Origin of the sequence: Levilactobacillus mulengensis (assembly GCF_003946045.1) — a bacterium.
Taxonomy (GTDB): domain Bacteria; phylum Bacillota; class Bacilli; order Lactobacillales; family Lactobacillaceae; genus Levilactobacillus; species Levilactobacillus mulengensis.
This window is the reverse complement of sequence record NZ_RHNW01000001.1, coordinates 461,371-519,041: the sequence shown is the minus strand read 5'-3', so window position 1 is coordinate 519,041 and position 57,671 is coordinate 461,371. Positions and strand designations below refer to the sequence as shown.

General features: G+C 51.8%; 49 protein-coding genes and 1 tRNA gene (1 of these 50 running past the window's edge). 38 read left to right on the top strand and 12 right to left on the bottom strand.

Annotated features, from left to right (window positions below):
* The 7 genes from argS (EKM84_RS02310) to EKM84_RS02280 form a co-directional block, all read left to right on the top strand.
* Window positions 1-1,242 carry the 3' portion of an arginine--tRNA ligase gene (gene argS / locus EKM84_RS02310; protein ID WP_125763244.1) on the top strand. It extends 450 nt beyond the left edge of the window, so 1,242 of the gene's 1,692 nt are visible here — the last part of the coding sequence; its start codon lies beyond the left edge, outside the window; its stop codon occupies window positions 1,240-1,242.
* A 621-nt stretch (window positions 1,243-1,863) separates the two neighbouring features.
* Window positions 1,864-3,102, top strand: a complete 1,239-nt coding sequence (arcA, locus tag EKM84_RS02305) for an arginine deiminase (RefSeq protein ID WP_125763242.1) — start codon at window positions 1,864-1,866, stop codon at window positions 3,100-3,102.
* Between the two features lie 36 nt (window positions 3,103-3,138).
* Complete coding sequence (gene argF, locus EKM84_RS02300) at window positions 3,139-4,170, top strand: ornithine carbamoyltransferase (protein ID WP_125763240.1); 1,032 nt, start codon at window positions 3,139-3,141, stop codon at window positions 4,168-4,170.
* 74 nt (window positions 4,171-4,244) lie between these two features.
* Complete coding sequence (arcD, locus tag EKM84_RS02295) at window positions 4,245-5,657, top strand: arginine-ornithine antiporter (protein ID WP_125763238.1); 1,413 nt, start codon at window positions 4,245-4,247, stop codon at window positions 5,655-5,657.
* A 12-nt stretch (window positions 5,658-5,669) separates the two neighbouring features.
* Window positions 5,670-6,776: an aminotransferase gene (locus tag EKM84_RS02290; RefSeq protein ID WP_125763236.1), complete on the top strand. Its 1,107-nt coding sequence runs from the start codon at window positions 5,670-5,672 to the stop codon at window positions 6,774-6,776.
* Between the two features lie 22 nt (window positions 6,777-6,798).
* Window positions 6,799-7,743: a carbamate kinase gene (gene arcC, locus EKM84_RS02285; RefSeq protein ID WP_125763234.1), complete on the top strand. Its 945-nt coding sequence runs from the start codon at window positions 6,799-6,801 to the stop codon at window positions 7,741-7,743.
* 108 nt (window positions 7,744-7,851) lie between these two features.
* The gene (locus EKM84_RS02280; protein ID WP_225418112.1) at window positions 7,852-8,535 is read left to right on the top strand and encodes a Crp/Fnr family transcriptional regulator; all 684 of its coding nucleotides are present in this window, start codon (window positions 7,852-7,854) and stop codon (window positions 8,533-8,535) included.
* A 136-nt stretch (window positions 8,536-8,671) separates the two neighbouring features.
* On the opposite strand, the gene arcD (EKM84_RS02275) is transcribed toward EKM84_RS02280, so the two are convergent.
* Together arcD (EKM84_RS02275) and EKM84_RS02270 are read right to left on the bottom strand one after the other, a co-directional pair.
* A complete protein-coding gene (gene arcD, locus EKM84_RS02275; RefSeq protein WP_164511277.1) occupies window positions 8,672-10,135 on the bottom strand; it encodes an arginine-ornithine antiporter in 1,464 nt (487 codons plus the stop codon).
* Window positions 10,136-10,274: 139 nt separating this feature from the next.
* On the bottom strand, window positions 10,275-10,988 hold the full coding sequence (locus EKM84_RS02270; protein WP_125763230.1) for a B3/B4 domain-containing protein: 714 nt from the start codon (window positions 10,986-10,988) through the stop codon (window positions 10,275-10,277).
* A 283-nt stretch (window positions 10,989-11,271) separates the two neighbouring features.
* Between EKM84_RS02270 and argR the strand changes: the two genes are divergently transcribed.
* Together argR and EKM84_RS02260 are read left to right on the top strand one after the other, a co-directional pair.
* The gene (gene argR, locus EKM84_RS02265) at window positions 11,272-11,745 is read left to right on the top strand and encodes an arginine repressor (protein WP_125763228.1); all 474 of its coding nucleotides are present in this window, start codon (window positions 11,272-11,274) and stop codon (window positions 11,743-11,745) included.
* Window positions 11,746-11,847: 102 nt separating this feature from the next.
* On the top strand, window positions 11,848-14,352 hold the full coding sequence (locus EKM84_RS02260) for an ATP-binding cassette domain-containing protein (protein ID WP_125763226.1): 2,505 nt from the start codon (window positions 11,848-11,850) through the stop codon (window positions 14,350-14,352).
* A 52-nt stretch (window positions 14,353-14,404) separates the two neighbouring features.
* Here EKM84_RS02260 and EKM84_RS02255 read toward each other — a convergent pair whose 3' ends face one another.
* Both EKM84_RS02255 and EKM84_RS02250 read right to left on the bottom strand, forming a co-directional pair.
* Window positions 14,405-14,641, bottom strand: coding sequence for a hypothetical protein (locus EKM84_RS02255; RefSeq protein WP_125763224.1), 237 nt, complete (start codon window positions 14,639-14,641; stop codon window positions 14,405-14,407).
* A gap of 68 nt (window positions 14,642-14,709) precedes the next feature.
* A complete protein-coding gene (locus EKM84_RS02250; protein WP_125763222.1) occupies window positions 14,710-16,119 on the bottom strand; it encodes a C69 family dipeptidase in 1,410 nt (469 codons plus the stop codon).
* Window positions 16,120-17,048: 929 nt separating this feature from the next.
* Between EKM84_RS02250 and EKM84_RS02245 the strand changes: the two genes are divergently transcribed.
* From EKM84_RS02245 to EKM84_RS02230, 4 genes are all read left to right on the top strand, one after another.
* A complete protein-coding gene (locus EKM84_RS02245; RefSeq protein WP_125763220.1) occupies window positions 17,049-17,747 on the top strand; it encodes a Crp/Fnr family transcriptional regulator in 699 nt (232 codons plus the stop codon).
* 145 nt (window positions 17,748-17,892) lie between these two features.
* A complete protein-coding gene (gene asnB / locus EKM84_RS02240; RefSeq protein WP_125763218.1) occupies window positions 17,893-19,776 on the top strand; it encodes an asparagine synthase (glutamine-hydrolyzing) in 1,884 nt (627 codons plus the stop codon).
* A gap of 538 nt (window positions 19,777-20,314) precedes the next feature.
* The gene (locus tag EKM84_RS02235) at window positions 20,315-21,571 is read left to right on the top strand and encodes a carboxylate--amine ligase (protein ID WP_125763216.1); all 1,257 of its coding nucleotides are present in this window, start codon (window positions 20,315-20,317) and stop codon (window positions 21,569-21,571) included.
* Between the two features lie 5 nt (window positions 21,572-21,576).
* Window positions 21,577-22,287, top strand: a complete 711-nt coding sequence (locus tag EKM84_RS02230) for an aspartate/glutamate racemase family protein (protein WP_125763214.1) — start codon at window positions 21,577-21,579, stop codon at window positions 22,285-22,287.
* 75 nt (window positions 22,288-22,362) lie between these two features.
* Here EKM84_RS02230 and EKM84_RS02225 read toward each other — a convergent pair whose 3' ends face one another.
* The 4 genes from EKM84_RS02225 to EKM84_RS02210 form a co-directional block, all read right to left on the bottom strand.
* Complete coding sequence (locus tag EKM84_RS02225; protein ID WP_125763212.1) at window positions 22,363-23,379, bottom strand: zinc-dependent alcohol dehydrogenase; 1,017 nt, start codon at window positions 23,377-23,379, stop codon at window positions 22,363-22,365.
* Window positions 23,380-23,495: 116 nt separating this feature from the next.
* On the bottom strand, window positions 23,496-23,837 hold the full coding sequence (locus EKM84_RS02220; RefSeq protein WP_125763210.1) for a YisL family protein: 342 nt from the start codon (window positions 23,835-23,837) through the stop codon (window positions 23,496-23,498).
* A 62-nt stretch (window positions 23,838-23,899) separates the two neighbouring features.
* On the bottom strand, window positions 23,900-24,430 hold the full coding sequence (locus EKM84_RS02215; protein WP_125763208.1) for a dihydrofolate reductase family protein: 531 nt from the start codon (window positions 24,428-24,430) through the stop codon (window positions 23,900-23,902).
* Between the two features lie 58 nt (window positions 24,431-24,488).
* The gene (locus EKM84_RS02210; RefSeq protein ID WP_125763206.1) at window positions 24,489-25,742 is read right to left on the bottom strand and encodes a peptidoglycan recognition protein family protein; all 1,254 of its coding nucleotides are present in this window, start codon (window positions 25,740-25,742) and stop codon (window positions 24,489-24,491) included.
* Window positions 25,743-26,127: 385 nt separating this feature from the next.
* Here EKM84_RS02210 and EKM84_RS02205 point away from each other — a divergent pair, with 385 nt between their 5' ends.
* From EKM84_RS02205 to EKM84_RS02115, 19 genes are all read left to right on the top strand, one after another.
* Window positions 26,128-26,358, top strand: coding sequence for a DUF2187 domain-containing protein (locus EKM84_RS02205; protein WP_125763204.1), 231 nt, complete (start codon window positions 26,128-26,130; stop codon window positions 26,356-26,358).
* A gap of 78 nt (window positions 26,359-26,436) precedes the next feature.
* Window positions 26,437-26,507 (top strand) — tRNA-Gly (locus EKM84_RS02200).
* Between the two features lie 307 nt (window positions 26,508-26,814).
* On the top strand, window positions 26,815-28,506 hold the full coding sequence (gene argS, locus EKM84_RS02195; RefSeq protein WP_125763202.1) for an arginine--tRNA ligase: 1,692 nt from the start codon (window positions 26,815-26,817) through the stop codon (window positions 28,504-28,506).
* Between the two features lie 240 nt (window positions 28,507-28,746).
* Window positions 28,747-29,229, top strand: coding sequence for a 5-(carboxyamino)imidazole ribonucleotide mutase (purE, locus tag EKM84_RS02190; RefSeq protein WP_125763200.1), 483 nt, complete (start codon window positions 28,747-28,749; stop codon window positions 29,227-29,229).
* On the top strand, window positions 29,213-30,343 hold the full coding sequence (gene purK / locus EKM84_RS02185) for a 5-(carboxyamino)imidazole ribonucleotide synthase (RefSeq protein WP_125763198.1): 1,131 nt from the start codon (window positions 29,213-29,215) through the stop codon (window positions 30,341-30,343). The genes purE and purK overlap by 17 nt, the downstream gene beginning before the upstream one ends.
* 3 nt (window positions 30,344-30,346) lie before the next feature.
* A complete protein-coding gene (gene purC, locus EKM84_RS02180) occupies window positions 30,347-31,087 on the top strand; it encodes a phosphoribosylaminoimidazolesuccinocarboxamide synthase (RefSeq protein WP_125763196.1) in 741 nt (246 codons plus the stop codon).
* A complete protein-coding gene (gene purS, locus EKM84_RS02175) occupies window positions 31,078-31,329 on the top strand; it encodes a phosphoribosylformylglycinamidine synthase subunit PurS (protein ID WP_125763194.1) in 252 nt (83 codons plus the stop codon). Before purC ends, purS begins: the two co-directional genes overlap by 10 nt.
* Before the next feature lie 3 nt (window positions 31,330-31,332).
* Window positions 31,333-32,022, top strand: a complete 690-nt coding sequence (gene purQ / locus EKM84_RS02170) for a phosphoribosylformylglycinamidine synthase subunit PurQ (protein WP_125763192.1) — start codon at window positions 31,333-31,335, stop codon at window positions 32,020-32,022.
* The gene (gene purL, locus EKM84_RS02165; RefSeq protein ID WP_125763190.1) at window positions 32,006-34,225 is read left to right on the top strand and encodes a phosphoribosylformylglycinamidine synthase subunit PurL; all 2,220 of its coding nucleotides are present in this window, start codon (window positions 32,006-32,008) and stop codon (window positions 34,223-34,225) included. The genes purQ and purL overlap by 17 nt, the downstream gene beginning before the upstream one ends.
* Window positions 34,210-35,643 (top strand): amidophosphoribosyltransferase, encoded by a 1,434-nt coding sequence (gene purF / locus EKM84_RS02160; protein WP_125763188.1) that lies wholly within the window; start codon window positions 34,210-34,212, stop codon window positions 35,641-35,643. Before purL ends, purF begins: the two co-directional genes overlap by 16 nt.
* A 13-nt stretch (window positions 35,644-35,656) precedes the next feature.
* A complete protein-coding gene (gene purM / locus EKM84_RS02155; RefSeq protein ID WP_125763186.1) occupies window positions 35,657-36,682 on the top strand; it encodes a phosphoribosylformylglycinamidine cyclo-ligase in 1,026 nt (341 codons plus the stop codon).
* A complete protein-coding gene (gene purN, locus EKM84_RS02150) occupies window positions 36,675-37,253 on the top strand; it encodes a phosphoribosylglycinamide formyltransferase (protein ID WP_125763184.1) in 579 nt (192 codons plus the stop codon). Before purM ends, purN begins: the two co-directional genes overlap by 8 nt.
* Before the next feature lie 23 nt (window positions 37,254-37,276).
* Window positions 37,277-38,515: a phosphoribosylamine--glycine ligase gene (gene purD / locus EKM84_RS02145; RefSeq protein WP_125763182.1), complete on the top strand. Its 1,239-nt coding sequence runs from the start codon at window positions 37,277-37,279 to the stop codon at window positions 38,513-38,515.
* A 217-nt stretch (window positions 38,516-38,732) separates the two neighbouring features.
* A complete protein-coding gene (locus EKM84_RS02140; protein ID WP_125763180.1) occupies window positions 38,733-39,200 on the top strand; it encodes an arginine repressor in 468 nt (155 codons plus the stop codon).
* A gap of 174 nt (window positions 39,201-39,374) precedes the next feature.
* A complete protein-coding gene (locus tag EKM84_RS02135; protein ID WP_125763178.1) occupies window positions 39,375-41,468 on the top strand; it encodes a PBP1A family penicillin-binding protein in 2,094 nt (697 codons plus the stop codon).
* An 88-nt stretch (window positions 41,469-41,556) separates the two neighbouring features.
* Window positions 41,557-41,901 carry a YlbF family regulator gene (locus EKM84_RS02130; RefSeq protein ID WP_125763176.1) on the top strand — a complete coding sequence of 115 codons (345 nt, stop codon included), beginning with the start codon at window positions 41,557-41,559 and terminating at the stop codon, window positions 41,899-41,901.
* A 90-nt stretch (window positions 41,902-41,991) separates the two neighbouring features.
* A complete protein-coding gene (locus tag EKM84_RS02125; RefSeq protein WP_125763175.1) occupies window positions 41,992-43,206 on the top strand; it encodes a DNA repair exonuclease in 1,215 nt (404 codons plus the stop codon).
* Entirely contained in the window at window positions 43,196-45,823 is a 2,628-nt protein-coding gene (locus tag EKM84_RS02120) for an ATP-binding protein (protein ID WP_125763173.1), read from the top strand. Before EKM84_RS02125 ends, EKM84_RS02120 begins: the two co-directional genes overlap by 11 nt.
* 11 nt (window positions 45,824-45,834) lie before the next feature.
* A complete protein-coding gene (locus tag EKM84_RS02115; RefSeq protein WP_125763171.1) occupies window positions 45,835-46,812 on the top strand; it encodes a 3'-5' exoribonuclease YhaM family protein in 978 nt (325 codons plus the stop codon).
* A 119-nt stretch (window positions 46,813-46,931) separates the two neighbouring features.
* On the opposite strand, the gene EKM84_RS02110 is transcribed toward EKM84_RS02115, so the two are convergent.
* The 3 genes from EKM84_RS02110 to EKM84_RS02100 form a co-directional block, all read right to left on the bottom strand.
* Window positions 46,932-47,855, bottom strand: coding sequence for a peptidylprolyl isomerase PrsA (locus tag EKM84_RS02110; protein WP_125763169.1), 924 nt, complete (start codon window positions 47,853-47,855; stop codon window positions 46,932-46,934).
* 112 nt (window positions 47,856-47,967) lie between these two features.
* Window positions 47,968-48,288 carry a hypothetical protein gene (locus EKM84_RS02105; RefSeq protein WP_125763167.1) on the bottom strand — a complete coding sequence of 107 codons (321 nt, stop codon included), beginning with the start codon at window positions 48,286-48,288 and terminating at the stop codon, window positions 47,968-47,970.
* Window positions 48,289-48,290: 2 nt separating this feature from the next.
* Complete coding sequence (locus EKM84_RS02100; protein WP_191988056.1) at window positions 48,291-48,749, bottom strand: HIT family protein; 459 nt, start codon at window positions 48,747-48,749, stop codon at window positions 48,291-48,293.
* A gap of 1,011 nt (window positions 48,750-49,760) precedes the next feature.
* On the opposite strand from EKM84_RS02100, the gene EKM84_RS02095 reads away from it, so the two are divergent.
* The 6 genes from EKM84_RS02095 (at window position 49,761) to pepF (ending at window position 56,649) form a co-directional block, all read left to right on the top strand.
* Complete coding sequence (locus tag EKM84_RS02095; protein ID WP_125763163.1) at window positions 49,761-50,495, top strand: ABC transporter ATP-binding protein; 735 nt, start codon at window positions 49,761-49,763, stop codon at window positions 50,493-50,495.
* Complete coding sequence (locus EKM84_RS02090; protein ID WP_125763161.1) at window positions 50,492-51,718, top strand: ABC transporter permease; 1,227 nt, start codon at window positions 50,492-50,494, stop codon at window positions 51,716-51,718. Before EKM84_RS02095 ends, EKM84_RS02090 begins: the two co-directional genes overlap by 4 nt.
* Before the next feature lie 61 nt (window positions 51,719-51,779).
* Window positions 51,780-52,571 (top strand): phosphotransferase family protein, encoded by a 792-nt coding sequence (locus EKM84_RS02085; RefSeq protein WP_125763159.1) that lies wholly within the window; start codon window positions 51,780-51,782, stop codon window positions 52,569-52,571.
* Window positions 52,572-52,636: 65 nt separating this feature from the next.
* Entirely contained in the window at window positions 52,637-53,287 is a 651-nt protein-coding gene (gene trmB / locus EKM84_RS02080; RefSeq protein WP_125763157.1) for a tRNA (guanosine(46)-N7)-methyltransferase TrmB, read from the top strand.
* Window positions 53,288-53,680: 393 nt separating this feature from the next.
* Window positions 53,681-54,775, top strand: a complete 1,095-nt coding sequence (locus EKM84_RS02075; protein ID WP_125763155.1) for a competence protein CoiA — start codon at window positions 53,681-53,683, stop codon at window positions 54,773-54,775.
* Window positions 54,776-54,831: 56 nt separating this feature from the next.
* Entirely contained in the window at window positions 54,832-56,649 is a 1,818-nt protein-coding gene (gene pepF, locus EKM84_RS02070; protein WP_164511272.1) for an oligoendopeptidase F, read from the top strand.
* A gap of 73 nt (window positions 56,650-56,722) precedes the next feature.
* Here the strand turns inward: pepF and EKM84_RS02065 are convergent, their stop codons facing one another.
* Window positions 56,723-57,583, bottom strand: coding sequence for a DegV family protein (locus tag EKM84_RS02065; RefSeq protein WP_125763151.1), 861 nt, complete (start codon window positions 57,581-57,583; stop codon window positions 56,723-56,725).
* Window positions 57,584-57,671: the final 88 nt, after the last annotated feature.

Genomic DNA, 57,671 nt, shown 5'->3' with positions numbered 1-57,671 from the left:
TACGCGCCCATCAAGGACAATCATTTAGGCGACTGGGGGACCCAATTTGGGAAGCTCATCACGGCCTACAAACTGTGGGGGAATGAGGCCGACGTTAAGGCTGACCCCATTAACAAATTAGTTGAATATTATGTTCGCTTCCATAAAGAGGACGTGGACAAGCCCGAACTGGACGATGAAGCCCGTGAATGGTTCAGAAAGCTGGAAAATGGCGACCCTGAAGCGCACCGTCTCTGGAAATGGTTCCGGGAAGCTTCCTTGGAAGAGTTCAACGACGTTTACAAGAAGTTGGGTGTAACGTTTGATACCTACAACGGGGAAGCCTTCTACAACGATAAGCTGGAAGAAGTCGTTCAAATCCTCAAGGACAAGCACCTGTTGGTTGAATCCCAGGGCGCCCAAGTCGTTGACCTCAGCAAGTACAACCTGAACCCAGCACTGATCTTAAAGAGTGACGGGGCATCCCTCTACATCACGCGGGATATTGCGACCGCGCTGTACCGGGACCGCGAATATGCACCAGCCAAGAACTTATACGTGGTTGGCTCAGAACAAACGTATTACTTCCAGCAGTTAAAGGCCGTTCTGTTAGAAATGGGCCTGAAGTCAGCGCCGAACCTGCAACACGTGCCATTTGGCCTGATCACCGTTGATGGGAAGAAATTGTCAACGCGTTCCGGCCGGATTATTCTGTTGGCCAAGGTCTTGGAAGAATCCGTTGAGCTGGCTGAAAAGGAAATCAACGAGAAGAACCCTGATTTGGCCAACAAGTCAGCGGTTGCGCAACAAGTTGGGGTCGGCGCCATCGTCTTTGGTGATTTGAAGAACGAACGGACCAACAACATTGACTTCGTTCTGGCAGACCAACTGAAGTTCGAAGGGGAAACCGGTCCTTACGTACAATACGCCCATGCCCGGGCCGAAAGCATTCTGCGGAAAGCTAAGGCAACCACCATAACGGCGGATGCCAACCAGGTCACCGATCCCGAAGCTTGGGATACCATCAAGGCCCTGGCCGACTTCCCAGCCATGGTCAAGATGGCCTGTGACGAGTTGGAGCCTTCCGTCATTGCCAAGTACGCCATCCGCTTGTCCAAGACTTTCAACAAGTACTACGCGCACTCCAAGATTCTCGCGGATGATGCCGGCTTACCAGCCCGGTTAGCTTTGGTTAAGTCCGTCTCAATCGTCGTCAAGGAAAGCCTGCGCTTGTTGGGTGTTAAGGCACCAGACGAGATGTAGTCCGCACCTAATAGAAGAATTAATTTAGCAAAGAGCGTTCAAGTCTTCGTGACCTGAGCGCTCTTTTACTAGTCTCAGGGGCTGACAAACGCTGAGAAGGGGGACCAGCCAGTTGCTTGTGATTAAATTACTAGCGACCGGGGGAGCACGGCCGGTCTGGCATGCTTTACCTGAATAATGCTCAGTTTATACATTATCTTTACAATGAAAAATCTCAGGCCATTTTGCAGGGAAAGTTAACGAAAAATCCCCGAACCAAGAAAATCATGAAATCGCTAGCGTTGTTGTAAAAGCATTCCCAGGGTATAGAAATCCTTTAATACCAACGATAGAAATCGAAAAAAGCCGTCTTTTCGTCAATGACGTTGCCTCTGAAAAGTCATGCAAAGAAATGATCTGCAAAAAAATGTAAGAAAAACACAAATTAATTTTATGTAAAAAAGTCTATTTTTACTAATTTTTACCAGTCAAAATGAATGAATAATGTATATTTCGGGCTGAATATACATTCCACTCTTAAAATGTGAAATCCTTCGCATTTTGAATGCTAACCACTTAATGTTAGCGTTTTCAATTCGAGATTATACTCTGTCTTGTAGTTAAGCAAGGGAGGAAACAATGATGACAACACCTATCCATGTAACATCTGAAATCGGTAAACTGAAAACGGTTATGCTGAAGCGTCCGGACGTTGAAGTTGAAAACTTCACGCCAGATATGATGTCACGGTTACTGTTTGATGATATTCCATATTTACCAATCGCCCAACAAGAACATGACAACTTCGCTAAGGTTCTTCGCGAAAACGGGACTGAAGTTCTGTACTTAGAAAAATTATCCGCCGAAGCCTTAGACGATGGTGGCGAAGAAGTTAAATTAAATTTCTTGCAACAGATGTTAACTGAAAGCGGCTACATGGCCGGCACGATTCATGATGTCCTGAAGGAATACTTACTTTCCCTCGACACACAAGCAATGGTTAACAAGATCATGGGTGGGGTTCGTAAAGACGAACTGGACTTCACACCTAGTGACCTGGTTAGTGCCGCTGAAGATAGCGACTACCCATTCTTTATGGACCCAATGCCTAACCTGTACTTCACTCGTGACCCAGCGGCTTCAATCGGGGATGGTTTAAGCATTAACCACATGACGTTCGCTGCTCGCCAACGCGAATCACTCTTTATGGAAACCATTATCAAGTACCATCACCGGTTTGCTAACAAGGGCTTGAACGTATGGCGCGACCGGAACCACACCACCCGGATTGAAGGTGGGGACGAACTGGTTCTGTCCGATCACGTGATGGCCATCGGAGTTTCACAACGGACTTCTGCCAATGCCATTGAAGACATTGCCCGGAACCTGTTCAAGGACAGCAACTTCGATACAGTGATTGCTATCCGGATTCCACATAACCACGCCATGATGCATTTGGACACGGTGTTCACCATGATCAACACCGACCAATTCACGGTTCACCCAGGTATCTTAGGCGAAGGCGGTCACATCGACACCTGGACCATCACACCTGGCAAGGGCACCGAAGACTTACACCTCGAACACAAGACGGACTTGAAGCAAGTTCTGAAAGACGCCTTAGGTTTGGATGACTTAGACTTAATCCCAACCGGTAACGGTGACCCAATCGTCGCTGGCCGTGAACAATGGAATGATGGGTCTAACACCTTAGCCATTGCCCCTGGTGTCGTCGTTACCTACAACCGGAACTATGTTTCTAACGAATTACTTCGTAAGCATGGCTTGAAGGTTATTGACATTCTCTCAAGTGAATTATCCCGCGGTCGTGGGGGTCCTCGTTGCATGAGTATGCCATTGGTACGTGAAGACTTAAAGTAAACAATTAATTTTAAAATTAGAGGAGATTGATTAATCATGGCACAAGATTTCAAGCAAAATGTCTTTCAAGGTCGCAGCGTTTTAGCTGAAAAGGACTTCACCGCAGAAGAACTCGAATACTTGATCGACTTCGGTTTACATTTGAAGGCTTTGAAGAAGGCTGGCATTCCTCACCACTACTTGGAAGGTAAGAACATCGCCTTACTCTTTGAAAAGTCCTCAACTCGGACCCGTTCAGCATTCACCACTGCTGCTATCGACTTAGGTGCTCACCCAGAATACTTGGGCCAAAATGACATCCAATTAGGTAAGAAGGAATCGACTTCTGACACTGCCAAGGTCTTAGGTGGCATGTTCGATGGGATCGAATTCCGTGGGTTCAAGCAAAGCGATGCTGAAATCTTAGCTCGCGACTCAGGTGTGCCAGTTTGGAACGGTTTAACCGACGAATGGCACCCAACCCAAATGCTGGCTGACTTCATGACCGTTAAGGAAAACTTCGGTACCTTAAAGGGCTTGACCTTAACCTTCATGGGTGATGGCCGGAACAACGTTGCCAACTCTCTGCTGGTTACGGGTGCTATCTTAGGTGTCAACGTGCACATCGTTGCCCCTAAGGAACTCTTCCCAACTAAGGAAACCCAAGACTTGGCTCAAGGCTTTGCTAAGAAGTCCGGTGCTAAGCTGCTGGTTACCGATGACTTGGATGAAGGTTTAGCAGGCTCCAACGTGGTTTACACCGACGTTTGGGTATCCATGGGCGAAAGCAACTGGGAAGAACGGGTCAAGTTATTGAAGCCATATCAAGTTAACATGGCTGCTCTTAAGAAGACCGGTACCCCAGATGACCAACTCATCTTCCTGCACTGCTTACCAGCATTCCACAACACCGAAACCCAATACGGTCAAGATGTTGAAAAGAAGTACGGCATTACTGAAATGGAAGTTACTGAAGAAGTCTTCACTAGTAAGTATGGGCGTCAATTCGAAGAAGCTGAAAACCGGATGCACTCCATCAAAGCGATGATGGCCGCAACTTTAGGTAACTTGTTTATTCCTAAAGCTTAACGAGTGATTAAAGACGGGCTAATCAGAGCGATTAGTCCGTTTTTTATTGCAAACACGAGGAAAAGAGTGAGAATATGGATGAAAATAAAGGATTATCTCTGGGCGCGTTAACGGCGGCCGTCGTCACTAGTTCAATCGGTTCAGGGGTCTTTACCTTAACCAGTTCACTGGCTGGCGGCGCTGCACCTGGCCCCGTTCTGTTAGCGTGGTTGATCGTTGGATTTGGGATTTTAATGTTAGCGTTGTCACTAAACAACTTATTGTTAAAGAAGCCCGACGCCGAAGGAATCCATGCCTATGCCCAAGAGGGGTTCGGTAACTTTGCCGGATTCGTGAGTGGCTGGGGCTACTGGCTGAGTGCTTGGTTAGGGAACGTGGCCTTTGCCACCGTCCTGATGAGTTCACTGGGTTACTTCCTGCCAATGTTCAAGGGTGGCCAAAATGTGGCTTCCGTCATCCTGGCAAGTATCGTGTCCTGGGTGCTGACGTTCATCGTGAACCGCGGGGTTGAATCCGCTGCGGCCGTGAACACGATTATTACGATTTGCAAATTGATTCCCCTGTTTGCCTTCATCGTTGTCGGTATCTTCGTCTTTAAGGGTGGCATGTTCACCGCACACTTCTGGACGAACGTGACCACTGGCGTTGCCGGTGGTAGCGATATCTGGACCCAATTCAAGTCTTGCTTGATGATCATGATGTGGGTCTTCGTTGGGGTTGAAGGGGCAAGTATGCTGTCTTCTCGTGCCAAGAGCAAGAACGATGCCGGCCGAGCAACCATCATCGGGATCATTTCCTTACTGGTCATCTACGTCTTGGCTTCCGTCTTACCTTATGGTTACCTGTCACAAAACGAATTGGCTAAAATCAACCAACCCGCCATGCTCTACATTTTCCAAGACATGGTCGGCAAATGGGGTGGCGCCTTCATCAGTGTCGGCTTAATCATTGCTATTTTAGGGGCATGGTTATCCTGGACGATGTTGCCAGCCGATACCACCATGTTGATGGCTGAAGAAAAACTCTTGCCGAGTTACTTTGGTAAGAAGAACAAAAACGGTGCACCAACGTTCTCACTGGTGCTGACTGCTGCCTTAATTCAAGTCTTCCTGTTAGTGCTGTTATTCTCTGAAGAAGCTTACAACTTTGCCCTTTCCCTGTGTACCGCCGCTATCGTGGTGTGCTACATCTTCGTGGGGATGTACCAAGTGAAATTCTCTGCGCAAAATAAAGATACGAAACAGATGTGGATCGGGATCTTTGCCTTAGCCTTTCAAGTGATCGCCATTACTTTAGCTGGGTTACACTTCCTGTTACTCTGCTGTATCGGTTACATTCCAGGCCTGTACTTCTACTACCGTGCCAAGAAAGAATTCGATATTGATGATGGGAAGCTGACCAAAGCTGAAATCATCTACTCGACCTTAATTGTCATCGGTGCGGTTGCTGGCGTCGTCCTGGTTGCGATGGGATTGATCACGATTTAGGAGGAACGGCCCATGGATATCGATGGATTTGGTGTTGAGGAATGGCTGAACGTTCACGAACGCGAGGCGACCTATGATTTGGCCCAGAGCACGATTACGTCGTTTTCAATGAATGAACTGGTCAAGCTGACCCAAGATAACACCTATGATGAATTAGACCAACAGAAAATGAATTACGGCTGGATCGAAGGCTCACCGACCTTTAAACAAGAGGTCAGCAAGCTGTACGATCACGTCGATGCTGCTAACATTCTGCAAACGAACGGCGCCACCGGGGCGAACCTGTTAGCGTTGTACGCCTTGATCAAGCCGGGCGACCACGTCATCAGTGTTTACCCAAGTTACCAACAGCTGTACGATATTCCGCGGTCACTGGGTGCGGACGTTAGCTTCTGGAAGTTACAGGAAAGTGAAAACTGGTATCCGGACATTGAAGAGCTGAAACGCTTGATTCGCCCTGACACCAAAATGATCTGTATCAACAACGCCAACAACCCAACTGGGACGATTCTGAACCGGGACTTCATGGAACAGGTCGTTGCCATTGCCCGTGAAGTGGGCGCCTACGTGCTGGTGGATGAAGTTTACCTGCCATTCGATGAAAGCGTTGACTTCGCACCAATCGCGGACCTCTATGAAAAGGGGATTTCCACCAACTCGTTGTCGAAGACCTACTCGATGCCGGGTATCCGGGTCGGCTGGACGGCTACCAATGCCGAACTAGCCGAAACGTTCCGCAAGTACCGGGACTACACCATGATTTGTGCCGGGGTCTTCAGTGATCAGGCGGCTTGCCTGGTCCTCCAGAACCGCGACAAGGTGTTGGCTCGGAACCGTGAGATTGTCCAAAACAACCTGAAGATTTTCAAGGATTGGGTTGCCAAGACGCCCAATGTGAGTTGTGTCTTTCCGAATGGGGTCTCAACCTCATTTGTTAAGCTCGAAACCAAGACGTCTAGCCTGGAATTCTGTCAAAACTTACTCCGGGATACCGGCGTTCTACTGGTTCCTGGGGAAGCCTTCGATGTTCCGGGACACGCCCGCCTGGGGTACTGTGCCCCAACGGAAACGTTGAAGAAGGGCTTGGCTGTTTTAGCGGATTACTTGAATAAAGATTAAACAAAGACGAGGAGAATTGATTATGACAAAGCGTAAAATTGTTGTGGCCCTTGGCGGTAACGCCATCTTATCAAAGGATGCTTCTTCGGAAGCCCAACAAGCTGCTCTGCGGACGACCGCAAAGTACTTGGTGAAGTTCGTTGAACAGGGGGATGACCTGATCATTTCCCACGGTAACGGTCCCCAAGTCGGGAACCTGTTACTGCAACAGGCTGCCGGGAGTACTGAAAAGAACCCCGCAATGCCACTGGATACGGCCGTTGCCATGACGCAAGGGAGCATCGGTTACTGGATGCAGAACGCTCTGGACGAAGAACTGGCCGCAGCCGGGATCACCAAGGACGTTGCCACGGTGGTTACCCAAGTTGAGGTTGACCCTAAGGATGGCGCCTTCACGTCACCAACGAAGCCAATCGGCCCATTCTACAACCAAGCCGAAGCTGAAAAGTTACAAAAGGATCACCCAGAATACACCTACGTTGAAGATGCAGGCCGGGGCTACCGTCGCGTTGTGCCATCACCAAAGCCAATTGGTGTGAACGAATACCGGGTCGTGGACACCTTAGTTGGTGCCGGCGTCATTCCTATCTCCGTTGGGGGTGGTGGCGTGCCCGTTGTCCGTGAAGGCAACCGCCTCGTCGGTCGCGAAGCCGTTATCGACAAAGACTTTGCCTCAGAAAAATTAGCTGAATTGGTTCACGCCGACCTGCTGATCATCTTGACGGCCGTTGACAACATTTACGTGAACTTCAACAAGCCAGATCAAAAGAAGCTGGAACATGTCAGCATCCAAGAACTGGAAGACTACGAAAAGGATAACCAATTTGCCAAGGGGAGCATGCTCCCTAAGGTCCAAGCCGCTGTCGACTTCGTTAAGAACAGCAGCCATGGTCAAGCCGTTGTGACCTCACTGGAAAATATCGGTGAATTCCTCGAAAACGGTCAAGGTACCATTATTTCTAAATAGTTAGCGCACGTTGCCAATCAAACTAGCAATTTTTTGATGATCGGTGCTGATAATCCGCTCAAATTACGTTATGATGAAATAAGTCATAACGCGTTTGGGAGGATTATTTTGATTATACGAAAGAATGAATATCCACAATATTTACAGCTTTTGAAAAAAAATCCCGAGTTTAAAGATTTTACCAGCGAAGAGTTTGCCGTGATTCAAAATAAAATGCGGGTCCGGAGCTATCCGAAGGGCCAGTTACTGTTCAATCAGGCCGATCCGCGCGCAAACTTTTATTTTTTGGCGAAAGGCTTGTTGAAGACTGAGCGAACCGATGAATCCGGGAATGAGTTTTTCTACGAATTTATCAATGAGACGAAGGGATTTCCCTACCGGGGGATGTTCCACGACCATGACTATTCCTATTCGGTCACGGGCATGACGGCGACCGAAATCATTTCGATTCCGATGGCGGACTTCGAAAGCCTCTTGCTGAAGAACAAGAAGATGATGCGAAACGTCATCCTGGAAATGGGGCAGATCATCAACGAAAATGAGAATCAATTACAGTTGATGGTGAACTCCAGTGCTAGCAGTCGCGTGCGCAACGGACTCAAGGTTCTCGGCCAGTCCATTGGCAAAGACGGGGCTGACGGGACGCGCCTGATTCCCTATCCTATTACGTTGATCGAACTCTCCCAAATTTCTGGGACCACCCGCGAGACCGCCAGCCAGGTAGTTAAAGAACTGGTTGCCGGTGGGCAAATCACCTATGAGCGCAAGTATTTCACCTTGTTGAACAATTAGCGTGGGACAGAAGGCGGTTAGCAGCCTTAAGCGGAACCGGGTGCCTTCTGTCGCACGTTTCGACCATATAAATTGGGTACACAAAAACGAGTCCGGGGAAAATTCCCAGACTCGTTTTGTTTACGCATCAATTCGACTAGAGGCGCAGGGAACCATTGAAGAGGCTGATCAAGGCCAACACGGCACAGCCCAGGATGATGGCCATCCCGGCCCATTCCTTGTGGGACAACATTTTGCCGCCCTGGGTGCGGTGTTTGCGCGCCATCAGGAAGAGGATGCTTCCGGGGATGTAGGCGATGGAACAGAAAATTAAGTATTTGATCCCGGAGAAGTAGACGGCCGTGCTTTCGAAGAGCAGGGCGCCAATCCCAATCCACAGCTGGAGCTTGTTGCCCGCTTCCTGCAGGTGATGCCAGGAAAACTTGATTTGGTAGGCTGCCACCAGGATGTAGCAGATGGTGATGGCAACGGTACACATCGAGTAGGCAATTTGGTAAGCGCGGTCTGTGAAGATTAAGGTTAAGAGAAAGAATTGAATCAGGGCACTACTGGTAATCAACGAAATGGTAGCGGTGCCGTTTTTATTTTTGCGACTGAAAATCTTGGGTAAGAGTTCTTGCTTGGACATTAAGCGAATCGTTTCTGCGGGAAGCATGGTCCAGGACAACCAGGAACCCAGGGTTGAAATAATCAGACCTAAGCTGATCATTGCGCCACCCCAGGAGCCAACCATGTCCCTGAAAATGTAAACCATGGCGGGCTGCTTCATGGCGGCCAACGTTTGCCGGTCGAAGTAGCCGTAAGGGAGAACAGAAGCTAAGATGTAAATGATCACCAGGCCACACAGCCCAATCAACGTGGCCTTACCGGCATCGGATTTCTTGTTCGCCCGCGAGGAGAGCATCGTGGCCCCTTCGATCCCGACGAAGACCCACATCATGATGATGAAGCAGCTCTTGATCTGCGAGCCAATCGAACTAGGTGCGATGGCACCCTGTACGTTGGATTGGACGTTGCCCCAGAAGTTGACGGTGAAGACCTGTCCCTTGAACAGGATAATCGCAATCACAATGAAGACAAACAGGGGAATCAGCTTGCAGACAGTAATCAGAGAATTAATGACGGCGGCACTTTCAATCCCATGATTGACCAGTAGCGTCAGTAACCAGAGAATAATACTGGTGACAATGACGGATGGAATCTTATTGCTACTGTTAAATAGGGGAATGAAGTAGCCGACCGCGTTCATCATCACGGTGGCAAAGGCCACGTTACCCATCCAGGCAGAAATCCAGTAGCCCCAGCCACTAACGAAGCCCGTGTATTTTCCAAAGCCCTCCTCGGCGTAGGAGAAGATGCCTTCGAGGTCGGGGCGCTTGGTGACGAGGTTGTTGAGTGATAGGGCCAGCATCAGGGTTCCGAAACCCACGATGCCCCAGGCAATAAGGGCGGGTCCAGGTGAAGCAGCGACCGCCAAGTCAGAAGTTAGGGCGAAGATTCCCCCACCAATTGAAGAGGAGATAACGGTTGAGATCAGTGCAGTGAGGCCTAGTCCGTGACTCGGCCTGGCAGGGGATTCAGGTTCTGACAGCGTTGACATTTTCATAATAGAAACGATCCTTTCAGCCTGACGAGACGCTCGCCAGACTCCTATGGGGATAAAAACACTTACGAGAAATAATGCGCTTACATTTTTGTTGAAATACACATCGGATTGGCTGTCAGTCGTTGTGGACAGCCTAGTCCGCAAATGTGATGGTCGGGTGCTCCTTGGTGACTAACGTATAGGTCGTGTCCAACCCGAGGTAGTCCTTTAGCCGTTGCTGCAGAGCTTGAACGGCCTGAGCGTGATCTTCTTGGCGTTCAGGATTAACATTTTCCATGTAGAACAAAAGATTCTTGGAGTCCTCGGTGGCCTCGACCCGGGCACTATCGCGCCAAGCCCAGCAACGTGAAATGACATCGTGGGCGTCGTGGTAAATAACTTCACCGGGTAGAGCCGTTTCAACCTCATCCTCACCGATTGGCCGGAAGGGTTCGCCACCTTGAGCAACTGTTAAGTGAATGTCGCCCTGAATCTGATCCATATCCTCCGCCGCAACGGGGAAGGCCCATTCGAGCGAAACGGAATTGTAGATATCGACAACCGGATTGATGTTGCCGACGCCCTTGCCGTTCTTGGCCCGCTTCAACAGGCTTTCAACGGCGCAGCGCGCACCCTTTTTCGTCTTGAATTGTTGAAAGGCGTTACGCCAGTCTTGAATCACGGCATTCTTACTGATGGGATCATTGGGAACCCAGTGGTTGGCGGCCGTTTCGTTGGCAGTCGATAAGAGCGTTGCCGGAACTTGACCGGTGTCGTGGTTATCCACGTTGTGCGCCGTTAAAAAAGCAATTTTAACTTCGGGAAAGATTTCCCAAAATGAGTCGTCAACAATAAATTTTTGTGACATCCTGAATGCCTCCTAATCATGAATAAATTACACTTCTAAGTATACAGTTTTTACCCAGTCGTACCAGTGATTTTAGCGATTTTCTTCAAAATTTAATTTTTAATTTCTTCTACTATATTTCATTAAAAATGTTATTTTAAAACGGGGCCGTTTGGATGGTAAATAATTTTGCGTTTAACCGCATTTTTTGCTACAATGTGGCTAATCGTTATGCATAAAAAACCGGTAGTTTATACATTTTTATTTAGTGTAAGGTGACATTTATACAGTGGGGGCGGATTTATTGAAAAAGAGCATGCGACAGGCACACATTGAACGATTAATTAATCAGTATCCAATTGGGACGCAAGAAGAATTAATGACCCATTTGGAAGAGGTGGGCATTCAAGCCACCCAAACCACTATTTCCCGGGATATTCGGGAGATGCAGATCGTTAAGTCCCAGGATGGGCACGGCCATTTGCGCTACACGATTTTTAAGGCCGGCAATCGGAGTGAGGAAGAGCACCTGCGAGAAACCATTAACGAGGTGGTTGTCGGTATCACGCGGGTAGAATTCGTGAACGTAATCAAGACGCAACCCAGCAATGGGAATCTGCTGGCCGCCATTTTTGACGACCTCGACCTGCCGGAAATTACGGGGACCTTGGCGGGGCACGACACCATTTTTATTATTAGTCCGACTGAAGACGTGGCTAAAAAGTTGCATGATCAGATTTTAAAGGACGTCAATCCGGACATTATTAGTCATTTGTAGCTTGGTGGTTCTGCGAAAGTAATTGGTAAGCGGCTGAACCAACGGAATTTCTGCGAGAATGGTATAGTGAAATTAGAGTCCATTTTCAGAAAGGAGTTTTCCATGCCAACTAATTTACCCACACACATCAAGGTCCGCGGCGCCAAGGTCAACAATCTCAAGGACCTGGACGTCGACATCCCCTTAAACCAATTCGTTGCTATCACCGGGCGGAGTGGGTCCGGCAAGTCGTCACTGGCGATGGGTGTGCTCTACGCAGAAGGGGCCCGGCGCTACCTAAATGCGCTCTCGACCTTTACACGGCGGCGCATCAACCAGATGGGGAAGGCCGCAGTCGAATCCGTCGAGTACCTACCTTCAGCCTTAGCGTTACGTCAACGGCCGCAGGTGCCCGGGGCCCGCTCGACCGTTGGCACCATGTCTGAGAGTCTCAACATTTTACGACTAGTCTTTTCTCGGCTGGGGTCACCGGTTTGTCCCAACGGGCATCAGGTGCCGTCGACGCTAGCTGTCGCGGAAAATGATGGTTACGTGACCTGCCCGACCTGTGGCGTCACATTCCGGGCGCCCGGCGCAGAAGACTTTGCGTTTAACTCAGGTGGGGCTTGTCCCACCTGTGATGGGCTGGGCGAGGTCCGGCAACTGGACGCGTCCCTGATTATTGGCAACGAGGATCAGACGCTTCAGGAAGGGGCCGTGGCTTCCTGGCACCTGCCCGGCCGGAACTTCATGCCCATCGTGGCCAACGCCATCGGTATTCCCATCGACGTTCCTTACAAGGACCTGAGTGACGCGGATAAACAGCGCGTGCTCCATGGAAAGAAGCAGTTCGTGGCCATCGACATCCCCAGCAGCAAGGGGAAAATCTTCCACATGGATAAGGCCGTTTACGAAAACGCCTTTGCCGCAGTGGAGGACAGCATGGCCACCAGCAAGAATGAACGGACGATTACCAAATTAAACAAATTTTACACGTTCGATACCTGCCCAACCTGTCATGGTACTCGCTTGAACCCGGCACTATTAAAGCAGAAATTAGTCGGCAAGAATATCGCGGAAGTGTGTGACCTGCCCGTCAATGAGCTGCGGCAGTTTGCCGGGACCATTGTGAACTGGCTACCCGCTAAGATGCGAGGCATCGGCCAGAATTTGGTCGACGAATTACTGTTGAGTCTCCAACCAATGGTGGATCTGGGTTTGGATTACCTCACGCTAAGTCGTCCCGGCGCTACCTTGTCGACCGGGGAACTCCAACGGATTCAGCTGGGGCGCACGCTACGAAGTGCCACCACGGGCGTGCTCTACGTGTTGGACGAACCCTCCGTGGGGTTGCATCCCGCCAACGTCACCGGATTGATCAAAGCCTTCCGGGGCTTGGTGGCGCAGGGCAATTCCGTGGTCGTGGTCGACCATGATACCCGAATCATTGGCGCGGCCGATTACGTGATTGAAATTGGCCCCGGTGCCGGCAAAACGGGCGGGACCGTCGTTGACCAGGGGACCGTGGCCGAGGTGGCCCACAGTCAGCAATCACTGATTGCACCATTTTTGAACGGGACCGCCCAACTGCGCGAACGGCCACAGCTCGATGACCAGGCACTCTGGCAAAAGGGCAGTCTGAGTCTCGAGGTGCAGCACCGTTTCAACATTGACGATGTTGCCGTGAAATTCCCGAAAAACCGCTTGACCACGGTCACGGGGATGAGTGGGGCCGGCAAGACGACGCTGGTGCTCGACAGTCTGATTCCCGCCATCGAGGCGAATGTGGCCCATCGCACGTTGCCCAAGCACGTCACCCAGTTGGACCGTGCTGGCATTCGTCACGTGGTCAAGGTGGATTCCGTCCCGGTTGGCAAGAATGTCCGGTCGACGGTGGCCACGTATACCGATATTTTGCACCGGTTACGTAAGCTGTTTGCGGCGACCTCGGCGGCGAAGAACCAGGGCTATACCAACAGTCGTTTCTCGTATAACGTCAAGGCGGGGGCCTGCCCCACGTGTAACGGGACCGGTCAGATTTCCCTCGACGTCCAATATTTGCCAGATATCACGGAGATTTGTCCCCAGTGCCACGGGCAACGCTACAATCCAGAAACGTTAGCCGTGACCTGGAATGGCTATAGTATTGCCGACGTGCTGGACCTGTCCGTCGATGAGGCGTTACCGATCTTTGCGGAGGAGAGCGGAATTGAACAAACCCTGCAGACGCTACATGATATGGGACTGGGCTACCTCCTGTTAGGGGAGAGTACGCCAGCGTTGTCCGGCGGCGAGGCGCAGCGCTTGAAGCTGGTCTCACGAATCGGCAAACGCCAGACTGGGACGCTGTTTATCTTCGATGAACCCACGGTCGGCCTGCACCCGCTGGATATCCAACAATTGGTTAAGGTCTTTGACCAGTTGCTTCAGCAAGGGGCCACGGTGATTGCGATTGAACATGACTTGGACCTGATCGCCAACGCGGACTACGTGATTGACATGGGGCCCGGTGGCGGCATCAACGGGGGCCACTTGGTCGCAACCGGCACGCCTACAGCGGTCAGTCAAGCCACGGAAAGTGTCACCGGTAAATATTTAAAGGACCAATTAAACTTATTTAAAAAATAGACCGCAAAAAAGCGCATCGCCAGAAATTTTGGCGATGCGCTTATTTAGCAAATTAAAGTTTTTTGGAAACGGTGTAACGTTTGGTCGTTGACGGTTCTGTGCGATCGGTCAACTGTTGTTCCGCCAAAAAGATATCGAACGATGGCTCCCCGTGTTCGCTCTTGACGACCAGGACGTGACCGGACTCATCATGCCGTTCCTGGTAAATCTGGGCCGTTTGCACGGCTTCGTGATAATCGTGAAAATTACCAATTGAATCTCCTGGGTTGAAAAGGACTACTTCATCCATCTAATCATTCCTTTCGAGGCTAGCTGCTAATTTCATTATAGCGCATTCCTCTTGAAAACGATACCAATTTACAGGCCGGCATCCATGGTAAAGGTCAGGGCGGAAAGGTCGGCGTTGGCCTGAACTAATTTGCCCGTCTGGATTTGAATGGCTTGGGCCAAGGCGTCGGCCGTCTCGGCGTTGAACTGGCCGAGAGAAGCAGCGGAAACGGTGGCTTGTTGGTCGCCTAAATGTAAGCGTTGGTAGCCGGCCGCCTGCGTTTCATTGAGGAAATTGGCAAGCAGTTTCCGGTTCTGGTGGTAGTGTTCCTCGCTCAAAACGTCGAGCAACTTGTTGGCCCAGTAAGGGTTCTGTCCATTGTAAGCGGCGTTGTCCTCGCCGTATGCCAGACCCACTTGATCACCCTGTGCATAGAAGGGCAGGTAGGGACTGAAGGCGGGATTGCCGAGGCACTGCCAAACGACGCCGGCCAGGACGGGCGCCACGTTGCGACGAATTTGCAGAATATGTGAGTTCTGGGTCCGTGACAGGCCGACCGCCCGGAACTGGTGCTTGGCCTCTTCGCTACCGGTGCCCAACGGATCGAACGGGGTTTCTTGGTAGTGGGAACCCAAGAATTGTTCAACGGCCCCGACACTAATTTTACGTTCGGCGTGCCGGATGAATGGCAGGTCTTGGCTGCTAGGATTCTCCAGGGCGCTCGGGGTGAACAGCTTGTGGCCGTACCAGACCCGTGGTGTGTTGTAGTGCGCGTCGTCAATTGTTTGGGTACCGAAAATGTGGCGGGAGTTGAAGCGATTGCCGTCGGGGTTCAAGCGATTTTCCTGAACAAACTGACGGATATCCGGGGAGGTCAAGAAGTCCTTAGTATCAATGAAGTCGACGTCCTCGATGGCCAATTGGTTGGCAACCACGGCGTAGGCGTCATCGGGGATGCGCTGGGCGACCCAGTGATGCCCACTGACGATTTCCATGTACCAAACCTCTTCGGCGTCACTGAAGAGGACCCCGTTGGTTTCGGCGGCCCCATTTTCCGTGACCAGTTGGCCCAGCCGTTGAATACCGGCCTGTGCGGAGTCGACGTAAGGCAGAACGACCGTTAACATAGCGTCCTCGGCGATACCGTCCGTGACCAGTGGATCAATGCCCAAGACGCGGCTATTGGTATAGGCGCTTTCAGTCGCGCTCATGGCCACGTTCTGGTCGTTGATGCCGCTCTCCTCAAAGTAGCCTTCGCTAGGGTCATTGTCGGGCATGGCCGTGTAGTGGTAAGCCTGCTCGGGCAGCGTTGTGGTAAACGCATTGCCCTTCGAGACAAAGTGACGGTCACGTTTTTCATTAGCAGGGTGGATGACGGCCCGTTTTGGCCAAATGGCCACGAAGTTATCTTCGTTACGGGCAATCAGTGTGCTACCATCTAAAGTAGCAAGTTTGCCGGCTAAAAACGAGGTGCAAGCCTGATGGGTATGACGGTTCATAATAATTCCTCCTCATAGAATGTCGTTAAGCACACTATAACACACGCGTGGCGCGGGATAAACCGCTATCATTGTGAAAGGGATGGGGCATTTCGCCAAGAGTGAGGCGTCAGCCACCGGTAACCGCTAATAGTTTGATAGAATGGACTTAACTTGGTCGTTGTCTGGCGCCTCCGGGCTGGTGAAAACTGGGTCTGGTCGCGGTGGTTTTCGTTCCCGGCGGCAGATTCAAAGTGCCCGGCTATGGGGTCGGTTACAGCCAAAGGACGGGCTTCCACCTCGATTTTGAGCCGAAAAGCGGTCTCAAAAGTCGCCCCGTGGACTAGGCTGGAAAAGAACTCCAGCCAAGACCACCGACACAGCCGGTCACTTTGATCTGCCTCTGGTCACTAACAACGACCTAGCGGGACCCAGTTTTCCCATCCCTGCGGCTGACACTGGTTAAGTCCATTATCAAACAGATCATCAGCGGTTATTGGTAGGTGGTAGTGGAATGGTTGGGCAGTCCGTCCTTGACGACTCAGTCTCACCAGATTTGCAGGTAACGCACAGTGGGGTTACGGTATCAGTGACTTTCAGTAATTTGTAATTGTGAGAATTAGTAAGAATGCGGCATGTAAAGTGTGGTGCCATTCCAGATCAGACGGAGTGGCATTGGTCTAGTGAAAAACGGTGGTCAATGTCAGTGACCAGAGGCGGGCCAAGGTGACCAGCTGTGTCGGTGGTCTTAGCTGAGTGATTTTCTCAGGTTAGAGCACGGGACGACCTTGGAAACTCGCGGTTTTGGCGAAGTTTCAAGGCGAGGCGGAGGACCGTTCCACAGGCCGGAGTCGTTCCCCACAGCAGGGCACCTTGAAGCCCGCCGTCGGGAACGGAATCAACCCACCATTTCTCACTAGACCAATCGAAAAAATTAAGGAGATGCCGAAATGGTACATGAACATCATCATGAATCAATCGAACAAGAACTGGAATGTGTTTCCCAGGTGCCCATTTTTCAGCGCTTGTCGGCGGATCAACTGACGTCGGTGGCTCAGGTTACCCGACCCGTCATCGCCAAAAAGGGCGGGACGGTGTTTAGCACGGGAGAAGTTTCACAAACCCTGTACATCGTCAACGTGGGTCAGGTACGGCTGTACCATTTGGGCGAAGACGGGCGTGAACAGGTCTTACGGGTACTGAATCCGGGCGACTTTATTGGTGAAATTGCGCTGTTTACGGATGAAATTCACAGTTCGTACGCCGAAGCCACCAAGGACAGCGAGCTATGTACCATTTCGCGAGCCTCTCTGACGGCGTTGATCAAGCAGATGCCGCCGCTGTCCATGGCCTTGCTGGGGGCACTGGCGGATCGGCTGAAAACGGCGGAACGACAGGCAACCTTGCTGGCTATTCCGGACGCGCTGCCACGGTTAGCCGGGTATTTACAGGAAATCAGTGGGCACCAGTCCGGGGTCATTGACTTACCGATGAGCAAGCAAGACCTGGCCGCTTACCTGGGCATGACGCCAGAGTCCTTGAGCCGCAAGCTACGACAGCTGGTCAAGGACGGTGTGATTGAGACGATCGGTCGTCGACAAGTCAAAGTGATCAACACGGATCAATTGGCTGAAGTGGCGCCAGAGTAACCGGAGTTTTAGCTATCCATTAAGAATCCTTAATATTATGGTATTCCCGAAATAAATTTGCTAAAATGATGGGTGTTGTGTTTCATTTAATTTTAATGAACGACTAAATTAGGCGATAAGAATAAAGGAAAAAGGGGATACGCACATGTGTGGATTCGTTGGCTATGTGAATCAAAAAGATGTTCCGACTAATACCATCAACAGTATGGCAGATCGGATTAAGCACCGGGGGCCGGATGACGAGGCTTTCTTCCACGACGAACAAGCCGTGATGGGTTTCCGCCGGCTGTCGATCATCGACTTAGCCCATGGTAAACAACCCATGTATAACCGGGATCAAACCAAGGTTTTGACCTTTAACGGTGAAATTTATAACTATCAAGAAATTCGGGCCGACTTACAAAAGTTGGGTTACGAATTCCAAACTGACGTGGATTCAGAAGTCTTGATCCACGGGTACGATGCTTGGGGTCCGAAGCTGTTGGACCGCCTGCGTGGGATGTACGCCTTCGCCATTTACGACAAGACGAAGAACGAAGTCTTTGGCGCACGGGACCACTTTGGTATCAAGCCAATGTACTACTACGATGATGGTGAGACCTTCCTGTGGGCCTCTGAAATTAAGGCGTTTCTCGAACACCCGAACTTCAAGAAGGAATTCAACGAAGCCCTCTTACCGATTCATTTGAGTTTTGAATTTATCCCATCACGGGACACGATGTTTAAGAATGTTTACAAGGTCTTGCCTGGTCAATACTTCATTCACCATGCCAATGGCGAGACGGAAACGCACCGTTACTACAAGTTCAACTACGATCACATCGACAACAGTCAGACGGTTGAAGAAGATGCCAAGAAGATTCGCGGGATCGTTGATGAATCCGTCAAGACCCACATGATCGCCGACGTTGAGGTTGGGAGCTTCCTGTCCAGTGGGATTGATTCTTCCTACGTGTTGAACGAAGCTTCTAAATTAAAGCCAATCCAATCCTTCTCCTTAGGATTCAAGAACTCTAAGTACAGTGAATTGAGCTGGTCGACTGAATTTGCCAAGGAAATCAAGCAAAAGAACACGCCACTCTACATGACCGGTGACGATTACTTTGACATTTTGCCAACAATTATGTACTACATGGATGAACCGTTGTCCAACCCATCTGCGATGCAACTATACTACCTGTCCAAGGGGACGCGTGAATCCGTTAAGGTGGCGCTGTCTGGTGAAGGGGCCGACGAATTCTTCGGTGGCTACAACACTTACTTGGAAGCTATTCCATTCGAACGTTACCAGAAGTGGGTACCTAAGGGCATTCGGAAGATGCTGGGTGGTATCGCTGAAAAATTCCCTCGGTTCCATGGTCGGCGGTTCCTGGTCCGTGGTGCGCAGCCATTGAGCGAACGCTACTACCGGGTCAACTACGTCTTCGATTACCATGACCGCAACAAGATTCTGAAGAACCCAAGTCTGAACCAAGATGCTGGGGCTTACACCAAGCACTTTTTCGATGACGTTAAGGGCCTGGATGAAATGACGCAGATGCAATACTTTGATATCAACACCTGGTTACCTTATGACATTCTGCACAAGGCTGACCGGATGAGTATGGCGAACTCACTTGAAGTGCGGACGCCATTGGTTGATAAGGAAGTTGCGAAGTTTGCCGCAACCATGCCAGTGAAGACACGGATTCACGCGGATGAAACCAAGGTTTCTCTGCGGGCCGCTGCCGAGGCTGAATTGCCAGAACGGGTGGCTAAGAAGGAAAAGATGGGCTTCCCATCTCCAATCGCCACCTGGATCAAGACGGAACCTTACAAGTCACGGATCATCGAAGCATTTAACTCCGACGTGGCCCACAAGTTCTTTAACACGGACGCCCTGATGGATATCTTGCACGAGCACATCAACGGTAAGTCCAGCATGCAAAAGATCTTTACCATCTACACGTTTATCTTATGGTATGAAGTTTACTTCCCAGAAGATACGACGGCTAAGACGGTGGACCTGGTTCGCCGCACGCAAATTTAATTTAAAACGGCATAGCTGTTTGGCTGGCCGATAACGATCAAGGTTGCTATTGGACTCGTCCGCTAACAACCTTGATTGTGTTTACTTAGCTTTTTTCCGGTCCAACGACTGGTGAAAATGGACCAGAACGCTGTGGGCAGTTTCCGTTCCCGGCGGCGGATTCAAGGCGCCCTGCTGTGGGGTCGGTTCCAGCCGAAGGGCGGGCTTCCACCTCAACTTTGAGCCTGAAAAACGGTCTCAAAGGTTGTCCCATGGTCTAAGCTGAGTGAGAAACCTCAGCTAAGACCATCGACACAGCTGGTCACCTTGATCCGCCTCTGGTCACTGAGACTGACCACGCTTGGTCCGTTTTTACCAGCCCTCCGACTGACACGGGTTGCGGACCGGACATCGCCTGTAACACGGGTGTTCATGGCAGTAATTGTGAACACCCGTGCTGGCTGAAATAATTATTGCCAGAAATTGTGCGATAAATAAAATAAATAGTTGAACATTTAATGAGAGATATAAGTACGTTGTGAAGGGACTTTAATTTGTTATGGAAACCAATGGAGCAAAATTCACGCCCGTTCTGTTAGGGAGCGATTTTAACGTATACGGGATGGCCCGGTCGTTTTATCAGCTGTACCATGAACCCGTTCAGGCCTTTGCCAGCATTCAGTTGGCACCGACCCGCTACACCAAAGTCGTCAACCTGGAATTGATTCCAGGATTTGATGAGGACCCCGTTTGGATTGAAACCATGCGGAAGCTGAAGGAACGTTACGCGGATCATCCAGAACCCGTGATTTTGATTGGGTGTGGGGATGGTTACGCGGAACTGATCAGTAAGCACAAGGACGAACTGGAAGACGTATTCATTTGCCCATATATCGATTACGATAAGCTGCGGCATCTGAACAACAAGGAAAACTTCTACAAGGTTTGTGACCAGTATGGCTTGCCATACCCCGCAACGCGGATCATCACCAAGGCAGACGCCACGGCGGCAGAACCCGTCGAACAACCCTTTGACTACCCGGTAGCCCTGAAGCCTGCCAACAGTGTGGAATGGTTAGACGTCCACTTTGAAGGACGGAAGAAGGCTTTTCGGATTCAGTCCGAGGCAGAATTCCGCGATATTTTACAAAAGATTTACGCCAACGGGTACCAATCCGACCTGATTTTACAGGACTTTGTGCCCGGGGATGACAGTAACATGCGGGTGTTGAACGCCTACGTGGACCGCAACCATCACGTTAAGATGATGTGTCTGGGTCACCCCTTACTGGAAGACCCAGCGCCATCCGCGATTGGGAATTACGTGGCCATCATTCCGGAATATAACGAAACGATTTACCACAATATCCAGAAGTTCCTGGAGGCCATTGAGTTCACCGGTTACGCCAACTTTGATATGAAGTATGACGTGCGGGACCAATCCTTCAAGCTGTTTGAAATCAACTTGCGGCAGGGCCGGAGCAGTTTCTTCGTCACCTTAAACGGCTATAACTTGGCCGATTGGGTGGTCAAGGATTACGTTCAGGACAGCTTAGCGGATGCCCCAACGGTGTACGGCAACAAGGACGAAAGCCAACATGCGCTCTGGTTAGGTGTGCCGGTCAAGGTCTTCAAGCAGTACACCCGGGAAAATGCCGACAAGGACCGTGCGTTGAAGCTGATTGCAGCGGGCAAGTACGGCACGACCTACCGTTACGACGAGGACATGAACCTGAAGCGCTGGGCGTTGATTCAATGGATGCAACACAACTACACGGTTAACTTTAAGAAGTATTTCGCAGAAAATAAGGGGTAACCACCATGAAAAAATTCTTTACGATTATTGGCGGTATGGGGACCATGGCAACCGAGAGTTATCTTCATTTGTTAAATGCTCGGACGCCCGCCCACGCCGATCAAGATTATTTGAATTATATTTTGGTCAACCACGCGACGGTACCGGATCGGACGGCTTACATTTTAGATCACAGTCAGCCCAATCCGTTACCCAGTCTGCTAGACGATATTCGCCAGCAGAGTCAACTGGGCCCAGCCTTTTTCACGTTGCCATGTAACACGGCGCATTACTTTTATGATGACCTGCAGGCGGCAACCGATGTTCCCATCCTACACATGCCGTGGGAAACGGTGAATGAGATTAAGCGTAAGTACCCGAATGCCAAGCGCATTGGGATTACTGGGACGCAGGGAACCATCACCGATAAGGTTTACGAAGATGAGGTTAGAGCAGCCGGGTTGACGCCCGTGTTGCCAACGCCGGAAATCGAAGCGGAAACGATGACGCTGATCTACGACCACATTAAGCAAAATAATGACGTGGATGCCGATTTATTCCACCGCATTGTTCGCGAAATGATTGAAGACCAACACGCCGATGTCGTGATCCTGGGTTGCACGGAATTATCCTTGGCTCAGGAACGCGAACCGGAAAAGACGTACCCAATCGTCGACAGCCAATCCGTTTTGGTTGACCGGACGATTGAGATGGCCTTGTCCAAGCTACGCAACTAAGATTAAGCAAGTTGAAAAGGAATCACTCAGCTTCTCCGTATGGAGGGTGAGTGATTCCTTTTTTAGTGAAATGATTTAAGCGTTGACGTCAATGACGACCTTGAGTGCCGTCTTATCAGTGTTTGCCCGTTCAAACGCGGCTTCGCTCTCGGCAAGTGGGTAGTGAGCGGAGACGATTTCAGGGAAGTGGTTGTCAGTCTGGGTGACATTGGCAATGGCTTCCTTGATATCGACGGCGGTATAGATGGCCGAGCCAATTAGGCTGATTTCATTCATGGCCAGGAACTGTGGCTTGAAGGTGACCGGTTTCGCACCCAACGCGACTACGACAAATTTTGCGCCGAACTTGGCTTGGTCGATGAAGTCGGTCATGAAGCTGGGAAGCCCGACACAATCGATGTAAGTGTCTACGCCAATCCGTTCATCGCCCATAAGACCGGTCCCGGTGCCAAAAAGTTTTTTCAGAGCGGCGGATAAGTTGGTTTTGGCAGAATTAATGACGTTAGCTCCTAACTTTTTGGCGAAGGCTAAGCGTTGGTCGTCAATATCGACAACAACGACCCGGGTCATGCCTTGACGCAGCAGGCCAGAAGCACTTGCTAAGCCGACTGGTCCGGCACCAAAGATGCAAAAGCTTTGATTGGTTTGGGGATGCGCGATATTTTTGCCGTGGATACCGACGGCGTAGGGTTCAATCACGACTGCCCGGTCAAACGACAGTGATTGTGGCAAAAGAAAGACATTTTGATCAAGGACGGCATCCTGAATCAGATTGAATTGGGAGAGCCCACCAGCCATGGCCAGCTGGCTAGTGGAACCCTTAGCGCGACTGGGATTGATGAAGACGTGGTCATCGACTTGAATGCCAGTCACGTTTGCGCCGACCTTGGTGACAATGCCGACAAATTCGTGACCTAAGGCACCACCCTTGAGAATCCCAATTTCATCGCCGCCCAAATTGTAGGCGTGGAGGTCTGAGCCACAAATACCGTTACGCATAACCTTGATGACGATATCATTTGCAGTCGGATGGGGCATGGGTAAGTCCTTAACCGCGATATCGTGAATACCATTATAGATAACACCTTGCATATCGTTCACTCATTCACATGTACTTGCCTTTATTTTAAAAGGAGCTAGTAGAAAAAGCAAACAACCGCAAAAAAGGACCCAGCCAATCGGCCAGGTCCGTCCATTACTGTTTAAATTCAGTGAAGGCCCAGCGTGAGTCCCAGGGCAATCGTTGTGAGGGCGACCACACCTAAGATCCAGTAGACCAAGTGAGGCGTGTTGCGCTCCATCTTCCGGCCGAAACTGATTTCGATGAGGGCAATCGTGCCGATACCCAGCAGAAACTTCAGGCTAATGAGCAGGGGCGCGTGACTAAAGGTCCGAATGCTTAAGACGACCCCGCTGATGATCATGACTAAATACGCGATCCGCGCCAGAATCAAAAACTGCGTGGCCCGCTTTTCTGAATGGCGGGTCAAGCCACCGACAACTAAAATTGTTAAAACTATCCAGGTCCAAAAATGTAGGCCTAACCACATACCGACCGCTCCTTCGCGTAAAAACTAAATTAAGCGTACCATACTCACGCGGTCAAGCGTTACTAATTTCTGCGTCGATAGACCAATTCGGCCAATGGTCCAAGGGTGTGGGCCTGCGTCAAGGTGAATTGGTGTGGCGCCGCGAGTTCTCCCCACAGGCGCTTGCCCTGGCCTAACACGATAGGGGCAAGCTGTAAGTAGAGTTCATCGACGAGGTCGGCGGCCAGTAAGGGAGTCAAAACGCTGGAACCGCCCACAATCCAGACGCTACCGTCCGTTTGCTTGAGTTGGCGAGCAAGGGTGACCACGTCACTATCGGTGAACGTCGTTAATGGCAAATTCTGCCGGTTCTCCCGCGTTAAAACGTAATTGTGCATCCGTGGGTTGGCAGGGTTAAACGGGGCGTCAGGCGCCATTTTAGCCACAAAATCGTAGGTAACGCGACCCATGATGGCACTGGTCATTTTGGAAAGGACCTGGACGCCGGCATCGGTGGGAATGCCGGGTAGTTGGGTGAGCCAGTCGATCTTGTCCTCGGGGGTGGCCAGGTAGCCGTCGAGGGAGGTGGCGCCGTAGAAAATAATTTTATTCATCGGAAAGAATCCTTTCAAAAAAGGCGCGGAACAAATGCGTTCCGCGCCTTAGGTAGTTTTAAGCGTTGCCGTTCAAGCCGGCTGCTGGAATCCAGTAAGCTTTATCGTTTAAGGTGATGCGGTACCAGGTCGAACCGTCGCTGGTCTTAAGACCGGACTTGTTCACTTTGACCTTGGTGCCAGCTGGGAAGTCCTGCGTGTGCGCCGTCGTCTTAGACAGGTAATTTGAGTTTAACACGTGATTCGTCAGCTTGTAGTTGGTGTCGGTGTTCAGGGTGTAGGTCCCGCTGGCGTCACTGTAGGTGACCTTGGGGAAGTTCAGCACTTTACTGTAGACCCAGTATTTGGCTGTTGAATTCTTACCAAAGCGAATCCGGTACCAGGTGCCACTCCAACCGCCTTTCTTCACACCGCGAGAGTCCACGTAGACCTTCGCGCCACGGTGGTCCGCACTCAGGCGACCCCAACCGATCTTGTAGGCACCGCTCGTACCCTTGACGTGATTGTAAACGGTCCACTTGGTGTAGTTGCTAGCCAGGGTAGCCGTTTCATTGTTGCCACCGTGGTTGTATTTAACCGTCTTCTTAGGCGTTGTCACGGTATGGTCCGTCGAGGTGTCGGTTGTATCGGTCGTATCCGTACTGTCCGTGGTCGTGCCACCGAGATTGGCGTATTGGGTATTGACCAGCGTCATGAAGTCATTCATGGTGTAAGTCGTGCCGAAGTAGGCGCTGGCATTGGCTTTCCAGTAACCATCGGGGTCGGTATGGTTCGTGCCACCAAGGTTGTTGGACACATCATGGTGGGAGAGAACCGTCACGTTACGCTTTGGTGATAGGCCGTACTGGTTAAGGATATAAGCCGTGTAGTAGGCGGCATTGTTCAATTCAGACGCGAAGGCTGCCTTGCTGTGGACTTCAACTTGTTCGAATTGGACGTAGCGGGCGTTGGCAATGGGACCGGCTCCCCAGCATAAGTAATTCGTGTTGGCGATGTTGATGATACTGCTAGCATCCACGAAGGTGTGGACGAAAGCTGATTGATAATTATTCTTCATATAAGAAATTTCACCGTAAATCGTCGAGTTGGGGTTGGCCGTTTCATGGACCACGACCCCTTCAGGCTTCCCATTCCGGTAGCTATTCTTAGGAAAAGTCGGCCAGATATTCTTCGTGATTTTGGGTGTTGCATATTGCTGATTGGCAATATAAGTATTAATTGCATTGGCGCTGGCCGTTGTTGACCAGAAAAGGCCTAAACAGCCCGCCGTGAGAGCGATTCCCCGAACCGCCCAACGTTGCCATTTCTTCATAATGTCTTCTCCTCCTATGAAAATTTCCTATTGAATAAAAACGAACTAACACAACGACTAGATTATAACTTATTTAGACCAATTTGAGTATGGTTTCGGAATTCGCCGAAATATCCCGTTGTTCGGTAATTTGCAGTTAAAAATGATATTGAAGTTAAAATAGAAATGTACGTTCGCGTTTTGACGGATATAATTACTAAACAGCAAGTAAGGTTCGGCTTTCTCATTTTGTTTCAATCACCTTACAATTAGATTGCAAGCCACGAGAAAGCGGGCGTAAACGGTGGCACTAGGGGGAATCATGAAGTCTGGGAGGGAACTTTACTTGCTTCACCGCTGAAACATGGCTATAATATTACTTTGCATACGAAAGGAGCGACGAACAATGGCTGAGACTACAGAGATTAAGATTGGCGATTACGTTGCGGCGAAAAAATTTGGTCCTCTGGAACACGATTTCACTGGGGAAGTTACCAAAGTGTATGATAATTCAGTTTTAGTTGAGATTCGGGACTACGATCCTGCCGACAAAACTGCCGTTGGCGACATGAACAACCGCGCTGTTGTGCGGAAGTCTGCTGCTAAAATTACCGGAAACAGTGCGGATGAAAATTAGTTTTTCAAAACTTTTTTGAATTTATTTGCAAAAAACGATGACAACTCACAAATGATATGCTATACTCATTTGTGTTGTGCGGGTGTAGTTTAGTGGTAAAATTCAAGCTTCCCAAGCTTGCGTCGCGGGTCCGATTCCCGTCACCCGCTTTCGAATGTTGGGCGGCCAGTCTTGGTCGTCTTTCTTATTATTCGAAGGCATTTATCGCCATTGAAATAGTACGTTGTGGAAATCCTTTTCAGCGAGTCCGGAGTGCTGCGAGCCGGACAAGGACCCTAACGGAACGGAGCAATTGGTGTCATTTAAACAGAATTTTAAAGTGGACTTTAAAGTCAATCAGAGTGGTACCGCGGGTCATTCTCGTCTCTTACAATTTATTTTGTAGGGGACTTTTTTTATCCCGTGAAGCGCCTGAGACTGACGATGATTTTGAGAAGAATACGAGGAGGAACTAGTATGGATTACAAACAAACAGTTACCAATGCCTTAGCTACCGCGCTGGACGGCCAATTATCCGCAGAAGATATTGCGGCTAAGCTGGAACGTCCTAAGACGTCAGACAAAGGGGACATGGCGTTCCCAACCTTTACCTTGGCTAAGTTGTTGCACCAAGCACCCCAACAAATTGCCCAGGATTTGGCGGACAAGCTAGATAAGACGGGCTTTGAAAAGGTTGAAGTCGTGGGTCCTTACCTGAACTTCTTCTTTGATAAGAGCGCTTATAGTGAAGAAACGTTGAACACGGTCTTAACGGCTGGTGCCAGCTATGGGCAAAATGACGACGGGAACGGCGGCAACGTGCCAATCGATATGTCCTCACCTAACATTGCTAAGCCAATGTCCATGGGTCACTTGCGGTCAACGGTGATTGGGAACTCTATCGCTGAAATTTTGACGAAGAACGGCTACAACCCAATCAAAGACAATCACTTGGGTGACTGGGGAACGCAATTCGGGAAGCTCATCACGGCCTACAAGCTGTGGGGGAACGAAGAGGATGTTAAGAAGGATCCTATCAACAAGCTGGTTGAATACTACGTTCGCTTCCATAAGGAAGACGTTGACAAGCCTGAACTGGACGATGAGGCCCGTGAATGGTTCAGAAAGCTTGAAAATGGCGATCCCGAAGCCCACCGTCTCTGGGACTGGTTCCGGAAGGCGTCATTGCAAGAATTCAACGACGTTTATGAAAAATTAGGGGTTACCTTTGATACTTACAATGGTGAAGCCTTCTACAACGATAAGCTGGCCGAAGTTGTTCAAATTTTGAAGGACAAGCATTTACTGGTTGAATCTCAAGGTGCCCAAGTGGTTGACTTGAGCAAGCACGACTTGAACCCAGCCTTGATCCTGAAGAGTGATGGCGCGTCACTGTACATCACCCGGGATATTGCGACGGCCCTGTACCGTGACCGGACTTACAAGCCAGCCAAGAACTTGTACGTGGTGGGTTCCGAACAAACCTACTACTTCAAGCAGTTGAAGGCCGTCTTACAGGAAATGGGCGTGCCATCCGCTGATGACGTCCAACACGTGCCATTTGGGCTGATCACCGTTGATGGGAAGAAACTTTCCACCCGTTCTGGTCGGATCATCTTGCTGGACAAGGTTCTCGAAGAATCTGTTAAGCTGGCCGGTGAAGAAATCAACGAAAAGAACCCTAACTTGGCTAACAAGGAAGAGGTTGCCAAGCAGGTCGGGGTTGGAGCCATCGTCTTCGGTGATTTGAAGAACGAACGGACCAACAACATTGACTTCGTGCTCGCTGATCAATTGAAGTTCGAAGGCGAAACGGGTCCTTACGTTCAGTACTCACGGGTACGGGCCGAAAGTATCTTACGTAAGGCCGGTGACGTCGCCGTTAAGGCCGATGGTAACCAAGTTTCTGATCCAGAAGCCTGGGATACGATCAAGACCTTGGCAGACTTCCCAGCTATGGTCAAGATGGCTTGCGATGAGTTAGAACCATCCGTGATTGCTAAATACGCGATTCGTTTAGCCAAGACCTTCAACAAGTACTACGCCCACTCCAAGATTTTAGCGGACGATGCCGGCTTGCCAGCCCGTTTGGCTTTGGTCAAGGCAGTGTCAACGGTCTTGAAGGAAAGCTTACGTCTGTTAGGGGTTCAAGCACCTGACGAAATGTAATGAATTGTGTTCAAAAGAGATGCCTGCGGGCGTCTTTTTTTATGGAAAAATTTGACGCTGATTTTCATTATGTTCGCGATTACTAAATATTTTAAACGTAAAATGAATACATCAACAATATAGTTCTACTAAAAACGAATATTAAAATAATTATATCGACTAATTGTTAGTCTTTTGGTTGACAGTCGGGTGGTGAATTGCTAAACTTAGCGAATAAATAGACTAGCGGGAGGAATAAACATGGTGCAGGTTGGTTTAGTCATGGGGTCTATCTCGGATTGGCCCACGATGCAGTTAGCAGCGCAGCAATTGATGACCCTAGGCGTTGACTACGAGCGGCGCATCATTTCAGCGCACCGAATGCCGGATGTCCTGCAAGACTACGGACAACAGGCGCTGAACCGGGGGCTGCAGGTCATCATTGCCGGGGCTGGTGGGGCAGCTCACTTACCGGGGATGCTCGCGGCTAATACGATGCTCCCAGTCATTGGCGTGCCCATGCAGTCGCACGCGCTGAACGGCATGGATTCGCTCCTGTCCATTGTCCAAATGCCAGCCGGCGTCTCGGTGGCCACTATGGCAATTGGGGCAGCTGGGGCCAAGAACGCGGCGCTATTGGCAGCACAAATTTTGGGCTTACAGGATCAGCGAATTCAAGCGCGGGTCCAAGACTTTCGACAACGTCAGCGGCAGGAGGCAGAACGTAGTGAACAACAATTCTGAGACGCCAATCTTACCGCCAGCAACGATCGGTATCGTGGGTGGCGGACAGCTGGGCCAAATGTTAGCGCTGAGTGCCAAGGCCATGGGTTATCACGTGGGGATCCTAGACCCGACACCCCAGTCCCCAGCGGGGCAGGTCGCCGATTTTCAAATCGTTGCGGACTATCAAGAGACCGCCGCTCTGGAACAATTGGCCCAACGAAGTGATGTGCTGACCTACGAGTTTGAAAACGTTGATGTCGCAGCTTTAGATGCCGTACAATCGCTGACTCGACTCCCACAGGGGACGGATCTTCTGCGGCTAACCCGGAATCGTCTTGCAGAAAAACAGTTTTTACATAGTCAAGGGATTCCGGTCACGCCGTTTGCGGCGGTTCAGGGGACGGCAGCATTAGAAACGGCGGTTGACCAGCTGGGGACGCCGGCCATTCTGAAAACGTTGGAGGGCGGCTACGACGGGCATGGCCAGGTTGATATCAACCAACCAGAATTGTCGGCAACCAGTCGTGAGCTGTGCCAACGACCTTGTATCCTAGAGCGCCGGCAAGATTTCAAACTAGAAGTGGCGATGATGGTGACCCGTGATGTGGCGGGAAACGTGGTGGCCTTTCCACTGGTTGAGAATCGCCATCAAAACCATATTTTGCACACCACGATTGCACCAGCTCAGGTTGCGCCGGCCGTGCATCAGCGTGCACAAGTGCTGGCTACGAAGATTGCTACAGCCTTACATTTACGTGGGGTCTTGGGGATTGAATTCTTTGTCTTACCTGATGGCGAGCTCTTAGTGAATGAATTAGCACCACGACCGCACAATTCGGGGCATTACAGCATTGAGGCGTGCAATATTTCACAGTTTGAGGCCCACATTCGTAGTATTTGTGGGTTGCCGATTCCCCAGATTACGCAGGCGACTCCAGCGGTCATGCGCAACCTGCTGGGGGCAGACCTGCAGGTGGCACGCGACTTGCTCAGCCAACATCCGGAGTGGCATTTTCACGATTACGGTAAGGCAGAAATTAAAGCGCAGCGGAAGATGGGGCACGTAACAGTTTTGAATGCGGATACGCAGGCTGCCTTGGCAGCTGTAGCGGCGTTGAAAGGGGAACAATAACCGATGACAGAGATTACCAAGCAAGGTCTAATTTACACGGGGAAAGCTAAGGCTATGTACGAAACGAACAATCCAGAAGTGTTGTGGGTAGAGTATTTAGATCAAGCAACGGCCTTAAATGGCAAGCGCAAAGTCGCCATTGCACAAAAGGGGTTACTCAATAATCGGATTGCTAGTCTGATCTTTCAGGACTTGGCAAAGCATGGGATTGCCAATCACTTTATCACGCAGCAGTCGGCATACGTTCAGCTGGTTCGCCGAGTAACCATGATTCCTTTGGAAACAGTGGTGCGGAACGCTGCGTCGGGGAGCTTTGAACGAAAATTTGGTGTGCCACATCTGACTCCCTTTGAAGAGCCGGTCATGGAATTCTTCTACAAGAGCGACCAGCTAGATGATCCATTTATCAACGACTCTCAAATTTTGGCCTTAAACGTGGCTACCGCAGAGACGTTGGCTGAAATGCGCCGACAAGCCCAATTGGTCAATCAACGGTTACAACAAATCTTTGGAGCCATGCAGGTCCAGCTAGTCGATTTTAAAATTGAATTTGGCTTAACGACAGATGGCACAGTTTTATTGGCTGATGAAATTTCACCGGATAGCTGCCGACTGGTTGATCAAGCAACCCATGAGTCATTGGATAAAGATGTCTTTCGCAAGAGCTCCGGAGACTTGACCGAGGTTTACACAGAAGTGCTCGATCGATTGGCAGCGGTAGAGGAGGAAAAGCCATGTATTTAGCAAAGGTCTACGTGACGTATAAACCATCGATTCTAGATCCGAAGGGTGAAGCCATCAAGGACGCACTTCATCGGCTAGATTATGAAAATGTGGCGGCCGTTACTTTGGGAAAATACTTTGAAATTAAATTGACCGCCGGAGAAAAATCGTTAGCCGAACAAGTCGATGAGATGTGCGACCGCTTACTGGCTAACGTGAACATGGAAACTTATCGTTACGAAATCACAGAGTTGGAGGCTTAAGCCATGAAGTTTGCCATCCCCGTTTTTCCGGGTTCTAATTGCGATTATGATTTATTGAATGCCCTGCGTGATTGTCTACACACGCCGGCCGATTTAGTGCCCGCGACCACCACCGATTTGAGCGGCTATGATGCGGTCATTCTGCCTGGCGGCTTTTCATACGGGGATTACCTGCGTAGTGGGGCGATTGCCCGCTTTGCGCCAGTGATGACGGCGGTGAAGGCCTTTGCCAATTCCGGCAAGCCGGTCATGGGTATCTGCAACGGCTTTCAAATTTTAACGGAGGCAGGGCTACTGCCAGGTGCCTTACAGGCAAATGAATCATCCAAGTTTATTTGTCAGGTCAGTGCCCTCCATGTCAGCAACACCGACACCCGATTCACCACCGCCTATGCCCGTCATCAGGACATCAAATTACCGATTGCACACGGCGAAGGAAATTATTATTGTGATGACGCCACGTTGGCTGAACTAAAAGCACACAATCAGATTGTCTTTGAATACGTTGATAATCCCAATGGTAGTGTGGCAAACATTGCGGGGATTGTGAACCGGCGCGGCAACGTGCTGGGGATGATGCCTCATCCGGAGCGGGCAGTCGAAACGATTCTGGGTTCCGTTGATGGGTTAGGGATTTTCGACTCATTGCTGATGAATCACGTACAGGGGGATGCGCATGTTGAAAACCGCTAAATTAACGCCGGAAGCTATCCGGGATACGCAAGCCTACCAGCAACTAGGTCTCACGGCTGATGAGTACCGCCTCATTTGTGAACAAGTCCTCCATCGGTTGCCCAATTATACTGAAGTCGGTCTTTTCTCGGGGATGTGGAGTGAGCATTGTTCCTACAAGAACTCTAAGCCAGTGCTGAAAAAGTTTTGGACCCAGGGTGATCACGTCTTGGCAGGCCCGGGCGAAGGGGCTGGCATCATTGATATTGGTGACGGTCAGGCCGTGGTCTTTAAGGCGGAGAGCCATAATCATCCGTCGGCAGTGGAACCCTATGAGGGTGCCGCAACCGGCGTGGGTGGCATCATCCGCGATATCTTCTCCATGGGGGCCAAGCCAGTTGCTTTGCTCGATAGCCTGCGCTTTGGTGAGCCCACGGATTCGGCGACAACCTATTTGATTTCACAAGTCGTGGCCGGCATCGGGGGTTACGGCAACTGTATTGGAATTCCCACGATTGGTGGGGATATGGCATTTGATGCGTGTTACCAGAAAAATCCGTTGGTGAACGCCATGTGCATTGGCCTCCTAAATCATGCAGACATGCAGAAGGGTCAGGCAACCGGAGTCGGCAATCAAATCATTTATGTTGGTGCCAAGACCGGTCGAGATGGCATCAACGGTGCTTCCTTTGCATCGGCAGAATTTAACGATGCAAAGGAAACGCAGCGTTCGGCGGTTCAAGTTGGTGATCCATTCATGGAAAAACTGTTGATGGATGCCTGTCTAGAAGTGATCCACGAGCATCGTGACAGCCTGGTCGGGATTCAGGACATGGGTGCGGCTGGCTTGGTTTCTTCTTCAGCCGAAATGGCATCCAAAGCGGGAAGTGGCCTTAAACTCAATTTGGACTTAGTGCCCCAACGTGAAGCAGACATGACCGCGTTCGAGTTAATGTTGTCAGAATCACAAGAACGGATGCTGTTATGTATTAAGCAGGGTTCGGCGGCAGAAATTCGTGAAGTTTTTGATAAATACGGGTTAGATGCAGTGGTCATCGGTGAAGTCGTCCCGGGACATCAGTACCAGTTGGTCCATCACGGGGTGCTGGAGGCCGATGTGCCAGTAGATGCGTTGGCAACGCAGGCACCGGTCTATCAACGAGAAAAGCGCCGTCCCCAGCGACTGGACCAACAGGTGACTACCCAGTTTGTGCCAACGATTTCAGATGTGACGGCAACGCTGAAACAGCTCCTGCAACAGCCGACGATTGCTTCCAAGCGGTCACTATTTGAAACGTATGACTCACAGGTGCAGACCAACACAGTTGTCCGGCCGGGCTCGGATGCCGGGGTGATTCGGATTCGGCAAACGGATAAGGCGCTGGCAATGACGACGGATGTGAATGGGCGTTACCTCCACCTCAACCCGCGCGTTGGTGGTGAGATGGCCGTGGCGGAGGCCGCTAGAAATATCGTTGCTTCGGGGGGCTTACCCCTGGGAGTCACGGACTGCTTAAACTTTGGTAATCCGGAAAAGCCCGAACAATTTTATGACTTAGATGAAGCTGCTCAAGGAATCAGTCGCGCCTGCCAGTTATTTAACACGCCAGTCATTTCGGGAAATGTGTCGTTGAACAATGAGTCGAATGGTGAACCAATTTATCCGACCCCAATGATTGGGATGGTCGGGTTGATTAAGCATTTACGTGACGTGACAACGCAAGACTTCAAGCAAGCTGGCGATAAGGTTTACGTGGTGGGTGCGACGCATGCCGACTTTAATGGAAGTGAGTGCCAGAAGATGTTGACGGGCCAAGTCAGCGGCAATCTGTTTGACTTTGACCTGGCGACGGAGCATCGTCATCAAAAGCTCGTTCTAGAAGCCATCCAAGCGGGGCTAGTTGCCAGTGCCCATGATGTCTCTGAAGGGGGACTGATTACCACGATTGCTGAATCATGTTTTGGCGGCGACTTAGGGGTGACATTGACCAGTCAACTGCCAGCCGTTCAGTTCTTTGCGGAAACGCAATCACGCTTTGTCGTTTCGGTAACGCCGGAATATCAGGCCGCGTTTGAAGCACTGATGCAAGAGACAATTACTTATCTGGGAGTCACGACAGCAGAGGACCGGCTATGGGTCAAAACCGCTGATCAGGCTTTTGATTTGCCCGTCAGCGAAGCGAAAAAACTATGGGAAGGAGCGTTACCGTGTCTGTTGAAATAAAAGGCCTGAACGAAGAGTGCGGCGTCTTTGGCGTCTGGGGCTCACCGGATGCGGCCAAGCTCACCTACTTTGGCTTGCATGCACTGCAGCATCGGGGGCAAGAAGGGGCTGGAATTACCGCGAATAATGATGGCCAGCTCCAGTCAGAGCGGGGATTAGGTTTGTTAGCCGATGTCTTTCGGGAACCGCGACGCTTGGAGCGGCTGACTGGAACGGCTGCGGTTGGCCATGTGCGGTACGCTACTGCCGGCAACCACGGCATTGAAAATATCCAGCCACTAGAATTTAATTTCAGTGACGCCCAGTTTGCCTTAGCCCACAATGGTAACTTAACCAATGCCAAGACGTTACGGCACCGGTTAGAGGCCGCCGGAGCCATCTTTCATGCCAGCTCGGATAGTGAAATTCTCATGCATCTGGTTCGCCGAAGCCAATCACCAACCCTGACTGGCCAGTTAAAGGAAGCGCTGCGTCAGGTTCACGGGGGCTTCGCGTACCTGTTATTAACGAATGATCGGCTGTTTGCGGCGTTAGATCCAAATGGCTTACGGCCACTGGTCGTTGGTCAATTGCCCACTGGGGGCTACGTGGTTTGTAGCGAGACGTGCGCGCTGGATGCTGTTGGTGCCAAGTTTATCCAGGATGTCCATCCCGGTGAGCTCCTAACGATCGATGATCAGGGACTGACTGTCGATCATTACACGGCGGCAGGAAATTTAGCCATTTGTTCAATGGAATTCATTTACTTTGCCCGACCAGATTCCAATATTTATGGCGTTAACGTGCATTCAGCTCGGAAGCGAATGGGCATTCAGCTGGCTAAGGAGCAACCAGTTGACGCGGATATTGTGGTGGGGGTGCCTAATTCCTCGCTGTCAGCCGCAACCGGGTACGCCGAAGCCAGTGGGCTACCGTATGAAATGGGGCTGATCAAGAACCAGTATTCCTCACGAACCTTCATTCAGCCGACTCAAGCATTGCGAGAACAAGGGGTCCGAATGAAGTTGTCCGCTGTTCGAGGCGTGGTAGCTGGAAAACGGGTGGTTTTAATTGACGACTCAATTGTTCGTGGGACCACTTGTCGGCGAATTGTGAAGTTATTAAAGGATGCGGGGGCTAGTGCCGTGCACTTGCGGATTGCATCACCGCCGCTACGCTTCCCTTGTTTCTACGGGATTGATATTCAGACCACCAAGGAATTAGTCGCCGCCCAGAAAACAATTCCTGAAATGTGTACCTCGTTTGGAGCGGATTCACTGGGATTCTTGAGCGAGCAAGGGGTGATCGATTCAGTTGGTCTGGACGTGGATGACCCGTATGGTGGGCTGTGTATGGCCTATTTCAATGGGGACTATCCGACGCCGTTGTACGATTATCAGGCTGAATTTGACGAAGAAATGCAGTGGCTAAAGAAGTAGGGAGGAAACAGGCATGAGTGAGGCCTACAAAAAGGCGGGTGTGGATCTAAACGCTGGCTATGAAGTACTGAAGACCGTGAAGGCATTAAGTGGTAACCGCCAACTGGGAGCCTTTGGAGGCCTCTTTCCGTTGGCTGCCGAAACGGTCATGAATGATCCGGTGCTGGTTGCCGGGACGGATGGTGTGGGGACCAAATTATTGGTGGCGATTGCGGCACAACGTCACGAGACAATTGGTATCGATCTAGTTGCGATGTGTGTGAATGATATTCTGGCGCAAGGGGCTCGCCCCCAATTTTTCTTAGACTACCTGGGCTTGGGCCACACTGATCAAAATCAAGTAGCAGCTATCATGAAAGGCGTGGTCGCAGGCTGTCAGGAGGCCGACGTCGCGTTGATTGGCGGCGAAACGGCTGAAATGCCAGACATGTATGCGCACGGTCATTACGACCTCGCAGGTTTTGCGGTGGGGATTGCGGACCGGTCGGCCTTGCTCGATCCGAGTCAGGTTCGGACAGGCGATGTGTTGATTGGATTACCAGCCAATGGCTTACACGCCAACGGCTTCAGTCTGGTCCGAGATATCTTATTTAAACAGCATCATTTTGCACTCGGCCATGTTTTTCCAACGGTGGGACACGCGCTTGGCGAAGAACTATTACGGCCCACTAAAATCTATGTCAGCAGCGTCCTGCCACTGTTACAACAAAAACTGGTTGCCAGCATCGCCCACGTTACGGGCGGGGGGCTGATTGAAAATGTGGCGCGAGCCCTGCCGGAGAAGTTAAGTGCCCAATTTGAGTTAGGCAGTTGGCCAGTACCCCCAATCATGACCGTCCTGGCTGAGTTGGGGCAACTGACGGCAACGGATGTCCGTTCGACGTTTAACTTGGGTTTAGGGATGGTACTGGTCGTTCATCCAGAACAGGTTGCCCCGGTCTTAGCAAGTTTGGCCGCGGTTGATCAAGTCGCCTACCAGGTTGGTCAGGTTGTCACCGGTGAAAATCCAGTGACTTTTCGGGAGGTGACGGATGGTTAAACACATTGCTGTTTTTGCTTCCGGAACTGGTACCAACTTTAGTGCGCTGCAGTCAGCCATTGTGCAACGAAAAATTCCGGCAGAAATCGTGCTGCTGGTTTGTGATCAAGCCGATGCGCCCGTTATTAAGCGGGCCGAGACGGTTGGCGTTCCCGTACTCGTGATTAACTACAAGGATTTTGCCACGAAGGCGGCTGCCGAGACGGCTATTTTAGCCAGCTTGCATGCCCATCAGGTAGCGGCCATCCTGCTGGCGGGCTACATGCGTATTGTGGGGAAAACGTTGTTGGCGGCGTATCCCCACCGCATCATTAATTTACATCCCGCGCTATTGCCCAAATTTCCGGGTAGACAGGGTATAGCGGATGCCTTTGCGGCCGGCGTCTCAGAGACCGGTGTGACGGTCCACTTTATTGATGCGGGTATCGATACGGGACAAGTTATTCGCCAGCAGCGGGTTTCCGTGAGCGCCAACGACACCTTGGCTAGTCTAACGGAACGTATTCATCAGGTTGAACATGAGCTGTATCCAGATGTTTTAGCAGAATTGATTGCCACGAAGAAAATCTAAGCAAAGATGGAGGAGAGTCAACTATGGCAAAAGTTTTCGTAATCGGTAGCGGTGGCCGTGAGCATGCCATGGCCAAGGCATTATTGCGGAGTCCCCAGGTGACGACCGTTTTTTGTGCGCCGGGCAATCCGGGGATGCAATTGGACCAGATCGAAACGGTTGCCATTGCTGAGCTTGATTTTGCCAAATTGGTTGCCTTTGCCCAGCAACATCAAGTGGCATTAACGGTCGTAGGACCGGAAGTGCCGCTGGCCGCGGGGATTGTGGATTATTTCCAGGCGGCTGGACTCCAGGTATTTGGTCCTAAACAACAAACGGCACGGTTAGAGAGCTCTAAGGTCTTTGCCAAGACGTTTATGCGGCGCCACGGGATTCCAACCGCTGATTACCAGTTATTTGAAGACGTGACGACCGCGATTGCCTACAGTGATCAGGCCAGTCTGCCACAGGTGATTAAGGTGGATGGCCTGGCGGCGGGGAAGGGTGTCACGGTAGCCACGACCCACCAAATGGCCCAAGAAGCCCTGCAAGCCGCTTTCTCAGGTGGGGGCCCTGTCTTGATTGAAGCACATTTAACGGGCTGGGAATTTTCCCAGATGGTCTTTGTTGGGGGTGATCGGTACGGGTTATTACCGACGGCGCAGGATCACAAGCGCTTGCTGAATCAGGACCAGGGACCTAATACCGGGGGCATGGGGGCATATTCGCCAGTGCCCCAGGTGACCGCCGATATTCTCCAAGAAACGGTGCAAAAGATTATTCAGCCCACGATTGACGGGTTGATTGCTGATGACCTGGCGTTTGCCGGAGTTCTGTACGTCGGCGGCATCGTGACACCAACGGGGGTCCAGGTCATTGAATATAATCTGCGACTAGGAGACCCGGAAGCCCAGATTTTATTGCCACAATTACAGAGTGATTTCTATCAGGTTATCGTCGACCTGTTACAGGGCAAGCAGCCAACCTTAGACTGGCAAACGACGGACACTTATTTAGGTGTGGTCTTAGCGGCACCAGGTTATCCCAGTAAACCACAGCTTGGCGTGCCCGTGCCGACCGTCGCCGGGGCGGATTATGCCAGTGTGGGTGGGACGCCCGAACAGCTGACCAGTACCGGTGGTCGGGTCATGCTGGTGGCTGATCACGCAGCTGATTTAAAGACGGCACAGCAACGGGTCTACCAGCAACTTGACCGGTTATCACTGGGGTCATTGATTTACCGAACCGATATTGGGGACCATGGGCTGAACGCGTCAGATTAGGTTCAATACTAGATAGCAAGCATACGAAGTTCCGGGTCGGCTACCAGCGGCACGAAACTTTTTCGTTTACCCAAAAGTCGGTAAATCAAATAAGCAAGGTTCTTTGCGTTAAAAACGAATATTTGGTACACTTACTTTATAAATATGCAGAGACATGTGGCCAAATTCCGCATCCTTTGTTATACTTAATGCAATTTTATGCGGGAGGGTCGTCGCCATGAAAAAAAGTATTCGCCAAGCGCGCATCGAGCAACTCATCAATCAGTATCCCATTGGGACTCAAGAAGAATTAATGGAACACCTGGAAGAGGTGGGTATTCAGGCGACTCAGGCCACCATCTCGCGGGATATCCGGGAAATGCAAATCGTTAAGGCCCAAGACGGCCACGGCCATTTGCGTTACACCATCTTCAAGGCGGGAAACCGGAGTGAAGAGGAACATTTACGGGAAACCATTAACGAAGTCGTGACCGGTTTAACTCGGGTAGAATTCGTCAACATTTTGAAAACGCTGCCGAGTAACGGGAACCTGCTGGCGGCCATCTTTGACGATTTGAATATGCCAGAGATTGCTGGGACCTTGGCGGGGCATGACACCATCTTCATCATCAGTCCGAACGCCGAGATTGCTGAAAAATTGCATGATGAAATCGCCGGTGAAATGAATCCAGAAATTGTGCACTAAGTTAGAAATAAACCGAGCGGTACCGGCCGAATCTTTGGCTGAGTATCGCTTTTTTGTTGCCCTGAATCGGTTAAGCTAATTTAAAGCTTGCTAAAGATTCGGGTGAATGTCGGCTGATTGGCTGGACTATGCTAAAATAGGTCTATTACAATTGAGATAAGAAGAGGCTATTTTATGAATAACCAAGAACCTAATCAGAATTTTTGGTCGGGCTTCAAAGCTCGCTTCAAACGCTTCTGGCGGCGATTCCAACTGACCCGTTGGTTAATCGTGATTTTTCTAACCATCATTTTGGTGGGAAGCGGCTACCTGACCTTTATGGCCAAGACTGCCAACGTTGGTGATCTGAAGGCTGCACTGGAAAATCCGACGCAGATCTATGACCGTAAAAATAATAAGGCGGGGACCCTATATTCGCAGAAGGGGACCTACGTGCCGTTGAAGAAAATTTCGCCTAACATTCAGGGTGCGGTCATTTCGACCGAAGACCGTAATTTCTACAAGGAATACGGCTTTTCCTTCAAGGGGTATGCGCGGGCCTTCTACCTGTTTGCCAAGAATAAGGTGCTCCGGCGCGGCTACATTAGTGGCGGGGGGAGTACGTTGACCCAGCAACTAGTGAAGAATGCCTACTTGACACAGGAGCAAACGTTCACACGGAAGTTTAAGGAACTGTTTCTCTCCATTGAAGTGGAAAATGTTTATAGCAAAAAAGACATTCTCTCAATGTATTTGAACAATGCTTACTTTGGTAACGGCGTCTGGGGGGTTCAGGACGCTGCCGAACGTTACTTTGGCAAGACGGCGGCCAATTTGTCCGTGCCCGAATCTGCCGTTTTGGCGGGGATGTTGACGTCACCGAGTGCCTACAATCCGGTTGACCATCCCCAAGCCTCGCGGTCACGGCGGAATGTCGTTCTGGGACTGATGGCGGATACCGGCAGTATTTCCAGCGCCCAGGCCAAGCAGTATCAGGCCACCGCGTTGACCACCAGCGACACCTATAACTACAAGAATAGTTATAAGTACCCGTATTACTTTGATGCCGTCATCAATGAGGCCGTTAGCAAATATGGGTTGACCGAGTCGGAAATCATGAACAAGGGGTATAAAATCTATACTTCTCTGGACCAGAACAACCAGACGCAAATGCAAAATCTCTTTAAGAATCCGAGTTATTTCCCAGCCAATGCCAGCGACGGCACCAAGGTTCAAGCCGCCAGCATCGCGATTGATCCCAATAGCGGTGGCGTCGAGGCCGTGGTTGGGGGTCGGGGTCAGCACGTGTTCCGGGGCTACAACCGGGCCACCCAGATGCGGCGCCAACCCGGATCGACCATTAAACCGTTGGCCGTTTACACGCCAGCCTTGGAAAATGGCTACTACTATGATTCCGAGTTGACTGATAAGAAGCAATCCTATGGGACCAACAAGTATTCGCCACACAACTATGGTAACCAGTACAGCGGCAAGGTGCCGATGTATCAGGCACTGGCGCAGAGTAAGAACGCGCCGGCCGTCTGGTTACTGAACAAGATTGGTGTGGACAAGGGGTATGACGCCGTCAAGAAGTTCGGCCTCCCCGTCACCAAGTCAGACAAGAACCTGGCGCTCGCGCTGGGTGGTTTGAAGACCGGGGTGTCACCGCAGCAGTTGGCACAAGCCTACACGGCCTTTGCCAACAACGGGACCATGTCCTCGGCCCACTACATTCGCAAGATCGTCGACGCGTCCGGTAATGTGGTCGTCGACACGTCCGACTCCGCGGCTAAGAAGACCAAGGTCATGTCCAGCAAGACCGCTAAGCAGATGACCAGCATGATGATGGGCGTCTTCAACTACGGGACCGGGGTCAGTGCCAAGCCTTATGGGTACACGATTGCCGGGAAGACCGGGAGCACCGAAGCCGATGGTGATTCCGATGCGACCCGTGACAAATGGATCGTCGGCTATACGCCGGACGTGGTCGTGGCCACCTGGGAAGGCTTTGACAACACCAACGGCAAGCACCATTTGGAAAACGTCAGTGGTACCGGCGAAGGTCCGCTCTACCAGGCGGAAATGCAGAGTATCCTGCCGAACACAAAGGGGACTGCCTTCAACACCAAGGACGCCTCGACGATTGCCAAGGCCGAAAACAACGGTAGCAGTTCTACCGATGGCAGTGACGTTTGGGATTCCGTGCAAAAGGGGATTGACAACGCCGGCAAGTCCTTCAGCGATGCCGCCAATACGGTGAAGTCGTGGTGGAATTCCATCGTGAATTAGCCAAATGTGGGTGGGATGAAAGCGCCTAACATGTTACAATAGACTTTGTATTGTAAATGGGCGTCACGCCCACTGAGGAGGAAACGTAATGGCTGACAAGATGGTAGAGCTGGGCGAACAAGTGACCCAAGCGCTCAAAGATTCAGATCAATTCAAAGCATTGCAAACGGCATTTAACGAGATGAAGGCAGACGCTGACACCTACAAGCTGTTCAAAGACTTTCAAAAGATTCAACTGGACTTGCAACAAAAGCAAATGTCTGGTCAACAATTAACGGACGATGAAATGAAGCATGCCCGTGAGGTTGCCGACCAAGTTGGCAAGATCGACGCCGTTAAGAACTTAATGGAAGCCGAACGCGGTGTCAACTCCATGTTGAACCAATTAAACAAAACGATTACGCAACCCATTCAAGATATTTACGCGGGTTAAGCATCAGTCAATCGTCGGCGCAACCACTCACTTTGGGAGGTCGGTGCGCCGACGATTTTTTGTTCGACCCAGTTAAGCGGGAGGAAACTCATGAAATTTATTCACGCAGCTGATTTACATTTAGATAGTCCCTTCCTGGGATTGACGACCCTCCCTAGTAGCCTACTGACGATCGTGCGGCAATCAACCTTTACGGCGGCGACGCGGGTCTTTGACCGAGCCATTGCCGAGCAGGTCGATTTTGTGTTGCTGGCGGGGGATCTGTTTGACCGGGCGGAACAGAGCGTGGCGGCCCAGGCCTATCTGTTTCAACAATTTGATCGGTTAAACGACCACCATATTCCCGTCATTATTAGTTTTGGGAATCATGATTATTTGGGCGACCAACACCAGACCGTGAACTATCCAGCCAACGTGACGGTTTTGGGACCGAACGTGACTACTCACACGTTGACGCTGGCCTCCGGCGAGACCGTGGCGGTGAGTGGTTTCAGCTATCCCGAGCGGTGGGTGTCCACGGACCAGGTGGCCGACTTTCCGGTCCACGCCGAAACGCAGTGGCACATTGGCATGCTGCACGGCGCCGTGGCCACGGGAGCCAGCGACCACTATGCGCCATTTCACGTGGCCGACCTGTTAGCCAAACGCTATGATTACTGGGCGCTGGGCCACATTCACTACCGACAATTTCTGGCGGAACAGCCACCGATTCTGTACGCCGGTAACACGCAGGGACGCAGTATCAATGAGACGGGCGAGAAGGGGGCCTACCTGGTGACCAGTCAGGCCGGTAAATTAGTGCCGGAATTCTTCTCCACCGCCGAAATTCTCTGGGATGCCGCCACGTTAACGTCCACGGCCACCGACTTGCCACAGCTGACGACTGCCCTGACGAACTGGCTCAGCACCAACGTCGCCGCGCAAGCCACGTTGACCGCGGTAACCGTGAGTGGCGCGGCATTGACCGGGGCCGACTTGACCAGTTTTAAAAATGGTGAGTGGTTGGCACTCTATCAGCGGACTCACGCCCGCCAATTGAAGGTGGCCCAGCGCTACCTGATTGGCGTCAAGCTCGCGACCAATCAAGCGCAGCCGGTCGCGCCCCAACTGGATCAAGCCTATTGGGAGCAAGGAGCGGCGACAATCTTTACCGCCGATAATTTACAGACAACTTTTGGCAAATTAGCCCAAGATCCGGCGCTAGCCGAGTGGTTTGCGCAGCCCGAAACGGCCACGCAGGTCCACGCACAGGCCGAAGCGCTCTTGGCGGAATTGATGGGAGAGGAGGCACACGATGAAGCTTAAGCGCTTGACGATTTACGGCTTCGGCCATTTTCACGACCGAACCTTTGCATTGACGGACGGCCTCAACTTTCTGGTGGGCCCCAACGAAGCCGGCAAGTCGACCCTGACCCAATTTATCACGGCCATTCTCTTTGGCTTTCCAACCAAGAAGCATCCCGAGTTGCGGTACGAACCGCTCGACGGCAGCCGGTTCGGTGGCGAAATTCAGTTCGTTCAGGCGGATGTCACCTACACCGTCACTCGAACGGCGGGGCCCCACGGTGGCAAGGTCACGCTACATAACGACACCACGAATCTGACGCTACCGGCCAACAACCTGGCGAGCCTCCTGGCACCGGTGGACCAGCAATTGTTCACCAGCGTTTACGCCATCAACGAACCCCGGCTCGGCCAGGTCTTTGCGGCCTCCAAGCAGGAACTAATCGACCGTCTGCGACACGTGGGGGCGGTCGGCAGTGATTTCTGGCTGACGCAGGCCCACCAGCTGGACCAGCAGGCCGATAGCCGCTACAAGCCGCAGGGACGCAATCCCATTTTAAATCAACAACTACAGGCCCACCGCGAGTTGACGGATAAGTTAGCCAAGGCGGATGCGGCCTACGGGACCTACTGGCAGTTGTTGCGGGAACAACAGGACTTGCGTCAGCAGCAGGCCCAAACGCAGGATCAACTGGCGCAACAACGCCAAGTCACGGCCCAACTGACCCAACAAGCGGCTAGCTGGTCCGCATTTGCGGAGTGGCAGCGACTGGGTCAACTGGCCGACCAGCCCGTCCCGAGTGGTTTTAGCGCCGATGACGCCACCCAGCTCGAGCAGCTGCGCGGGCAGGTCACGGCGACGGAAAAGGCCCTGACCACTGATCAGCAACGCGTCCAGGACCTTCAGCAAACGGCGCAGTTGCCACCGCTATTTCAGGAATACTTGCCGGTGGCCGCCCAGGTCGATCCGTTGCTGGCCCAACTGCCAGCCATGCAACAGGCTGCTCAGACACAACAGCAGTTGGCCGAACAGCAACGCGATTTACAACAACGGTCGACAGCTCTGGAGACCCAGTACGCGGTAAGCGGTCAGATGCCGCGGCCATTTTCACTGGCGACCCTGCAACAGGTCAAGGACCTACAGGAACGCCTGACCGCCGCTAATCAGAAACGCCGACGTATCCAGCAACACCTGAATCAACTGAACGAACGCTACCAGCAACAGCAGCCGACCCGTCAGCAGCAACGCAACCCACTGGCCGACAAGCAATTGATTTGGTTGGCCGTGGGACTCGTGGTTCTGATTGGCTCGCTGCTCTTGCCCGGGACACTGTTCAAGCTGGTGGGGGCCCTGTGTGGGGTCGCCGTCGGGTATTACGGTGTCTTTCAGGTCGACAGCAGTACGCCGGCCAGCCGGGAGCTCGAGGACCTAACGGCTGATATTCGGGATAACCAGGCGCAGTTGCGCGAGGGAGGCCACCTCGTCGATGATCTGACCAATCAGTTAGACGTCATCGGCGAAGCCCACGGCCTAGGGAACGTGCCATTAGCCCAGTGGTCGGCCGCTCAGACCGCCATTGCGGAGTGGGAACGCTTGTCCCGGCAAATGGAGTCGCAGGGCGCCCAATTGGCCAAGGCCAAGCAGATGGTCGCGGATTTCCTCGCGGCGGTCGGCCAGGTCTTGCCCTCACTGGCGACTAGCGATTTTGCCACGGTCGCCACGCAACTGGCTGATCTACAGGCACGCCAACAGGCCAGCCAGACCCAATCGGGCGAACTGGCCAGTCTGACGGCACGTCTCCGCACGGATCAACGCGCTGCGGACGAGGCTAGTCATGCGCTGGCTACCTTCCTGAGCACGCGAAATCTGCGGAGTGTGGCAGCTTTTTATGAACGCTACCAAGCCCAACGCGAACGACAAAGCCAGGCGCAACAACGGACGACGCTGGCCCAGCAGATTGGGTCGGCCAACCTGACGGCCTTACAACAGGTCGCTGATCAGGCGGCCCTGACCGGTTCCGTGACCCAAGCGCAAACGCAACAGGCGCAGCTCCAACAGACGCTGGACCAAACCACAACGCGGTTGGCGACCTTGGCGGGGCAACTGGCCCATTTAACAGCCAGCGGCACCCAAGCCACGTTGCGCCAACGCCTGGCTAATTTGGAAACGCAAATGGTGGCCACGACCCAGGAGTGGCTGGTACAGCGCCTGACCAGTCAATGGATCAGTGCGACGTTGGCCGCGGCTTCCGGTGACCGACTCCCACAAATTGTGGCCCAGGCCAGCAAATTATATGGCAAATTAACGGAAAACCGGTATACTGAAATTGAACTGACCGCGACGACTTTACGGGTACGGCGAGCCGACGGGGCATGGCGCAACGTCGGTCAGCTTTCCCGGGGAACCGCGGAACAGCTAGATTTGGCTGTGAAACTGGCATTTGCCATCGTCATGCAGCAACAGGTCGCCATGCCGTTGCTGATTGACGATGGGTTCGTCAACTTTGATGCGGACCGGCGCCAAGCCGCGTACGCCTTATTGGCGGAAATTAGCCAGACCGTTCAAATCATTTTCTTGACGGCGGATACGGCCGTCGAACGGTTAAACACGGGAAACTTAATTCGGTTAAATGACTAGGAGGGACACATATGGCGGCAACGAAACAATTAATGGACTATGGGGTCGACGAAGCCGTTGACCTCTTCGTCCTCCTGAAGTCGGCGGACGTCCGCACGGCCAAGAACGGGAAGCAATACATCGCGCTGGTCTTCGAGGACCAGTCGGGTGAAATCTCTGGCAAATACTGGGATGCCTCACCGGACGACACGGAAAACTACGTGGCCGGTCGGGTCGTGCACTTACAGGGAAAGCGCGAGAACTACCAAACGCACCCGCAAATCAAGATCTTCCATCTGCGCTTGACCCATCCAGGTGAACCGAGTGATCCCAACGCCTTTATTGAACAGGCGCCCATGTCACGCGCGGAGATGGAAGAGTACATTACCCAAACCATTTTTGAAATCACGCAGCCAACCTGGAATCGGCTCGTCCGTAAGCTGATTGCGGAATACGCGGATAAGTTTTACACGTACCCGGCCGCCAAGAGTAACCACCACGCGTTCCAAGGGGGCTTGGCATTCCACACGATTTCCATTTTGAAATTGGCGCACGCGGTCGTGAAGCAGTATACAGACCTGAACGCACCGTTGCTATTCGCCGGAGCCATCCTGCATGACCTGGGTAAGACGATTGAACTGTCCGGGCCCAAGTCGACGGTCTACACGCTGGCCGGCAACCTGGTCGGGCACATCGTGTTGATCGATGGGGAACTGGTCCGGGCCTGTGACACGCTGAAGCTTGATCCACAGGCCGAGGACGTGCTGCTACTCCGGCACATGATTCTCAGTCACCATGGGTTGCTCGAGTACGGCTCACCGGTGCGGCCAGCCTTGCGAGAGGCGGACGTTTTGCATCAATTGGACGAACTCGATGCCTCCATCATGATGCTCGACACGGTCGTGGCCCACACGGAACCCGGTGAATTCTCCGAACGGGTCTTCGCCATGGACGGCCGTCGTTTCTACCGGCCATCCAGCACCACGCCACAACCACCAACAGAAGACTAAGGTCAAATAGGACGTCGTCAATCTCTCACACGGGAGACTGGCGGCGTCTTTTTTAAGTTGTCAGGGCAAACAAAAAGGGCGCCGACCAGATGATCGGTGCCCCAAACGGAAACGTTTAATTATTTAGATGAAGCTGATGATGACGTCTTAGAACTTGAGCTAGTTGAGAGGTAGTCGGAAAGGATGTTCTTCAAGTCGCTATCCTTGATAGAAACGTTACCCTTCTTCAAGACCTTGGCAACCACGTTGTGCAGAACGGTGCTGTCGTTCATGTCGTTGTCAATGATTTGCTTCTTCAATTCAGCCTTGTGTTCGTTGATCGTGCCCTTACCAGGGTTCTTCAACATCAAGATGACGTGGTAACCGTATTGCGTCTTAACAGGCGTAGCGGTGAATTCGTCAGTTGATAACTTGAAGGCAGCCTTCTTAAAGGTAGCGTCCAGGGAAGTGTCGGTGCTATCGAAGGCACTCAACTTACCACCCTTGTTCTTGGTAGCCGTATCAGTAGAGTACTTCTTAGCTAACTTCGTGAATTCGCTAGTCAAGTTGCTCTTCTTGGTACCCTTTAAGTCGCTGATAACCGTGTTAGCAGTGGACTTCTTAGATACTAAGATGTGGGCAACGGTGACCTTTGGTTGGTAACTCTTGAATTGCTTCTTGAGTTGCGCGTCACTAACCGTCACGTTATCCTTAACGGCTTCCTTCAAAAGTAAGTTCGAACGGATTTCAGTCTTTAAGCTGGATTCCGTCATCCCACTTTGGGAAAGAACGCTCTTGAATGATGAACCGTATTGTGATTTGTAGGTATTGAATTGCTTGGTAACAGCAGACTTGCTGACCTTGCTACCGTATTGCTTTTCCAAGACCTTGTTCAAAATCATTTGTTGCAAGACTTGCTTACCAGAAGAGGTACCCTTTAAACTGCTGTAGTACGCACTTTCGGTAATCTTACCACCGTTAGTGGTGGCAACGGTTTGGCTGCCGCAACCGGCAAGCGTTACAGTCAGTAACAAGCCAGCGAAGGCGATAAACCATTTCTTCATATTCCTCAACACATCCATTCATCAAAATTGGTGCAAGCACCATACTCAAACATCATAACACAAATAGTGGCAAACCGAAAAAGGTCGGCAAAGCTTTACAAAAAGTTCAAAATTACTCGCCAGCGTGTTCATCCAAAATTTCTTGAATCGCTGATACCCGCGGGGCAATCTTAAACGCAAACTTATCGACGTCGGTCTGAATGTCATCCAAAACCGGTTGGGCAGCGGTCAGGGCTGCCGTCAATCCGGTTGCGCGTTGTGCCACGCGATCCTTGGCTTGACGAATATCGTCAATTTGTGCGGCCGTGTGCTGAGCTTGTTGTTTGACGTTCTTGCCCCAGGTAAGGGGGTCCTGCTTCGTGAGGGTTAGGTAGGCTGCCAAACCAACGCCGACAGCGAGGGTGGTGCCCGTTAGAAAACGACCAAGTCCCATAATTAACCCTCCAATTGTGCTTTGATTTTTTCTTGAATCGCAGCGTAGTCGGCGGGGGTGTAATTGTCGGAGTTGTCTTTGAAGATCATCTTGAAGTCATCCTGGTCGGTGTAACGAGGAACCAGGTGGATGTGGGAGTGGAAAACGGATTGGTAAGCCACTTTCCCATTATTGTTTAAAATGTTCATCCCGGTGATGGCCGGGTCAGAAGCCTTAACGGCGCGCGCAATCTTAGGAATCCGAGAGAAGACGGCGGCAGCGAGGTCGGCGTCGTAAGCAAAGATATCTTGAACGTGGGTCTTCGGAATCACCAACGTATGGCCGGGCGTCCCTTGCGAGATATCCAGAAATGCCTTGACGATGTTGTCTTCGTAAACGGTGTAGCTGGGGATGTCCCCGGTTAAGATTTTACAAAAGATACAGTCGTCAGCGTAGTGTGGTTCTAGGGTCATTTGATCCATGAAAACTCCTTCTTTCACTTCGATTTCCCTCATTATACACCATTGCTCCGGGGACCCCAACCAACGACCCAAGCGTGGAGCCGCTCCGGACAGGTCAACTCCACCTGCGTCAGTTCAGACCCGCCCCCCTGTGGGGACCGACCGAAGCCAAAGGGCGGTCTTCAGTCTTGCTTTTGAGCCTGAGACCCGGTCTCAAAAGACATCCCGTGCTGTAAGCCTGAGAAAAATCGCTCAGACTAACACCACCGACACAGGGGGGCGGGTCTGACTGCCTCCGGCTCCGTTGACCTGTCCGGAGCTGACACTGGTGTCGGTTGGGGCATCCGAGTTGGTGTATGAAAATAGGTGGTAATCATATAGCAGGGGTGTCCAGTGACTGGGGGACTGGGGGTGACAGGCGGTGTATAAGATTGATAATGGTAGTGGGTGGTCGCACATGTTTGTAGTTGGTAAAGGTGTGAATCCATGGCAGAAGTGTGCTCAAAGTGCAAGACAACGTAAAGTGGTGAAGACTAAGTACAATTAAGGTAGAAGTGCATACCAAACAGAAACTGACCGATTATCCCATCCGTGGCCGGTCCTACGTCCAACTAGTTGGCGTGGCGGGCCTCGCCCTTGACCTTGACCCTAAGCTCCAAGCCAAAAGAAAGGACAACGCACCATCAGAGCCGGAGGAAGCCAGGTACGGAGACGGCTGTGTCGGTGGTGTTGGCTGAGGGCCTTTCTCAGCCTACAGCACGGGACGACTTTGGAAACTCGCGACCCTAAGCGAGGTTTCAAAGCGAGGTGCAGGACCGCTCCTCAGGCCGGAACCGTTCTCCACAGCAGGCGTAGTACCTGGAAGCCGCAGGCGGCCAAGTGTCAGGTGTTCTTAATCTTTTGACTTACGGGCTTAGGCGCCGAACAAGTCAAGCAGACGAAGGCCCCACCCCGCCAACAAGATAAAAGCAACCCTAAGGCCACGTATGGTATAATAGGGCGGTTAATTCAAAGGAAATGAAGGGATGCATAATGGCACTAGAAGTCAGCCATGTCGTGGGTGGTTACTCACAAATTCCCGTCTTAAAAGATATCAGTTTTGACGTTAAAGACGGTGAATTAGTTGGGCTCATTGGATTGAACGGGGCCGGGAAATCGACCACAATTAATCACGTGATCGGCCTACTGACCCCCCACAAAGGGAAAATCAGTCTGAACGGGGTGACTATTGATCAAGATAGCCAAGCCTACAAACAACAGATTGCTTACATTCCCGAAACGCCGGTGCTCTATCAGGAGCTCACGTTGCGAGAACATTTGGAAATGACCATGATGGCCTATGATCTGGACCAGGAGAAGGCCTGGGTCACGGCGCATAAATTGTTAAAGACGTTCCGATTAGACAACAAGCTTGACTGGTTCCCCGCCAACTTTTCCAAGGGGATGAAGCAAAAGGTCATGATCGTCTGTGCCTTTTTGACCCAAGCCAAGCTGTTCATCATTGACGAACCCTTCCTGGGCCTGGACCCACTGGCCGTCAATGACCTCTTAAACTTAATCGAAGCCCGTAAGAAGACCGGGGCCAGCATCTTGATGTCGACCCACGTGTTGGATACGGCCCAACGGTACTGTGACCGCTTCGTGCTCTTGCACGACGGCCAGGTCAAGACCGAAGGCACTCTCAGTGAATTGCAAGCCGCTCTTCCGGAAGCGGGGGAATCGCTGAATGATATTTACCTGTCGATGACCAAGGTCGACCGCGCATGAGAGAGTTATTCAAGAACCGGCTGCAGCGCCATCTCCGGGAAATGGCCAAGTATTTGCGGCTGGTGTTCAATGATTTCTTCGTCTTTGCGTTACTGTTCTTCATGGGTGGCCTGGGACTGGGCTACTCCAACATTTTAAAATCATTAAAGCCGGGCCTGTGGTGGGCGCCGGTAGTAGCGTTGCTGGTGTTGGTCATCGTGGCCCAGATTGGTCGGTTCGCGACGCTGATTGAGGATGCCGACCGTGTCTTCCTCCTGCCAAAGGAGCGGGCGATGCACGATTACTTCGTGGCCGCGCGGCGTTACAGCCAGTTTCTGGCGCAATGCACGCAGGTCATCACGCTATTCATTCTGGCATCATTTCTGAGTGTGGCCCTGCACTGGACCGTGGCTAAGATTCTGATCCTCGCGGTGGCTCAAATCGTCTTGAAGGATAGCCTCCTCCGGTTGGACCTGGCCAGTGCCTACCAGGTGACCGGGCAACGCCGGATGAACCAGTGGGGATTCAAGTGGTTACTAGCCATCATCGTGATTGCTAGCGGCCTGTGGGTCACGCCTTACGTGGCCTTGGTGCTGGCTCTCGTCGCTGACGGGGCAGTGGCCGTTTGGTTCCAACAACATTGGCAAAAGCAACAGATTCGCTGGCGCGAGCAGATCAAGCTCGAAGACAACCGGATGCTGGGGATTTACCGTTTCTTCAATCTTTTTACCGAGGTGCCGATGGTTTCGGGCACCATCAAGCGGCGGCGTTACCTGGACTGGCTCTTTACCGGGATCAAACCCAAGCACAGTCAAACGTACCTGTACCTGTTTAGCCGCGGGATGGTCCGGGGCACCGATTTCAGTGGGTTGGTCGTTCGCCTGACGGTCATCGGCATGCTCCTGCTGTACTTCGTGCGCGGGCAGTGGTTGCCCGTCTTCCTGGCGGCTCTGTTCATCTACCTGATTGGTTTCCAGCTTCTGCCATTCTTCCAGCAGTACGACGACGTGGTCTTCACGCACGTTTATCCCGTCCTGCCAGAGTTTCGGCTCAAGAGTTTCGTCAAATTGGTCACGCTGATTCTCAGCACGGCGGCGCTCCTGTTGTGGGTGGTCGTCGTGATTGCCAATCGGCAGTTGGAAACGGCGGGAATCACCTTGCTGGTCGAGGCCGTCGAAGTTTGGTATCTTGCTAGAATCTACACGCCGCAACGGTTAGCGCGTGCCGATAAAAATAAGGCTTGACGTGGCCACCATTTCCCCATAGAATTAATAATAGCTGACAAATCGAGGAGGGGTGGCACGCATGGCACTAGATATTAGTGACGGCTGGAGTCTGTATCCGCTGGGCGGTAATACGGGCACGGCGTACATGGGAACCAAGGCGTCACAAAAGGTGTTCTTAAAACAAAACGCGTCACCGTTTCTAGCGGCTCTCTCCATGGAGGGCATTACGCCACGGCTCGTCTGGACCAAACGTTTGGCCACCGGCGACGTCATGACGGCCCAGGAATGGCTAAACGGTCGGACGCTACGGCGCAGTGAAATGCGTGAAGAGCGGGTCGCCCGCTTGCTCCACCGGGTCCATCATTCTCATCTGCTTCATGATATGTTATTAAAAGTCGGCGGACGATTTACCACGCCCGCCCAGTTGTTAACTCGCTTACAGCCAGCCTTAGCCGCTGACCTGCGCCAACATCCGCTGATCCAATCAGCCTTTGCGACCTTGCAAAACGAGCAACCGCAACTGCCCAAGACGCATTATGAAGTTTGTCATGGTGATTTGAATCATAAGAACTGGTTGTTATCCGACCGCCAACGGCTTTACCTGGTGGATTGGGACGCAGCCACGTTCGCGGATCCCGCCTTCGACCTGGGTGCACTGCTCTGTGAGTACGTGCCCCTGGAAGAGTGGCAGCGTTGGTTACAGGATTACGGCGAGACGACAACGCCGGACCTGACCGCGCGGGTCAACTGGTATGCGCGGGTGCACTGCTTGAGCGTTATCGCGGAGAGTTTCCACCAACAGCGTTTTCAAATCATGAATCAACATTTAATTTTACTCGAAAAGCTGACGCGTGAGTCAGTAACTGATTAAATAACGTCGGCGGGAGCGGGGACAAACCTCGCGCCCGCCGTTGTGCTAACAAGGAGGATTTTACATTGCGTGTACGTAATAAACCGTGGGCCAAGGACTATGTGGCCGAACACACCGAACGATTGGTGAGTGAACCAGAACCCTTGAAGGGCAACTGGCAAAGTCGCTTCCCGAAGGACCAACCCTTATTTGTCGAAATTGGTACTGGGAAGGGCCAGTTCATCGTTGAAATGGCCAAGGCTCATCCCGACCACAACTTTATTGGGATTGAAATCCAATTTTCTGTGATCGCGGCTGCCTTGAAAAAGGTCGTGGCCAGTGAGCTGACGAACATCCAATTGGTGCACACGGATGGTGAAGCCATCAACACCTTCTTCGCTCCTGGGGAAGTTGCGGGGTTATACCTGAACTTCTCTGACCCATGGCCTAAGACGCGTCATGAGAAGCGCCGGTTAACGTCGCCCGTCTTTTTGGCGCACTACGCCGATGTCTTACAGCCAGAAGGGTCCGTTCAATTCAAGACCGATAATCGCGGCCTGTTTGAGTATTCCTTAGGGAGCTTGAACAACTTCGGCATGGTCTTTGACGGCGTCTGGCTCGACCTACACGCCGCTACCGATGGTGTGGAAGACATCCAGACGGAGTACGAGCAAAAGTTCTCGGCTAAGGGTCCCATCTACCAAGTCATCGCCCATTTTCCAGTTAAAAAGGCCTAGTCCGAGCTAGTCATGCGTTCCCGGCGGCGGGTTCAACCTGCTCTGCTGTGGGGAACGGTCCCAGCCTGAGAGGCGGTCTGAAACCTCGCTGTGAACCGCGAGTTTCCAAGGTCGTCCCGTGCTCTAAGCTGAGAAAATCACTCAGCTAAGACCACCGACACAGCAGATCAGGTTGACCCGCCTCTGGTCACTCAGACTAGCTTGGCGTATTTTCACCGTCTGTACGTAAGCGTGTTGATGTTTCGTTTTGCTGAATGATAGGTCATTACATCAATGTTTTTTTAAAATACAAGCATCTAATCCGAATCCCATTCCAAGGATTCGGATTTTTTTTATTTCGCCACGAACATTTGGCCGTCCTTTACGGAGTTAACCTGTGAGGAGGGATGTTTGATGTTGATTGCGGCTCGAGAAAAACAGTTGGTGGATGCGAAGAATGCTGACCGGGGGCGGTCGTACGTGTGTCCGGCGTGTCAGGCACGGGTGGTTTTGCACCATGGGACGCGGGTACAGCCGTACTTTGCCCACCGACCGCAGTCGCCGTGCACGGTTAAGGGCGAAGGGGAGACGTCCCAGCACGTGTTGGGGAAACGTCAGTTGGCTGACTTCTTCGTTCCTTGGGGAGCCATCACCTTGGAACGGGTCCTACCCAGTATTGCCCAGCGGGCCGACTGTTGGATTGACCACCAGCCGCGGCCGATTGCCCTGGAATTTCAGTGTAGCCCCATCAGTCGTGACGAGGTTACTGAGCGGACGCTGGGCTATCAAGGCTTGGGCGTGTATCCACTCTGGTTACTGGGGAGCCGGTTCGCCAAGCAAAAATTGGGGTGGCATTTGATCGACCGCTTTGCCGGCTGGTTAAATGGGTGGGGACTTTGCCTGTTATTTTGGGACGTGGAGAGCAATCAACTGCGCGTCGACCATCACATCTGTCAGGCCACTACCGGTGACTATCTGTGTCAGTCGGTTTGGCTTGCGAATGTAGCCGACTTATCGGCCGGGTCGCAGCGCCGTTTGTGGTGGGCGCAACCGAATCTGGCACGGTTTCGCTGGGAACTGGACCGGGATTTACGTCGGTCGTCCACCGCACTCAAACCCTTACAGACAGCGGTTTATTTGACGGGTCATCATTTGGCCGGATTTCCCCAGGTGTTGGCAACGGTGACAGTTACGGCCCCCATCTTTGGCCGTGGGCTGTTACTCTGGCGTATTATTTTGGCGGCGTGGCTATTTGAACGGTCGAATGTTTTGACGGATACCCTGGAACGCTTGGCGTGGGCGGCCTTTCAGCTGGTGGGTGGCGAGGTCACGGCGGTTCGGTTTACCGGGCAGACGGCCTATTTGACCGCCATCGATGATTTACTAGCCGATTTGACCCATGCGGACCTGATCAAACGGACAACGGTGGGCTGGCAAATTATCTCGGAACCGCATTGGGATGCAGATTACACCGACTGGTTAGAAAATGATGAGAAAGTTTTGGGCTGATTTCCCTATGGCACGGGTGAAAGTGGTAAAATATTGCTATGCAATGTTAAAGGAGGATGAGAAATTTGAAACAAATTCCCAAACGTTCCGCAGTTCCCACGGCCCTGACCTGGGACTTAACCACGATTTACCCCGATGATGCGGCTTTTAAGGCTGCCGTGAAGGACGTCCAAGCCGAAGCGACGAAGATGGCCGCCATGAAGGGACAATTATCCCAGAGCGGTGCCGACCTGTACCGCGTGACCAAGGCCAACTTTGACCTGGAACGCCATTTAGAACGCGTTTACGTTTACGCCTCCCTGAAGAATGATCAGGATACCGGCGATGCGGCCGCCCAAGCCCTAATGGGCCAGGCGGAAGGCCTCTTGGCAACGGTTGGCGCAGCGGCGTCCTGGTTCGAGCCAGAAGTCTTGGCTTTGGACCCAGCCGACCTGCAAAAGCTGATCGATGCTGAGCCGAAATTAGCGGCGTATCAACACATCTTTGATGTCTTAGGGCAACAACGGGCCCACACACTGTCCGTTCAAGAAGAAAAGCTCTTGGCTGGGGCCAGCGACATTTTCGCCGCCTCATCGAAGACCTACAGCGTGCTGAGCGATGCCGACTTGAAGTTCCCCGTCGTTCAAGACGAAAAGGGTGACGACGTCCGGCTTTCCGAAGGCCTCTATGGGGTCCTGCTGGAATCCACCACGCCTGCCGTCCGTGAACAGGCTTTTAAGGCCCTGTACAGCGTCTATCAACAATTCCGGCATACCTTTGCCTCCACGCTGGCTAGCGAAGTTAAAACGCACAATTTTAACGCTGACGTTCGTCATTATGCCAGTGCCCGTGAAGCTGCGATGAGTGTCAACAACGTGCCCGCCGTGGTTTACGACACGCTGGTCAAGACGGTCAACGATCACCTGGATTCCTTGCACCAATACGTGAACCTGCGTAAGGAAATCCTGGGCCTGCCCGAACTGCACATGTACGACCTGTACACGCCAATCACCGGGGAACCTAGCCTGAGCTACACCTACGTGGAAGCCCAGCAGGAAGCCTTGAAGGCGCTGAGCGTGCTGGGTCCCGATTACGTGGCCAACGTGCAGAAGATGTTCGATACCCGCGCGATTGACGTCGTGGAAAACGAAGGCAAGCGTACGGGGGCCTATTCCGGTGGGATGTACGACACCAAGCCTTACATCCTGTTGAACTGGCAGGACAGCCTGGAAAGTCTGTTCACGCTGGTCCACGAAATGGGTCACAGCATGCACAGCCATTACACCCGGACGAACCAACCCTACCAGTACGGGGATTACTCCATCTTTGTGGCCGAAATTGCTTCGACGACGAACGAAAATCTCTTAACGGATTATCTGTTGAAGACGCAAACGGATCCCCAGGTGCGGGCCTACGTGTTGAACCACTACCTGGATGGGTTCAAGGGGACCGTTTACCGGCAGACCCAGTTCGCTGAATTTGAAGACTACATTCACACGCAAGCCGCTGCCGGGGAGACCCTGACGGCCGACTTCATGAGTAAATTCTACGGTGACCTGAACCGGCGTTACTACGGCGATGGGGTCGTGTCCGATCCCCAAATCGCCGACGAGTGGACGCGGATTCCGCATTTCTACTACAACTACTACGTTTACCAGTATTCCACTGGTTTCGCGGCCGCAACGACCTTGGCCCAACGCGTGTTGAGCGGGGATGATGCCAAGCGCGAGGCTTACCTGAACTACCTGAAGTCTGGGAGCTCCGATTTGCCACTGAACGTGATGAAGAAGGCCGGTGTCGACATGACGCAGCCAGATTACCTGCAGACGGCATTTAAGACGTTTGATGACCGCTTAGCTGAGTTCAGCCAACTGGCCCATGAATTACAAAAATAATGCGTAAAAAAGAGACTGAGCGCCTACCCACGTTGGGCGGTGCTCAGTCTTTTTGGTTACATGCATTTAAATTCTAGTAGGATTGCCAGTCGCGTTGCCAAATCAGGCCCATGGTCTTTTCACCCGTGTGGACGCTGATGGCGGGGCCGAGTTGACTCTGAACTACGCGGACTTCTGGAAATTGGTCGGTGAGCGCGGCGTCCCAGTCATCGGCTAGGTCAGCGTTGTTGGCGTTGATGACCGTGACTAACAGGGGATAGTCGACCTGGGTCAACGTCTCCTGGAGCTTATCAGTCATGTAGTGGAAGGCCTTCTTCATGGTCCGTTCCTTGCCGATGGCGATAATCTTGCCCTCGTCGTTGAACGTCAGGAGGGGCTTGATGTTGAGCAGGTTACCGATGATGGCCGAACGGTTACTGAGACGACCGGTCCGGGCCAAATGACTCAGGTTGTCCACGGCAAAGTACACGTTCATGGTATCGCGTAAGTCCTCGAGCTGGGGAACGATGTCAGCGGCTACGTTGCCGTTAGCGACCAGCTGACCCGCTAACAGGCACAGGTTGGCCTCGCCGGCACTGGCGACCAGGGAATCGACCGGATAGATGTGGGCCTTGGTGTAGGTCCGGCAGAACATCTTGAGGTTGCTCATGAACGAGGTGATGCCACTAGACAGGTGAATCGAGATGATCTCGTCATAGCCCTCGTCAGCCAGTCGGTCGTAGGCTTCTTCAATCTGACCCAGGGAGACCTGTGCCGTGGTGGGAAGCTCTTGATCCGTCTTCAGATAGTCGTAGAACGTCTTCAGACTTAACTTGGATTCGGCGTACTGCTGGCCACCCAAAATCACGGTGATGGGCAGGACCACGATATGAAATTGCTTGATCTGTTCGGGGGTGAGGTAGGAGGCGGTGTCCGTAACGATAGCTGTTCGCATAAATTTTCCCTTCAGTTCCACAAAATAGTTGGCTCAATCATACCATATTGGATTCTAATGCGGTAGGGAATGTATCGCTAAAATTTAC

What these genes read in the sequence shown, in the direction of transcription:
- EKM84_RS02255 (WP_125763224.1), bottom strand. Translation starts at nt 14,641, where the DNA reads ATGGATGAAGTAGTCCTTTTCAACCCAGGAGATTCAATTGGTAATTTT.
- purS (WP_125763194.1), top strand. Translation starts at nt 31,078, where the DNA reads ATGTATTTAGCAAAGGTCTACGTGACGTATAAACCATCGATTCTAGAT.
- EKM84_RS02130 (WP_125763176.1), top strand. Translation starts at nt 41,557, where the DNA reads ATGGCTGACAAGATGGTAGAGCTGGGCGAACAAGTGACCCAAGCGCTC.
- purL (WP_125763190.1), top strand. Translation starts at nt 32,006, where the DNA reads ATGTTGAAAACCGCTAAATTAACGCCGGAAGCTATCCGGGATACGCAA.
- EKM84_RS02245 (WP_125763220.1), top strand. Translation starts at nt 17,049, where the DNA reads ATGGTACATGAACATCATCATGAATCAATCGAACAAGAACTGGAATGT.
- purM (WP_125763186.1), top strand. Translation starts at nt 35,657, where the DNA reads ATGAGTGAGGCCTACAAAAAGGCGGGTGTGGATCTAAACGCTGGCTAT.
- purQ (WP_125763192.1), top strand. Translation starts at nt 31,333, where the DNA reads ATGAAGTTTGCCATCCCCGTTTTTCCGGGTTCTAATTGCGATTATGAT.
- EKM84_RS02090 (WP_125763161.1), top strand. Translation starts at nt 50,492, where the DNA reads ATGAGAGAGTTATTCAAGAACCGGCTGCAGCGCCATCTCCGGGAAATG.
- EKM84_RS02065 (WP_125763151.1), bottom strand. Translation starts at nt 57,583, where the DNA reads ATGCGAACAGCTATCGTTACGGACACCGCCTCCTACCTCACCCCCGAA.
- EKM84_RS02220 (WP_125763210.1), bottom strand. Translation starts at nt 23,837, where the DNA reads ATGTGGTTAGGCCTACATTTTTGGACCTGGATAGTTTTAACAATTTTA.
- EKM84_RS02140 (WP_125763180.1), top strand. Translation starts at nt 38,733, where the DNA reads ATGAAAAAAAGTATTCGCCAAGCGCGCATCGAGCAACTCATCAATCAG.
- purE (WP_125763200.1), top strand. Translation starts at nt 28,747, where the DNA reads ATGGTGCAGGTTGGTTTAGTCATGGGGTCTATCTCGGATTGGCCCACG.
- EKM84_RS02120 (WP_125763173.1), top strand. Translation starts at nt 43,196, where the DNA reads ATGAAGCTTAAGCGCTTGACGATTTACGGCTTCGGCCATTTTCACGAC.
- argF (WP_125763240.1), top strand. Translation starts at nt 3,139, where the DNA reads ATGGCACAAGATTTCAAGCAAAATGTCTTTCAAGGTCGCAGCGTTTTA.
- EKM84_RS02250 (WP_125763222.1), bottom strand. Translation starts at nt 16,119, where the DNA reads ATGAACCGTCATACCCATCAGGCTTGCACCTCGTTTTTAGCCGGCAAA.
- arcD (WP_164511277.1), bottom strand. Translation starts at nt 10,135, where the DNA reads ATGTCAACGCTGTCAGAACCTGAATCCCCTGCCAGGCCGAGTCACGGA.
- EKM84_RS02235 (WP_125763216.1), top strand. Translation starts at nt 20,315, where the DNA reads ATGGAAACCAATGGAGCAAAATTCACGCCCGTTCTGTTAGGGAGCGAT.
- EKM84_RS02095 (WP_125763163.1), top strand. Translation starts at nt 49,761, where the DNA reads ATGGCACTAGAAGTCAGCCATGTCGTGGGTGGTTACTCACAAATTCCC.
- EKM84_RS02270 (WP_125763230.1), bottom strand. Translation starts at nt 10,988, where the DNA reads ATGTCACAAAAATTTATTGTTGACGACTCATTTTGGGAAATCTTTCCC.
- EKM84_RS02105 (WP_125763167.1), bottom strand. Translation starts at nt 48,288, where the DNA reads ATGGGACTTGGTCGTTTTCTAACGGGCACCACCCTCGCTGTCGGCGTT.
- purN (WP_125763184.1), top strand. Translation starts at nt 36,675, where the DNA reads ATGGTTAAACACATTGCTGTTTTTGCTTCCGGAACTGGTACCAACTTT.
- argS (WP_125763202.1), top strand. Translation starts at nt 26,815, where the DNA reads ATGGATTACAAACAAACAGTTACCAATGCCTTAGCTACCGCGCTGGAC.
- EKM84_RS02215 (WP_125763208.1), bottom strand. Translation starts at nt 24,430, where the DNA reads ATGAATAAAATTATTTTCTACGGCGCCACCTCCCTCGACGGCTACCTG.
- arcA (WP_125763242.1), top strand. Translation starts at nt 1,864, where the DNA reads ATGACAACACCTATCCATGTAACATCTGAAATCGGTAAACTGAAAACG.
- EKM84_RS02225 (WP_125763212.1), bottom strand. Translation starts at nt 23,379, where the DNA reads ATGCAAGGTGTTATCTATAATGGTATTCACGATATCGCGGTTAAGGAC.
- EKM84_RS02260 (WP_125763226.1), top strand. Translation starts at nt 11,848, where the DNA reads ATGCCAACTAATTTACCCACACACATCAAGGTCCGCGGCGCCAAGGTC.
- asnB (WP_125763218.1), top strand. Translation starts at nt 17,893, where the DNA reads ATGTGTGGATTCGTTGGCTATGTGAATCAAAAAGATGTTCCGACTAAT.
- EKM84_RS02125 (WP_125763175.1), top strand. Translation starts at nt 41,992, where the DNA reads ATGAAATTTATTCACGCAGCTGATTTACATTTAGATAGTCCCTTCCTG.
- arcD (WP_125763238.1), top strand. Translation starts at nt 4,245, where the DNA reads ATGGATGAAAATAAAGGATTATCTCTGGGCGCGTTAACGGCGGCCGTC.
- purC (WP_125763196.1), top strand. Translation starts at nt 30,347, where the DNA reads ATGACAGAGATTACCAAGCAAGGTCTAATTTACACGGGGAAAGCTAAG.
- EKM84_RS02110 (WP_125763169.1), bottom strand. Translation starts at nt 47,855, where the DNA reads ATGAAGAAATGGTTTATCGCCTTCGCTGGCTTGTTACTGACTGTAACG.
- arcC (WP_125763234.1), top strand. Translation starts at nt 6,799, where the DNA reads ATGACAAAGCGTAAAATTGTTGTGGCCCTTGGCGGTAACGCCATCTTA.
- purD (WP_125763182.1), top strand. Translation starts at nt 37,277, where the DNA reads ATGGCAAAAGTTTTCGTAATCGGTAGCGGTGGCCGTGAGCATGCCATG.
- EKM84_RS02100 (WP_191988056.1), bottom strand. Translation starts at nt 48,749, where the DNA reads ATGGATCAAATGACCCTAGAACCACACTACGCTGACGACTGTATCTTT.
- pepF (WP_164511272.1), top strand. Translation starts at nt 54,832, where the DNA reads ATGAGAAATTTGAAACAAATTCCCAAACGTTCCGCAGTTCCCACGGCC.
- EKM84_RS02205 (WP_125763204.1), top strand. Translation starts at nt 26,128, where the DNA reads ATGGCTGAGACTACAGAGATTAAGATTGGCGATTACGTTGCGGCGAAA.
- EKM84_RS02115 (WP_125763171.1), top strand. Translation starts at nt 45,835, where the DNA reads ATGGCGGCAACGAAACAATTAATGGACTATGGGGTCGACGAAGCCGTT.
- EKM84_RS02210 (WP_125763206.1), bottom strand. Translation starts at nt 25,742, where the DNA reads ATGAAGAAATGGCAACGTTGGGCGGTTCGGGGAATCGCTCTCACGGCG.
- EKM84_RS02135 (WP_125763178.1), top strand. Translation starts at nt 39,375, where the DNA reads ATGAATAACCAAGAACCTAATCAGAATTTTTGGTCGGGCTTCAAAGCT.
- EKM84_RS02075 (WP_125763155.1), top strand. Translation starts at nt 53,681, where the DNA reads ATGTTGATTGCGGCTCGAGAAAAACAGTTGGTGGATGCGAAGAATGCT.
- EKM84_RS02230 (WP_125763214.1), top strand. Translation starts at nt 21,577, where the DNA reads ATGAAAAAATTCTTTACGATTATTGGCGGTATGGGGACCATGGCAACC.
- EKM84_RS02290 (WP_125763236.1), top strand. Translation starts at nt 5,670, where the DNA reads ATGGATATCGATGGATTTGGTGTTGAGGAATGGCTGAACGTTCACGAA.
- EKM84_RS02085 (WP_125763159.1), top strand. Translation starts at nt 51,780, where the DNA reads ATGGCACTAGATATTAGTGACGGCTGGAGTCTGTATCCGCTGGGCGGT.